General features: G+C 46.4%; 44 protein-coding genes, 1 tRNA gene, 1 pseudogene and 1 riboswitch (2 of these 47 running past the window's edge). Of the genes and pseudogenes, 21 read left to right on the forward strand and 25 right to left on the reverse strand.

Going from position 1 to position 57,671, the window contains the following annotated elements:
* Positions 1-1,931: the 3' portion of an ATP-binding protein gene (locus ACO0KY_RS08000; RefSeq protein WP_423045166.1), read on the forward strand. Its footprint begins 91 nt before the window's first position; 1,931 of the gene's 2,022 nt are visible here — the last part of the coding sequence; the start codon falls outside the window, past its left edge; its stop codon occupies positions 1,929-1,931.
* A gap of 59 nt (positions 1,932-1,990) precedes the next feature.
* Here the strand turns inward: ACO0KY_RS08000 and ACO0KY_RS08005 are convergent, their stop codons facing one another.
* The 9 genes from ACO0KY_RS08005 to ACO0KY_RS08045 all read right to left on the reverse strand — a co-directional run bounded on the left by ACO0KY_RS08005 (position 1,991) and on the right by ACO0KY_RS08045 (position 15,231).
* Positions 1,991-2,947 (reverse strand): PP2C family protein-serine/threonine phosphatase, encoded by a 957-nt coding sequence (locus tag ACO0KY_RS08005; RefSeq protein ID WP_423045167.1) that lies wholly within the window; start codon positions 2,945-2,947, stop codon positions 1,991-1,993.
* An 18-nt stretch (positions 2,948-2,965) separates the two neighbouring features.
* Entirely contained in the window at positions 2,966-5,215 is a 2,250-nt protein-coding gene (locus ACO0KY_RS08010) for a tetratricopeptide repeat protein (protein WP_423045168.1), read from the reverse strand.
* 71 nt (positions 5,216-5,286) lie between these two features.
* Complete coding sequence (locus ACO0KY_RS08015) at positions 5,287-6,468, reverse strand: hypothetical protein (protein ID WP_423045169.1); 1,182 nt, start codon at positions 6,466-6,468, stop codon at positions 5,287-5,289.
* Positions 6,465-7,871, reverse strand: a complete 1,407-nt coding sequence (locus tag ACO0KY_RS08020; protein ID WP_423045170.1) for a hypothetical protein — start codon at positions 7,869-7,871, stop codon at positions 6,465-6,467. The genes ACO0KY_RS08015 and ACO0KY_RS08020 overlap by 4 nt, the downstream gene beginning before the upstream one ends.
* Before the next feature lie 30 nt (positions 7,872-7,901).
* On the reverse strand, positions 7,902-8,702 hold the full coding sequence (locus tag ACO0KY_RS08025) for an FHA domain-containing protein (protein WP_423045171.1): 801 nt from the start codon (positions 8,700-8,702) through the stop codon (positions 7,902-7,904).
* Between the two features lie 71 nt (positions 8,703-8,773).
* Positions 8,774-10,057: a VWA domain-containing protein gene (locus ACO0KY_RS08030; protein WP_423045172.1), complete on the reverse strand. Its 1,284-nt coding sequence runs from the start codon at positions 10,055-10,057 to the stop codon at positions 8,774-8,776.
* A 33-nt stretch (positions 10,058-10,090) separates the two neighbouring features.
* Positions 10,091-11,290: a toxic anion resistance protein gene (locus ACO0KY_RS08035; protein WP_423045173.1), complete on the reverse strand. Its 1,200-nt coding sequence runs from the start codon at positions 11,288-11,290 to the stop codon at positions 10,091-10,093.
* Between the two features lie 398 nt (positions 11,291-11,688).
* Positions 11,689-14,118, reverse strand: a complete 2,430-nt coding sequence (locus ACO0KY_RS08040; RefSeq protein WP_423045174.1) for an ATP-binding protein — start codon at positions 14,116-14,118, stop codon at positions 11,689-11,691.
* Positions 14,119-14,130: 12 nt separating this feature from the next.
* Positions 14,131-15,231: a substrate-binding domain-containing protein gene (locus ACO0KY_RS08045; protein WP_423045175.1), complete on the reverse strand. Its 1,101-nt coding sequence runs from the start codon at positions 15,229-15,231 to the stop codon at positions 14,131-14,133.
* Positions 15,232-15,477: 246 nt separating this feature from the next.
* A riboswitch (yybP-ykoY riboswitch) is annotated at positions 15,478-15,583 on the forward strand.
* Positions 15,584-15,679: 96 nt separating this feature from the next.
* On the opposite strand from ACO0KY_RS08045, the gene ACO0KY_RS08050 reads away from it, so the two are divergent.
* Complete coding sequence (locus ACO0KY_RS08050; protein ID WP_423045176.1) at positions 15,680-16,684, forward strand: sodium:calcium antiporter; 1,005 nt, start codon at positions 15,680-15,682, stop codon at positions 16,682-16,684.
* 217 nt (positions 16,685-16,901) lie between these two features.
* Positions 16,902-18,305, forward strand: a complete 1,404-nt coding sequence (locus ACO0KY_RS08055) for a carbohydrate porin (RefSeq protein ID WP_423045177.1) — start codon at positions 16,902-16,904, stop codon at positions 18,303-18,305.
* Positions 18,306-18,620: 315 nt separating this feature from the next.
* Here ACO0KY_RS08055 and ACO0KY_RS08060 read toward each other — a convergent pair whose 3' ends face one another.
* From ACO0KY_RS08060 to ACO0KY_RS08070, 3 genes are all read right to left on the reverse strand, one after another.
* On the reverse strand, positions 18,621-21,854 hold the full coding sequence (locus tag ACO0KY_RS08060) for an HD domain-containing phosphohydrolase (protein ID WP_423045178.1): 3,234 nt from the start codon (positions 21,852-21,854) through the stop codon (positions 18,621-18,623).
* A 370-nt stretch (positions 21,855-22,224) separates the two neighbouring features.
* Entirely contained in the window at positions 22,225-22,482 is a 258-nt protein-coding gene (locus ACO0KY_RS08065) for a hypothetical protein (protein ID WP_423045179.1), read from the reverse strand.
* Positions 22,483-22,521: 39 nt separating this feature from the next.
* Positions 22,522-23,112, reverse strand: coding sequence for a hypothetical protein (locus tag ACO0KY_RS08070; RefSeq protein WP_423045180.1), 591 nt, complete (start codon positions 23,110-23,112; stop codon positions 22,522-22,524).
* A gap of 560 nt (positions 23,113-23,672) precedes the next feature.
* Here ACO0KY_RS08070 and ACO0KY_RS08075 point away from each other — a divergent pair.
* From ACO0KY_RS08075 to ACO0KY_RS08095, 5 genes and pseudogenes are all read left to right on the forward strand, one after another.
* Positions 23,673-25,625 carry a DUF47 family protein gene (locus ACO0KY_RS08075; RefSeq protein WP_423045181.1) on the forward strand — a complete coding sequence of 651 codons (1,953 nt, stop codon included), beginning with the start codon at positions 23,673-23,675 and terminating at the stop codon, positions 25,623-25,625.
* Complete coding sequence (locus tag ACO0KY_RS08080; protein ID WP_423045182.1) at positions 25,622-27,259, forward strand: PEP/pyruvate-binding domain-containing protein; 1,638 nt, start codon at positions 25,622-25,624, stop codon at positions 27,257-27,259. Before ACO0KY_RS08075 ends, ACO0KY_RS08080 begins: the two co-directional genes overlap by 4 nt.
* A 95-nt stretch (positions 27,260-27,354) precedes the next feature.
* Positions 27,355-28,053 (forward strand): annotated as a pseudogene (locus ACO0KY_RS08085) (IS6 family transposase).
* Between the two features lie 199 nt (positions 28,054-28,252).
* Positions 28,253-28,465 (forward strand): FitA-like ribbon-helix-helix domain-containing protein, encoded by a 213-nt coding sequence (locus tag ACO0KY_RS08090; RefSeq protein WP_423045183.1) that lies wholly within the window; start codon positions 28,253-28,255, stop codon positions 28,463-28,465.
* A 10-nt stretch (positions 28,466-28,475) separates the two neighbouring features.
* Positions 28,476-28,886 carry a type II toxin-antitoxin system VapC family toxin gene (locus ACO0KY_RS08095; RefSeq protein ID WP_423045184.1) on the forward strand — a complete coding sequence of 137 codons (411 nt, stop codon included), beginning with the start codon at positions 28,476-28,478 and terminating at the stop codon, positions 28,884-28,886.
* Between the two features lie 371 nt (positions 28,887-29,257).
* On the opposite strand, the gene ACO0KY_RS08100 is transcribed toward ACO0KY_RS08095, so the two are convergent.
* A tRNA-Ser gene (locus tag ACO0KY_RS08100) sits at positions 29,258-29,347 on the reverse strand.
* A gap of 352 nt (positions 29,348-29,699) precedes the next feature.
* Between ACO0KY_RS08100 and ACO0KY_RS08105 the strand changes: the two genes are divergently transcribed.
* Complete coding sequence (locus ACO0KY_RS08105) at positions 29,700-31,526, forward strand: GGDEF domain-containing protein (RefSeq protein WP_423045308.1); 1,827 nt, start codon at positions 29,700-29,702, stop codon at positions 31,524-31,526.
* A 159-nt stretch (positions 31,527-31,685) separates the two neighbouring features.
* Here the strand turns inward: ACO0KY_RS08105 and serS are convergent, their stop codons facing one another.
* The 4 genes from serS to ACO0KY_RS08125 all read right to left on the reverse strand — a co-directional run bounded on the left by serS (position 31,686) and on the right by ACO0KY_RS08125 (position 37,504).
* Positions 31,686-32,981: a serine--tRNA ligase gene (gene serS / locus ACO0KY_RS08110; RefSeq protein WP_423045185.1), complete on the reverse strand. Its 1,296-nt coding sequence runs from the start codon at positions 32,979-32,981 to the stop codon at positions 31,686-31,688.
* 129 nt (positions 32,982-33,110) lie between these two features.
* Positions 33,111-34,370 (reverse strand): replication-associated recombination protein A, encoded by a 1,260-nt coding sequence (locus ACO0KY_RS08115; protein ID WP_423045186.1) that lies wholly within the window; start codon positions 34,368-34,370, stop codon positions 33,111-33,113.
* A gap of 42 nt (positions 34,371-34,412) precedes the next feature.
* The gene (gene lolA, locus ACO0KY_RS08120) at positions 34,413-35,102 is read right to left on the reverse strand and encodes an outer membrane lipoprotein chaperone LolA (protein WP_423045187.1); all 690 of its coding nucleotides are present in this window, start codon (positions 35,100-35,102) and stop codon (positions 34,413-34,415) included.
* 65 nt (positions 35,103-35,167) lie between these two features.
* Positions 35,168-37,504, reverse strand: a complete 2,337-nt coding sequence (locus tag ACO0KY_RS08125; RefSeq protein ID WP_423045188.1) for a DNA translocase FtsK — start codon at positions 37,502-37,504, stop codon at positions 35,168-35,170.
* Positions 37,505-37,888: 384 nt separating this feature from the next.
* Here ACO0KY_RS08125 and trxB point away from each other — a divergent pair, with 384 nt between their 5' ends.
* Complete coding sequence (gene trxB, locus ACO0KY_RS08130; RefSeq protein ID WP_186914077.1) at positions 37,889-38,833, forward strand: thioredoxin-disulfide reductase; 945 nt, start codon at positions 37,889-37,891, stop codon at positions 38,831-38,833.
* 14 nt (positions 38,834-38,847) lie between these two features.
* Positions 38,848-39,483: a Smr/MutS family protein gene (locus tag ACO0KY_RS08135; protein WP_186914078.1), complete on the forward strand. Its 636-nt coding sequence runs from the start codon at positions 38,848-38,850 to the stop codon at positions 39,481-39,483.
* A 74-nt stretch (positions 39,484-39,557) separates the two neighbouring features.
* On the opposite strand, the gene ACO0KY_RS08140 is transcribed toward ACO0KY_RS08135, so the two are convergent.
* The 3 genes from ACO0KY_RS08140 to ACO0KY_RS08150 are packed head-to-tail and all read right to left on the reverse strand — an operon-like array spanning position 39,558 to position 42,714.
* Positions 39,558-40,697, reverse strand: a complete 1,140-nt coding sequence (locus ACO0KY_RS08140) for an ABC transporter substrate-binding protein (RefSeq protein WP_423045189.1) — start codon at positions 40,695-40,697, stop codon at positions 39,558-39,560.
* A 33-nt stretch (positions 40,698-40,730) separates the two neighbouring features.
* Complete coding sequence (locus tag ACO0KY_RS08145; RefSeq protein ID WP_186914080.1) at positions 40,731-41,069, reverse strand: P-II family nitrogen regulator; 339 nt, start codon at positions 41,067-41,069, stop codon at positions 40,731-40,733.
* A 31-nt stretch (positions 41,070-41,100) separates the two neighbouring features.
* Entirely contained in the window at positions 41,101-42,714 is a 1,614-nt protein-coding gene (locus tag ACO0KY_RS08150) for an NAD+ synthase (RefSeq protein WP_423045190.1), read from the reverse strand.
* Between the two features lie 27 nt (positions 42,715-42,741).
* On the opposite strand from ACO0KY_RS08150, the gene ACO0KY_RS08155 reads away from it, so the two are divergent.
* Both ACO0KY_RS08155 and ACO0KY_RS08160 read left to right on the forward strand, forming a co-directional pair.
* Positions 42,742-43,917: a GNAT family N-acetyltransferase gene (locus tag ACO0KY_RS08155; RefSeq protein WP_423045191.1), complete on the forward strand. Its 1,176-nt coding sequence runs from the start codon at positions 42,742-42,744 to the stop codon at positions 43,915-43,917.
* A 37-nt stretch (positions 43,918-43,954) separates the two neighbouring features.
* Complete coding sequence (locus ACO0KY_RS08160) at positions 43,955-44,995, forward strand: serine/threonine protein kinase (RefSeq protein WP_423045192.1); 1,041 nt, start codon at positions 43,955-43,957, stop codon at positions 44,993-44,995.
* 108 nt (positions 44,996-45,103) lie between these two features.
* Here ACO0KY_RS08160 and ppa read toward each other — a convergent pair whose 3' ends face one another.
* The 5 genes from ppa to hemC form a co-directional block, all read right to left on the reverse strand.
* Positions 45,104-45,640: an inorganic diphosphatase gene (gene ppa, locus ACO0KY_RS08165; RefSeq protein WP_186914083.1), complete on the reverse strand. Its 537-nt coding sequence runs from the start codon at positions 45,638-45,640 to the stop codon at positions 45,104-45,106.
* A gap of 201 nt (positions 45,641-45,841) precedes the next feature.
* Positions 45,842-47,038, reverse strand: a complete 1,197-nt coding sequence (locus ACO0KY_RS08170; protein WP_423045193.1) for a heme biosynthesis protein HemY — start codon at positions 47,036-47,038, stop codon at positions 45,842-45,844.
* Between the two features lie 4 nt (positions 47,039-47,042).
* Positions 47,043-48,239 carry a uroporphyrinogen-III C-methyltransferase gene (locus tag ACO0KY_RS08175; RefSeq protein WP_423045194.1) on the reverse strand — a complete coding sequence of 399 codons (1,197 nt, stop codon included), beginning with the start codon at positions 48,237-48,239 and terminating at the stop codon, positions 47,043-47,045.
* Entirely contained in the window at positions 48,236-49,009 is a 774-nt protein-coding gene (locus tag ACO0KY_RS08180) for a uroporphyrinogen-III synthase (RefSeq protein ID WP_423045195.1), read from the reverse strand. The genes ACO0KY_RS08175 and ACO0KY_RS08180 overlap by 4 nt, the downstream gene beginning before the upstream one ends.
* A gap of 11 nt (positions 49,010-49,020) precedes the next feature.
* Positions 49,021-49,911, reverse strand: a complete 891-nt coding sequence (hemC, locus tag ACO0KY_RS08185; RefSeq protein ID WP_423045310.1) for a hydroxymethylbilane synthase — start codon at positions 49,909-49,911, stop codon at positions 49,021-49,023.
* 308 nt (positions 49,912-50,219) lie between these two features.
* Here hemC and trpS point away from each other — a divergent pair, with 308 nt between their 5' ends.
* From trpS to ACO0KY_RS08225, 8 genes are all read left to right on the forward strand, one after another.
* Positions 50,220-51,242, forward strand: a complete 1,023-nt coding sequence (gene trpS, locus ACO0KY_RS08190; protein ID WP_422991576.1) for a tryptophan--tRNA ligase — start codon at positions 50,220-50,222, stop codon at positions 51,240-51,242.
* A 117-nt stretch (positions 51,243-51,359) separates the two neighbouring features.
* The gene (locus ACO0KY_RS08195; RefSeq protein ID WP_423045196.1) at positions 51,360-52,598 is read left to right on the forward strand and encodes a winged helix-turn-helix domain-containing protein; all 1,239 of its coding nucleotides are present in this window, start codon (positions 51,360-51,362) and stop codon (positions 52,596-52,598) included.
* Positions 52,599-52,777: 179 nt separating this feature from the next.
* On the forward strand, positions 52,778-53,233 hold the full coding sequence (locus tag ACO0KY_RS08200; protein ID WP_423045197.1) for a universal stress protein: 456 nt from the start codon (positions 52,778-52,780) through the stop codon (positions 53,231-53,233).
* A gap of 214 nt (positions 53,234-53,447) precedes the next feature.
* A complete protein-coding gene (locus tag ACO0KY_RS08205; protein WP_186914090.1) occupies positions 53,448-54,089 on the forward strand; it encodes a response regulator in 642 nt (213 codons plus the stop codon).
* A gap of 223 nt (positions 54,090-54,312) precedes the next feature.
* Positions 54,313-54,696, forward strand: coding sequence for a response regulator (locus tag ACO0KY_RS08210; RefSeq protein WP_423045198.1), 384 nt, complete (start codon positions 54,313-54,315; stop codon positions 54,694-54,696).
* A gap of 30 nt (positions 54,697-54,726) precedes the next feature.
* On the forward strand, positions 54,727-55,611 hold the full coding sequence (locus ACO0KY_RS08215) for a helix-turn-helix domain-containing protein (RefSeq protein WP_423045199.1): 885 nt from the start codon (positions 54,727-54,729) through the stop codon (positions 55,609-55,611).
* 123 nt (positions 55,612-55,734) lie between these two features.
* The gene (locus ACO0KY_RS08220; RefSeq protein WP_186914093.1) at positions 55,735-56,574 is read left to right on the forward strand and encodes a universal stress protein; all 840 of its coding nucleotides are present in this window, start codon (positions 55,735-55,737) and stop codon (positions 56,572-56,574) included.
* Between the two features lie 179 nt (positions 56,575-56,753).
* On the forward strand, positions 56,754-57,671 hold the beginning of the coding sequence (locus tag ACO0KY_RS08225) for an MASE3 domain-containing protein (RefSeq protein WP_423045200.1). The gene runs 1,029 nt beyond the window's last position; only the first 918 of its 1,947 coding nucleotides appear in the window; its start codon is at positions 56,754-56,756; the stop codon falls past the right edge of the window.

The following is a 57,671-nucleotide window of genomic DNA, read 5'->3' on the forward strand; positions in this document are numbered from 1 at the left end:
CTATTGGGCTTTACTATGAAACGCGCTTCACACAAGAAATAGAAGACGTACAAGAAGCGGCGGAATCGATGCTGGTCGTCGCATCGAACAGTGTTTCGGATAGTGTTGTTATAGGGGACTTTGACACTATCAAACGCACCTTAGACCATATGATGGTTAGCTCCAATTTTTCTTCGGCCAAATTTATCACGCTGCAACAAGGTGTAGTGAGTAGTCATGAAAAACCAGTGATCAATCATGGCTACATCCCCTCGTGGATTATTGAGCGAGTAGAAAACCACTTGTTTGACGATAACAATATCATCAAAGTTGGCGGCATCGATTATGGGGTTCTACGTTTAAGCTTCGATAATTTGCAAATTGCCGAACGTATGTGGCAAATGATGCAGGTAGCATTAGCACTCACCCTCGCTAGCTTCATCGGCGGATTGATTTTGATTTGGTATCCACTCAAAAACTGGTTGGGCAAACTTCAGGGAAGTAGCGTACTTGCACTAGGCACAGTGGAAGGACGTGACCTTGAAAACGAGTCATTGATCAGCGAAGCGCCACTTGAAGTCCGTCAAACTTTGATACGCCTGCAAAATACCGCCAGTCAGTTGCGCATCGAACTTAGCGAACGCGAAAATACGCTGCAATCGCTGCGGCAGATTTTAATCAGCCTTCTTCCTGCATCTGCAGACAAACCCTCGGAAGGACAAAACATCTCCATTATTCTGTCTGATATTGAGCATTTGATAGCTGAGGGTGAGAAATCCCGTTTAGCCTTAATTACCGCCAAAGAGAGTGCTGAACAAGCCAATCAGGCAAAAAGCATTTTCCTAGCCAATATGAGCCATGAAATCCGCACGCCTATGAATGGCATCATAGGCATGATTGATCTATGTCTGGACAGCTCGCTAAACAAAAACCAGCAAGAATTTTTAGCGATGGCAAAACACTCTGCTGACAATTTGTTAGTGATCATTAATGACATCCTTGATTTCAGTAAGATAGAAGCCAATAAGGTAGAACTTGAGTCCATTCCAATTTCGCTCAAAGATTTTCTGACTGATTTATTTAAAGCAGCCGAATTTCCAGCAAACAAAAAGAATTTGACGTTAAAAACAGACCTCAGTTCAGATCTGCCACCTCTGATACTTGGTGACCCGGTTCGCTTAAGTCAGATTATCAATAACCTTCTTGGCAATGCGATTAAATTTACTGATCAAGGACAAATTACTTTATCCGCCTATGTCAGCAATGACGCATCCACACGCCTGTTCATCAGCGTCACAGATACCGGCATAGGTATTCCTGAAGAAGTTCAAGATCGCATATTTGATGCTTTTTCACAGCAGGATGTATCAACCACAAGGCGTTTCGGCGGCACCGGCTTAGGTCTGAGTATTTGCAATAAGCTAGCGCAATTGATGGGTGGTCGCATTACCATTAACAGTCAGGTTGGGGAAGGAAGCCAGTTCACTTTAGAGCTTCCGGTCAATCTTCCTCCGGAAACGGCTAAAACAAAGGACCCCGTAAATCGTACCGAGGAAGCTGAAATCAGGAAATTAAATATTCTGATTGCAGAGGACAATGCGATCAATCAAGCATTAATGGTCAATTTAATGAGCCGTCAAGGACATAAAACCTGTATAGCAAACAATGGCGCCGAAGCTGTGACTATGTGGCAAGAGGGTAAATTTGATTTGATTCTGATGGATATGCAGATGCCTGTGATGGGAGGCATGGATGCCACCAGAGAGATACGCAGAATCGAGCAAGAAAAAAATATTACTCAACGAACTCCTATCCATGCGCTAACCGCCTCAGCGATGGCGAGTGAACAGCAAGAGGCGATTGAAGCCGGACTGGATGGCTACCTGACCAAACCGGTCAATCGTCAGGTGCTCAATGAGGTGCTAAGCGCTGTTGCTCAAAGAGGTGCATAAAAGAACGTCCGTAAAAAACGCCCCCTTCTTCACGTTAATACTTGTACAAAAATCTGATCTCAAGCAAAGCCTGAATAACGATGCAAAATCACGCTAATGTTGTCATGCCCGCCTTGATGATTGGCAAAATTGACAAGCCTCAAACATTGCTCACTCACCGTCAACCTTGAATCAAATAAGGCCAACATCTTTGCCGGGCTATCGCAGTAATTCCATAATCCATCAGAGCATAACAAAATTGTCATATCACCTTCCAACGCCATACTCGCAACATGAATGTTGGGAACATCGTCACGCATCCCCAGACATTGGGTAATGCAATGGGCATTGCAATCTTTCATTGCGTTATTAATGCTGATACCCGCTTTAACTTGCTGATTGAGCCAGGAGTCGTCTTCGGTCAACTGCACTACATTTTCATGACGAACGACATAGAGTCTGGAATCACCAACCCACGCATAATCCAATTGTCCTGCTTCTATCATCGCCACTACTATTGTCGCCTCTGGTTCTGCCAGTGTGGGGTCATCATATGGCAACGCACAGATCGCATCATTAGCTGCGCTGACGGCGATTTGCAAACGCTGACTGGCAGGCATATCACTGTGCGTTTGCAAACTAGCCAACGCTGTTGTCACTGCCACATGTGCTGCTTCTTTGGAACGACAAGCAGTAGAGACGCCATCTGCAACCGCTAACGAAAAAATTCCCTCACTATCACGCATTGCTACCGCGTCCTGGTTTTCGGTATGTTGCAGACCGCGATGGCTGGCACTGACAGTGATTGCATTTAAAACCTGCAAATCAGGAAAATCAAGGATCTGCTGCTTACGACCACAATTTTCACAAATACTATCAGCGTCAAATTCAGCATGGCCGCAGGCACAAGCGATGCTAATCGTATTGGATTGAACGCCAACCAGATTACTTTCGGTCGCAACAGAAATCGCAGTACCACACGCCTCACAAAATGAGAAACCAGTACCAAGCACTTCACCACACTGCTTACAATCCACTATCCACTCCTGCCATCATTAAAGTAAGGTTACTGGGCGAACGCGATTTGCCTGATCCACCCAATAGTGACGCTCTGCCTCGGTTTTAGCTAACCTGGATGCCTGTCTGAATTGGCCTTCTGCCGCAATCCGCAAGGCATGTTCGGTGTATTCGGCGCCTAAAAATGTGGTGTTCGCTGGCCAATTAGAACTCTTAGTTCGCTCCACCAACAGATTAATCAGGCGACCCGCAATTTGGAATACCGAGCCGCCACTGCCCAATACAGATTTAATCGCCGTTTCTGCCACTTGCATAACTTTGATATCGACAGTGTGCGGATAAGCGAGCAACATTTCTCCGACGCTCAGTTGCGTTTCTGTGTGCAAGGCATGATTGCCCGGAACGCGTTGTAAAATATTAAAGGCTTCCATGAGACGACCCGCTTTAGCATGACAACGCGCCGCACCAACATGGGCGCTGACAAAAGCCGGATCGACTTGCCCTACCCTATCGTAATACGGCAAGGCTTGTTCGAAATCATTGGCGATCTCCGCTGCAAATCCCATTGCAAGGCGCGGCGCCAACTCACCTGGCATTTCGAAATAACAGCGCTCAAAATATGGAAGTGCTTTTGCGCCTTCATTTTTCGTGATCAGGTATAAACCGCGATACCAACTTGCGCGCCAGTCAAATGGATCAGCGTTTTCCAACTGAGTTAAGGTTGACTCGATCACGGCATCGCGCTGCCCGGGCAACAAATCCTTATTCGCGATCAACACTTCAACCAAACGCAATCTTGGTTCGGCCGCTTTGTCGCCATTCTTTTCTACCAGCTTTTGCAGTTCTTCCAATTGCTCGTTGGCATCCATCATACTGAGCACACAAATCACTTCACCTGCGGCTCTATCATCGATCCTGACACGAGGATTAGGTAAAGATAAAGGATTGATTTGCGTTGCCAATTCGCGTGCTGAGGCATGAATTAATCGGTCACCGGTAAAGACTTTACTATCAACTGGTTTAGGGCCAGATTGCAAGGCGACGATTTCTCGTAACACCCCGAATAATTGCTCACCCATTTCATCCGCAGTCTGGAAGCGTTCGTCCGGATCGGTATGCGTAGCGCGCAATAAAAACCGATACAAAGATTCGTTTTCCGCCAAAACCTCTGCGCTATCTGGGCCAGGCAATTTGAACTCATAGTCAGAAGAAAACTTAAAGTCCATGATCAATACCGCTAACGCCCGGCCAAGCGTGTACAAATCCGACACTGCAATCGGGTCGGTACTTGCCTCAGGCGCTGAAAAACCTATCGTGGCGTAGATATCACCGTTCGGATCACCAATTTTTCTGACGGCGCCCATATCAATCAGTTTGACATCCCCCGCCTCAATCATGACGTTGTCTGGTTTGAAATCGCAATACACCAGGCCTTGTGCATGCAGATAAGCAAATGCTGGCAAAATCCCCAAAATATAGGAAATTGCTTCGGTCACTGGCAATGGGCCGCGTTGTTTGCGCAAACTATATACCGTTTGCCCGCCAACATACTCCATAATGATAAAACCTTCAGTGCCCTGATTCACAAAATCATAAATAGCCACAATCTTAGAATGCTTTAACGCTGCCAGATAACGGCGCTCCGCCACAGCCGCAGCCGCACTGGCTTCATCATTCGCATTCAGCAAACCTTTAAGCACCACCCAGCGCTGTAAAACTTGATCCCATCCAAGGTAGATCCAGCCCAGACCACCAAACGCAATTGGACCTTTAATTTCATATTTACCGGCGACCACGTCACCCGCTTTGAGTCGTGCAACGAAATCGTATGGGGTGCCACATGCAGGACAAAAACCCTTTGCACGATTCACCTGCGCATCGCACTTCGGGCAATGGCGTTTATGTAAAGGTACTTCAGGATCGGCCATTAAGAGTTTCAATGGATCCTGATTCGGCAGATCTGGCAGCGACACCAAACCACCGCCAAGTGCATTACGTCGAGTGCTTGAGTGGGAGGTGATACCAGCGCGGCGACGGGTAGTTTTAGCGCCACCAGATTCTGGTAAACGTACAGGATAATTGACGGTAAAGCGCGTCGATCCGCGGGTGCGTCCGGTGGTCACATTACCGGTCGTAAAGTCAGCAGAGAGATTCGGCGCAACAACTCCCGGCGGCAATCCAAGACCGCCAGTCGCCGCCGTTAGCAGCGTTTTACTGGCTGGCTTACCACAATCTTCACACACGTCGTCGACAACGACTCCACCGCAATATTGACAGGACGCTGCCATAAAATCACCTCAAGTTTTACTATCCGAGCTTATTAAAAAGCGGTCTTTAAAAAACGGTTCCCAATATGGGGTTAAATTATCTTGCTTAACTGCTGCTGATACTGAGACAGTTTGACTCGTAAATTTTCCAGATCCAAAGGACGCATCAACAAATCAGTTTCAATTTGTGCGCGCAGCTGTTGTCGTCTTTGATCAATACCGTGCTGCATCATGAGTGCCTGATCTTTGGCTTTATATGCTGCAAAACGTCCTTTTAATTCATCGACTTCTGCACATCGGGTTTGCACTTCGGCAATCGCACGATTTAAGTCGGCTTGCGCCTGGGTCATCGCCAATTGCAGCCTACTCATGCCCACCAACACCGCCGACCATTGACCGGCATGCAAACTATTTTCTAAAGTCTCGCACCAGCTTTGCAACATCGCGATCGGTGAAGTGCCAGGCATTTTTAAGGTGCTTAAAGTCTGTGCACCACATAGATGACTGAGGTTTTCACATTGTGAGTGATACGTCAGCTCCAGATCCCTTAATTCATTTAACGTTAACTTGGCCTGCTCAACTTCTTTCTCCGCTGATAGCCTGGTACGTTCAAGGTCATCCAATTTGGCGGCCCAGACACTGAGGCTTCGGCGCAAGGCTTCTATGCCGTCTAAGGCATTGAGAGGATCCGCCTGCAAACCTTGAATTTCGATAAACGAAGGACGATCAGATTCAGCTTTTAACCCTTTAGCACGTTGCTCCATCAGGCTGTAATCATGCTTGATGCCAACCAGGGCTTCGGCTCCTCTTGACTCGGCGAGATCTAACTGATTTAAGCTATCTCTGGCCTGCTCAAATTCATTTTGCATGATCAGCAAGAGTGCCGCAGGCGTCAACTGCGAACTCTGCGCAGCACTGCCTAGCAAGTCGCGGTTCTTGATCGACACTTGCCCGGTTGTCCTGACGATGGAAGAGCCTTCCAGCAAGGCGAATATTTTATCCTCGCGAGTTGACGATGACATAAATAAACTATGCTGCGCAATATTCAATGCTTCATCGACTATTTTGGCTAACAATAAATAATCATCGACCAGAGTACTTAATTGCGCTGTCGCTTGTTCTGCTTTAGCTTTACTCAAACCCGAATAATTACCAGCCCTGAGTTTAATGCGAATCCGCTTCGTACTCTCAGCATCCGCTAACTCATTTGCATTCGTGCTGATAGCGGCAAGCCGCTGTTGCCAGACCGCTAGCGAATCATCTATATTGCTCACTCGCGAAACTCCACCAGACGTTTTTGGATACCAACTATCGTTCCCAATACAGGTGCCAATAACAGAATCGCCAACAGATAAACAAGTTGCTTTATCGAGGACATTGCTCGGGCGATGCCATCATCAAATTGGGTCTGGTTGATCATCAAGGTTTTCGACAGCGCTGCATTAAAACGATCAAATGCCCAGTCTGATTGATGTTCAAGTTTACCAATACAAAGAGCGAGCGCTTGTTCATGTTTGCCACTGGATTCGAATTGACGGATCTCTTTGTCAATATAGACGTATTCGACCCATGCTTTTAATGTATCAACGGCTGCCTGATGTTCCCCAGGGAAGGTCACGTTCACCAACTCATCAGCCAGCAAGCCATGCCCTTTCAATTCTTTGGGATCGGCAATTAAGGCGTTTGCTGCACCTATCTTCGAAGAAAAAATTTTATCGGCAGCGTCCGTAAATAAAGCAGTTTGTTTTGCTTGCGCTTGCTTGTCAGTTATTAACAAGTACATACTTTCCTGTGCATTCGCTGAATATGCCAACGCTTGTGCCTGCGATAATACGTGGCCAGAATCAAACGCGTCTTCTTTGGCAGTTCGAAGATCAGACGATATTTGATCAATTTTAATTGCCATGCAAGAAACGCTGGCGATAAATACCAACAAGCCAGATAGCATGACTGGATTGACGATGCGCTTAAATATGGCAAACATCTTCACCTGTGCTTCTATCAATGCCACGACCAACAACATAGACAACAACAGGAACGTCACAAAATAATTTTTTGCAGCTTGCCTGCCCTCGGCATAACTACTCGCAAGATGTGTAAAATTCGCATTATCAAGCTCAACCACAGCCGGCAAAATATGTTCGCGCATCAATGTGTCAGCTTTCAGCAGCAAGTCATGTGGATCTTTCGTAACCAGAGCCATGCCCACAACGCGTTCATATTCTGACAACTGAGTCATTGCCATTAAAATCGGTTTTCGCTCTTCGTCACCAAAAGTGATATTTTGCGCCGCCGATAATAACTTATCGTGTGCCTGATTGATCGCAGCAATATATGCTTTACCAGATGCTCCATTTGCTTCTTCTTTTAGCAAAAAAAGATCCATGAGATTGGTATGTGCATCAGCCAATCGTGAACGTATTTGCTCAGCGGCGATGATAGAAGGAACCGCGTCCTTCCCGACGGTATTGACTACCGAGCGATAGCTATCGAAAACAAAAAAAGCTGCAATAAAAACGCTTATACTGAGAGCTACACACAAAGCGCGTCTCAGCTTAAGTTGCCGTGGTACTTCAGACACCTGATACAAATCAGCCTCGACTAAAGAGACGTGCAAAGTATCTTGCAAAGTTCCACCCACGGGAACGTTGACTGGAGTTAGCATAGCAGAAGACATAGATAGCTTTCCTAAAACGGTAAGTGTCGATTATCGAAGTTCGACACGAATCCGTGTCCACATACCCAGAGTCAATTCGTCACCCGGACTGATCATGGCAACAACACCGGCTAACATAAGTTTATTATTGAGTTCGGTACCATTGGCAGAACCCAAATCGAGAACCGTATGGTTTCCTTTTTCGTCGCGCATCAATTTCAAATGACGGCGAGAAATACCCGGATCCTGAACGACGATTTCGGGATAAATGCCCTTGCCTTCAAACTGCCGCCCCAAAGTTTGTTCATCCAGATCAAGATGATATTCTCTGTCGGGCGCCCCGACCGGACACGGATTTTCCGGGTCATTTTCAGTGTACAAAGTCGGATCAACCGTAATAATGAGCTTGAGGCGCTGCGACTGCATCGTCGTATCCGCAACATTGTTCACCGTATTAGCTATGGGTGACGAAACGCAGACATCTGGAACAAGGGGTAACGTTGGTGCCGCCTCTGCAACATTTTGTACCACTGGCGTCTCGGCAGCTACTACCGGAGAAATTTGCGGTATTGGCATAGGCGCTGGCTTAGCTATACTCTGCAAGCCATTAAACGATGCACCAAGTTCAAAATCATAACGGCAAACTTCACAATAGCGGGTACCACTGCGACGTGGAGTCATGCAATCTGGACAATCCAGATTATCAACCCTGGCAGAAGCAGGTTTTGCATCGGCCACTTTAGGTGCAACGGGCGCATTATTATTCGCGGCTGATAATTTAATCGGAGCACCACACTCCGAGCAATAATCCGTATCCGTAGAAAAATGACCTTTAGGACAAATATTACTCATGGTTTCAATTCAGTTAAAGTGAGAGTGTGATGGTGTAAACCTTGATCCGATGAACCTTGTCAAAAGTCATCTTAAATATTACCAACCGCATCGCCAACGACACCAGTACGACGGCGTACCGTGCGCGTTCCGCCTAATTCCAATTCCATATCAGCTGCTTTGTCAGACTTTTTCAAGCGTACAGTGCCGGCGTCGGCATCAATCACATCAACTACTTTTTTCAAGCGACGCGTCACCTCTTCGTTACCGGATTCCTGCGCCAATTTTGCCGCCCGTCCTAACAAACGCGTGGCTTTATCTTCATCACCCTTGGCCTTCGCTTCAAGCCCTTCCTGGATCGAGTCTGCCAATTCTTTTTGCCCGGTATAGTGTGCAACTTCTTTGCTGATGCGTGTCGTCAGCATGTCATCACCTGACCATCTGACTGCGATCGGATCACAAGTGACTTTAGTTTCTATCCCACCCTCCAGATAAACAACACTCGCACGGCATGCCAACACTTCTTCATCAACAGCACCGGCTGGCAATTCAAAGGCAAGTTGGAAATCACGCGCCTCATTACCCCATGCGCCCAACGGCACATCGAGCGTCTTTTCATCGATTCGTGTGGCGACTGGCATCAGATCCATAATGTCAGGGCTCATTTGTTTTACTGTCAGTAGCTTGACGACTTTTGGCGACCAGATGCGTAATACCGCGCCTGAGATACCTTTCGACATGGAACGCCTTAAAAAGGCTTGCAAATCTTCTTCCAGACCGGCTGGATCAGTGATCGCATCAGCAGTACCCAACAAAGCCGAAGCGATGGTGCGCAGCTCTGCTGGCTTCCAATCGGTACCGATACCGCGACAGTCACACTGAAACACGCCTTTGCACTCTTCAATCACAGCAGTAAGATGCATGCTGTCTTCAGCACCATTTTCACCATCAGTCTGAAAGTAAACGCTCGCCATGGTGGCACCACTACTCCTGACCTGGTGATAGGCAGTTTTCAGTCCAGATGACATGGACGTTGAACCTGACGCGCGCAGACCTTGAATTGCACTATGCGCAAATGCTTTATTCGCCGCAGTGGCGGGGCTCGCTTTAACCACAATATCAGCACTACCTGAAAAACTGACTACGAAGAACCACATATCTTCCGACAACATATCAATACCACGACGTGCAGCATTCTTTGCTTGTGAGAGCTTTTCACCACCCATCGAACCCGATACGTCCAGGACAAAACCAACAATTTTTCGACCACCTGCATTGGGGACAATCTGCACATCCGAAGAAATCGTCAATACCGTGTCAAGACGTGACTGACCTACAGATAAATATGGGTTGAAAAACCCTTGAATACGAAACATAAAACACTCCGACGAGAGTCAGTTAAGACGATATTAAGACGATATTTTTTGTACAAATTGATTGCCAGATTCCAGCAAACCTTCGGTAAATTTACGATTGAGTGCGTTCAAATCATTAATGGATTTTTCACGTTTATCGGCGTTTTCCAAATCCAGACGATGACCAAGCGCGATCGTCTGCAACAATTTATCTGCGGATTGCGCCAGTACAGCAACATCCGCCGCAAAATCTCCCTGGCTGTTTTTCGCTTTTAAATACGCGTCTTGCAACTGATCGCTACCTATACTGCCCAATTCTCTGGACAGGGCGCGGCGTGCTTCGGTTGCTTTGGATGCCTTTGCTGTTTCCGATAAAGCAGCTACATTAAGAATTGCCCGTTTCAAAGCAGGCAGATCGAACAGAATACTATCCATGACATTATTCATTTCTATCATGGCAGCCGTTTGTGTGGCGCGAATTTCTGGCACCGAGACGATAGACTGGCTGTGCGCCACATGCATACGCACGATACGTGTTTCAAATGCATTGATTTGCTCTGCAAAATCGCGCAGCTTAGCGATTTCAACTACATCGCGTGATTGCTCTACCGCCACACGTTTTTGTTCAAATTCCAGACGCGCACGCTTGATCAGTATCTGGCCGGCCGCCATATACAATTCCATGGTTTTGATATGGTCAATACTGGCTTGAACCAGACGATCCAATTTGTCGTTGGTCGATCTGAGGGTGGTCAGTTGCGCCTGCGATTTTTGTTCGATCGCATTCAGATGCTCAGTAATTTTCTTATGATTTTGCTGTAATGCACGCAATGCCGAGAACCACTCACCAACAAAAGGGATTTTCCCAAATTGTTCAGCCAGACTGCTTTGACCTGCAACCTCTTGTTTGATCTTAGGAAGATTCAGGTCTTTCAAGGTTGTCGCCAGTGCAATGGTAATTTCTCCCGCACGCCCTGCTTCGCTGGTACGCATTCCTTCCAATAACTGATCGAGATGTTTACTCAATTCACGTTGCGCATCAGCGCCAAATGACATCAGGCTATTGGTATCGGAAAACGATACACTGGCAGCGATTTGATTGATGCGCGCTTTTTGCTCCTCGGTAAATTTGTTTAAGTCGATTTGCCGATCCGCTTGCAATTCGTAACGCAGGGCAGGTGGATTTCCATCGTACAAAGATACTGTATTCAACGGAGAAACAACCAATTCGGCTTCTGTTTTTAACTCGCTCATTGTGCAACCCCGATCTAAATCCATTGAAAAATCAATCTCACTATTTACTCCCTGCAAGTATGGGGAGCGCCTTCAAATCCGCATCTACAAGTCCAATTCATTTTGGACAAGCTGCATCTTGGCACTGCATTAGCGTAAAAGAAACGGTAATTATTTTTTTCTTTAACCGATAATTTATCAGCAAATACCGTTGCATATTTGCAACTAGACAGAATCCAGGCGAACGATCGAAAAATCACCAATCTATGTGGCCTGACTTTTAGATTATTGCAATTATGCCACTTAATAAGAGCCGAAAGGATAAACAACAGTGGAGGAATAAGTCAAAGACGCAAAATAGCCGCATGCGAGAACAGTGGAAGTCACTAATGAGTCTTGAACAAGAAGCTTTCGGAAATTTACAACCCTTGCTGGGTAAGTGCTTCGAGCGCGACGGGCGTCAGCGGTAGGGTGATAATAAAACAAGTACCAACACCGACTTCGGACTTGAGCTGTATGGTTCCGCCAAGCACGCTAGTGACAATATTGTAGACAATATTTAAGCCGAGACCAGATCCGCCCTGCCCCAATTTGGTCGTAAAAAAAGGATCAAAGACACGTGCGAGATTTTCAGCCGGGATACCCAAACCATCGTCGCTAAAAACCAACTCTGCGTGAGTCTCATCGATCAAACGCGTCGTCAAGCGCATCGTTCCCTGCCGCCGTCCTTCAAACGCATGCGTGAGTGCATTGGTGACCAAATTGGTCAATACTTGCCCCAAAGGCCCGGGATAACTATTCATCTTAATGCCCGGCGCTAAGTCGCTAGTCATGACAAATGCAGTTTTTTTATACATAGGCACCAGAGTGACCATGATTCCTTCAATCGTCTCTTTCAAGTCAAAACTACGCCGTTGATTGCTTGCCTGGTCCGCCGCAACTTGTTTAAAACTGGCAATCAGGTCATGGGCGTTACCAAGATTGCGCAACAACAACTCGGTACCCTTTTCGATAATATCAAAATACGTCTCAATAGCCGAGCGACGTAAATTACCTTCTTTCACAGAACGACGTAAATCACGCGTATCGTCATGTAAGGTGCTTGCCACCGTTACACTATTACCTATCGGAGTATTCAATTCATGTGCGATACCAGCAACCAGGGAACCAAGCGCAGCTAATTTTTCCGAGCGTACCAACTCACCTTTTGTGAGTTTTAATGACTCAAGAGCTTCATATAGTTCCTCATTGGTTTCTTGTAATTTCAACGTACGAGACTGTACCCGCGATTCTAATTGTTGGTTAATTTCTTGAATTTCTTTTTCGGTTTCACGCTGGCGTGTAATGTCGACCGCCGAAAAAATGAAGAGTCGTTCATCGTGAATTTTGATTGGTCGGCCAGATAAAATACAAATCAAAATACGACCGCTCTTTGCTCGCTGACGAACCTCGATTCTCGTCGCTTGCGTTTGCTTGATCTGATCCAGCATGGCTTGTCGCTCATTTAAATCTACCCAGACATTGAGTTCAAACGAAGTATTGCCAATGATTTCTTCTCTGGAAAATTCAAATTGCGCAAGCCAGACATCATTAACATCCACAAACTGGCCATTTTCTATGCGAACCAACCCCAGTGGAATCGGTGCCTGCTGGAAAATGCTGGCAAACTTATATTGACTTTCGCGCAATTCTTCTTCGTATTGCAAACGCATTTTATGGGCATCTATAAAGGCATTAAACCAAACAACAAGCTCACTGATTTCATCCCTGCTTGCGGGTACCGGCAGGTGTTCAACCAGGTCGTTTTTTTGTTCTTGAATACGGCGAAAACCTTTAGAAATTTCTTGAATGGGGGTAACCATGTTTCTTCTGAATAAATGGCTAGCCAATAAAATAATAATCGAACTGAGAACAATCAACAATCCAACAAGCTGCGTCAATCTTCGCATTGGTGCGAGCAAAGTTTCCTGAGGGATTACTCCGAACAAGTGCCATCCCTGATTTTTTATAGTCGCAAGGCTGACGAGATAATCACGGTTATCAATGTGCAAAGCTGATTTTTCATTGCCACTTTTGAGCCAATTTGCGAGGCTTTCGGGCATATTTTGCCCCACTATTTTCTTATCTGGCGCGTAAACTACCCGCCCGTCAGCGTCAGTAACCACCATATAAGAACCACGTCCCAAATCAACTTTACTGAAATGATCAAAGAGGTAGCTGGTAGAGCAATTAATCAACAACATACCAACTGGCTCCGACAACTGCGTTTCGCTGGAATAACGCCACACAATCTTATATGCAGTGAGTAATTTTTCAGAATCAGATGCGGGGTATAACTTATTGCCCACACTGAGCCACTGCAATGAACCATCCGAAGCCAACGCCGTTCTGTACATCGTGTCACGCACGTACTTATTGACTTCCGGCTCGCTTAAGGTTTCACCGACATAAAAGCGGTGCCCTTTTGCAGTATAAAAGTCGATCGAGGCGACGCCTTTTAGGCTGCTATATAAATTAAGATTTTGGCGAATTTCTGCCTGAGTCGACAAATCGTCATAGGCATCGCGCTTCATTTCATTCAACGCGTCTGTTCGAGCGGCAACCTCGCCGATTTTATCTATCGTTGCAATCCGGGACGCCAGGTTATCTACCTGTTGCAACTGCAACTGTAAATAATCACGCTGATTATTGACCAACTGAGAACTATATCCACTGGTCAAATCGAGAATAGTTTCCTGAACCACGTCGTAGGAACTGACAGCAAAAATCAATAGTGGCAAGATGCTCACGATGACCAGATAGCCAATCAGCTTATAAATGATATTAAACTTGATGAACTTGAGTTTCAAAACTCACTCTACCTATTTAAGCGTATCGATTGAAACTAAATGCGCGTCAATTTTGAGGACTGAGGGCAATTTTTCCCCCTTCAATGCACGCACTGCGAGAACCACTCCCTGATACCCTTGCAAGGCCGCTTGCTGGTCTACGGTCAACCGCATCTTACCAGCCCGAACAGCCGCCTTAGCATCATCAAGAGCATCATAACCAATGATCTGCACATTCTTTCGAGCACTGTCAGAAATATATTTAATGGCACCCAACGCCATCATGTCGTTAGCGCAAAAAATTACCTTAATTGCCGGATATTTTTCAAAGATCTGCTTTGCTACCTTGTACCCTTCATCAATTTTCCAATTTGCTGTTTCTTTTGCCACGATTTGTATCAGCGGATTTGAATTAAAAGCGCGAACTGCCCCCGTCATCCGCATGCGCGCATTCTCTGCGCCAGGTAAACCCTCGATAATAGCGACCTGGGTGGGCTTATTGATTTTATCGACCACCGACTTCACTGCATCAAAACTTGCTCCTTCATTATCGACACTGATAAAGGGGATCATCGGCATACCAGAATTACGCAAGGTGCCAGGGTCAAGCTGATTATCGATATTAATGATGACAATCCCCGCTTTATCCGCTTCTTTTAACACTGGAATTAAGCGACGCGAATCACCGGGGGCAATTACTATTGCATTCACTTTTTGCTCTATCAAATCCTGGACAATCTGAATTTGTTCTTCAATCGCCGTTTCCTGCCCCGCAGTTTTAACGATAAGTTCAACACCCAACTCTTGCTCAGCCCGTCTTGCCCCTTTCTCAATATCAATGAAAAAAGGATTGGTAAAGGCTTTCAAAACCAACCCAACTTTATATCTGGACGAGAGTTCCGGCGCTGGAGATGAGCTAGAAGTGGAATTATTCCCAGATTTATCGCCTTGCCCACATCCACATAAAAAAATAAACAGCAGGCAAATCAAAAATGAACGACAAGCACTCATAATTTCCTCATAAAAACCCAACATATAACCCAGGCGCGCAGGCTGGAAATAAATTAGTGAATTAATTAATTCATTAATACAAAAACAGACCCAACATACACGGAATGGTTTAAGCAAGGACAATCGGACTCTCAAATAGAGTTACTAATACTATAGGCAATTGATTACATCTCGCCTACAAAAACATATTAAATTGTATTAAATATGCTTCCCACTATAAAAATTATTAAATGATTCAGTAAAAAGCGACAATTGAGCCATCACAGAGATCATAAATAATGCATAAAAGATATTTTCCTGACCGCACACAAGTATTTAAATTTCTAAAAAAATAGGCAGACAAGGTAAAACGTGGCTGATAGAATGCTCGCCATTGTCATTGGGGAGTAGCCATCTTTAGTTCCCGCTAAAGAGTCCACGTCAACAAACTTGAGAAAAAAAACTCATGGCGTGGTCAGCTTCTGCTGTTGCAGTTAAGCCAGGCGAGACCTTTGGCCACCTTACGTTTTGCTAGTCGGGCGAGTCGTAGGGTTGCGCCATTGTCCTCATTCTCGCCCGACCACTGAGACCCATGCTTCTCACTATTACGCTATTTTCTCTCTCTGCAGTCGCGATTTATATCGCATGCGAATTTTTCGTCAACGGTATCGAATGGTTTGGCCACAGGCTCAAGCTCGGCGCGACAGCCATTGGTTCAGTACTCGCGGCATTTGGTACTGCCTTGCCAGAAAGCGCAGTCACTTTTATGGCAGTCGTTTTCGGTAAAACTTCAGCCCAAAAAGACATAGGCATAGGCGCCGCAATGGGTGGTCCACTTGTATTGGCGACGTTGGCATATGCAGTCGTAGGCGCGGCGTTAATTTTTCATCGGCATAAACTTCAACGTATTAATCGCCAGGTACAAGTCGACCATATTCGCCTAAGTCACGATCAGGCAGCATTTCTTGGCGTTTTTGTCGTCAAAGTTGGATTGGGCTTAGTGGCATTTACCTATAAGCCTTGGTTGGGACTTTTATTTCTTGCAACTTATGCGGCGTATGTCTGGCGCGAAATTCAAACCAGCGATACCGCACCCGAAGAAGAACAATTAGAGCCTCTTAAGTTCTGTCCTTCAGTCGCTGAGCCATCTTTGCGTTGGGCAGCACTTCAAGTGACGTGCTCGCTCGTTGTTATCAGCATTGCATCGCATGTATTTGTCGGTCAGCTCGAAGCGATCGGCACCGCCCTGAATTGGTCGCCGCATCTGGTGGCATTACTATTGAGTCCAGTCGCTACAGAGCTGCCAGAAACCATGAACGCGCTCATTTGGGTCAAACAAGGCAAAGAAAGGCTGGCACTGGCTAATATTTCTGGCGCCATGATGATACAGGCGACGATACCGAGTGCCTTGGGGCTATTTTTTACGCCATGGTTGTTTGATGGGCCGCTGCTAGCCTCAGGCATTATCACAGCGCTTGCGATTGTATTTCTTTGGCAGCTATTCCGACGCGGAGCTGTTGATGGCCGAAAATTACTCGTTGCCGGTGGATTTTATGGCGTCTTCGCGTTATTGGTGGCATGCTATTTTTCACGCTAAGGCAAGAGACGCGCAGACTTGTCCCAGCTCAAAGGGAAATTCTTTGCGTCAGCTACATTTAATGCGACATCATCGTTTCAACTGACGAACGAAGTGGTATTTCGCTGTATCGGTCAAACACTGAAGATCGCCATGCCACATTGCGATAAAATCCAGAATACGCTGCTTTAACTTTCAAAAAACACGACGAATAACATCATTGATAAAGAAAACTAGTGTGAAAAAACGTATTTTTGATTTAGTACCAGACAAGTCCGCCCCCACCTCAATTCGTGTAAGCAGACCGCCCAAAGGCGTCGCTGCCGTAGCATTTGGCGGCACAATTTTAGCCCTGGCTCTTCACGCCCATGCCGATGAAACCGCCCCGGCTCTGCCTCCGCAAGCTGATGAAACATGGGCGGTGCATGGCCAGGTAACAACCATCCTGCAAGAGCATCCCCGATTTACCTCTCCTTATAGCGGTCCGCAGAGCATGGATCCGAATGGTCGTCAGGAAGAGACAACGGATGTGACACTCTTTGCTGGCACAAAGTTATGGCGCAACGCAGAATTATGGATCAATGCGGAAATCGATCAAGGCTTTGGCTTGAGCCACTCGTTTGGTGCGGCTGGCTTTCCCAGTGGCGGCGCTTACAAAGAAGGTGCAAACATGCCTTACCTTCGCATGCCACGCCTATTTGTACGTCAGGTATTTCCGCTTGGTGGCGAACAAGTCGCAGTTGAAGCCGGTGCCAATCAATTGGCGAGCACGCATAGCGCCGATAATGTCACACTGACCTTCGGCAAGATGGCCGTGGTCGACATTTTTGATAACAATACCTATGCACATGATCCACGTTCTGATTTTTTAAACTGGGCGATGATCGACGGCGGCGCACTTGATTATGCTGCCGATATGTGGGGCTACACTTATGGGGTAGCCGCAGAATGGAATCAAGGAAACTGGACGTGGCGCAATGGCGCCTATCAAATGTCGCCGGTTCCAAACGGTAAAATCACCGGCATTAATTTCCATCAGTTTGAATTAATCACCGAAGTTGAAGAGCGCCACCAGCTCGCAGGTCACCCGGGCAAGCTGAAGTTGCTCGCTTACCTGAACCACGCGTCAATGAGTAAATACAGCGATGCCGTTCAGAGTGCGATAGCCAACAACACGACACCTGACGTCGCAGCCAATCGCCATTACGCATCCAACTATGGCTTCGTTTTAAACGGCGAACAAGAATTAACGTCTGACATCGGCGCGTTTGCGCGTTTCAGCAAAACCCCTGGTGACAAAGAGGTTTACGAATTCACGGACATCAGTCAATCCTTCTCTGCTGGCATCCAAATTAAAGGTAATCACTGGGGACGGCATGACGATACAGTGGGTCTGGCGATCGCGCACAATAGCATCTCAGGCGATGCGCAGCGATACTTTAAAGCGGGCGGGCTTGGTGTTTTGATTGGTGATGGCACACTCAATTATGGCGCTGAAAATATTTTGGAAACCTACTACGCCATCCGCGTTCATCCACACGCGACCATCACTGTTGACTATCAACGAATCAAAAACCCAAGCTACAACATGGATCGCGGCCCGATCAATGTTTATGGCTTACGCTTCCACGCTGACATCTGATCGACTGCTTAATACTGCCTTTTGTCACGAGCTACAACATAGGCAAACTCACAGGCTTCTCCGCATTGATGAATGACATACAGCATCCACTATTTCTCTTCTGATAACAGATACTGCTCATAAAGATGTTCACCAATCGGGCGGCGCACCGCGCTTTTTACATAATTAGCTATTTTCAAGTCTTCATGCAAAATGTGGTCAGATATCCACTCATTTAAAAAACTTTTAAATCGCGTATCGAATCGCAATTCGCATGATACTGACCATCTTTCAACTTTCACACGCACTCACTTCTCACTTCTGAATGAGTAAAAATCATAAAGGCAGGCAGTATTTTTTCTCCACAACCAATCGCAACATAGCATCAACTACTGCGTCATCAAATAAGGTGCCACGGTGTTCTCGAATTTCTTTTAACGCAGATTCAATTCCCATTGCGGGGCGATATGGGCGATGCGAAGACATGGATTCAACAACGTCGGCTACCGCCAGTATCCTTGCCTCGGGCAAAATTTGTTCACCTTTCAATCCTTGAGGATACCCGCTACCATCCATACGCTCATGATGCTCTCGAATAATTTCTGCAATTTGAATCGGAAATTTTGCATCTTTAAGAATCTCATATCCTCGCTCTGCATGAGATTTAATTAATTCGTACTCTATTGCCGTTAAGCGCGTCGGTTTAGAAAGTATTTCCGCGGGGATCGCAATTTTCCCAATATCATGCACCAACCCCGCCAATTCAAGATACTTACATTGATCTTCGGCCCAACCCATTTCTCTCGCAATATCGGAAGCAATCAATCCGACCCGACGTTCATGCCCCGCCGTGTAGGGGTCACGCATATCGACCATTTTGGCAACCACCTCTAAGGTACTCTGCATTGAGAGCTCTAGTTGCTTAACGTAAGTCGAGATTCTCTCTTCAGCATGCAATCGCTCCGTAATGTCCTGCGCCATCACGATGATTGCCATTCGACCATCCCATACCCCCCTGCTAGCATGCGTTCCAAGAATAATAGCGTCACCAAATCTGGTCATTGCTGAAAGGTTCATTGCAATCTGGCGGGTACCGGCTTTGAACTCGCTTCGCGCATGCCTGATTTTTTCAACAGCATCTGGAGAGGCATCAAAAACCTCGATAGAATCTTTACCTATCATCTCAGACTGCGTACGCCCTAAAATTTCCCCCATTCGGGCATTAGCATAAACGATGCGATCATCTTGAATAACATAAATGCCAGTGATGGTTTGTTCAAGCAAACCGCGAATTTGCGATTCATGCTCAACCAACTCAGATTCCACTCGCCGGATTTCCGTCAGATCAAGCCATTGCACAATGACGTCATCCGCATCAATACTCACGAATCCGCATACAGTGCGGTCAACACCGTTTTTGCAACGCAATTGAATCTCAGGAGAACGAATCACTCTGTTCGACACGTCCGATATGGCCATCGCCAGATTTTCTTCCCACAAGCTTTTAACTTTTCCCCGGAAGTCTGAAGATGCAAACACCTTAGCAAACCACGTTTCCTCATCCGCGATCTCTGCAAGCGGATATCCGAATGTCTCCTCATGTACACTATTGATTGCAAGCAGTTTTCGTGTCGATAATGAATGAATCTGTACTGGGAGAGGAGATGCTTCAAATATACGTTTAAACCGTTGTTCACTTTCTATACGTTGCATAGCCTCACGATCACGCTGCTGTTCTGTTTCCGACAATTGAAATCCAATTGAGATGTTTCGCCCCACCTCCTCAATCAAATCCCGAAATTCCTCATCAAAATAATGCGGCTGATTTGCATAAAACGTGATGACCCCGATAGCTTCATTATTCACCAAAACCGGTATAGCAGCGGAAGCACAGATATCGTATTTTTGAGCTAGTTCATGCCATGAACTGGTCCTTGGATCATGATTAAAATCATTTGCAAACTGAATTTTCTTTTCGAGCATACACATGCGCGTTGGACCATGACTGGTGCTCAACGTCGGATCTAAAGTGACAATCAAATTCTCGACATAAGCAGATGCGTTCCCGGTTGCCGCTACAGGAATGATACGTCCCAGTTTATTGTCGGGAAAACCAGCCCAGGCAAGAACAAAACCACCATCCTCCGTCGCCGACTGACATATCTTTTTCAATAACTGAATAGGATCTTTGGTGTTAAAAATGACTATGTTGATATTACTGGTAAAACGATAGAAAGTATTGAGTCTTTCCATTCTTTTACGTGAGGCCAGCTCTGCACCAATGTCATGTACAAATGCATTAAAGATTCCAACACCCTGATCTCGCACAAAAACAGCGCTCACCTCGACATCCAGCACCAAGCCATGCTTACATTTCAGTTGGGTTCGAAAACGCATACTACCGCTTGCTTGAATTTGCTCCAGTTTGCGCATCGTTTTTTCATCACTACTGTCAACCTCAAGTTGATACAAGTATTTATTGCACAGTTCTTCAGCAGAAAAGGCACTCAACTTAGCAAGGCTCTCATTGACTTCAATAATCCGACCTTGGGCATCTATCGTTAAATAGCCGTCAAGCGATGCCCTCCTTGCGGCCATAAGTCGACCGTCCATTGATGCCATTCTGACGATCGCATCAGCATTCTTTATCCGCCAATAGAAGGTTAAAAATGCAAATAAAGCACAGATGACCCCTACACCGCCCGCAATAGCCGAATACACCAACTCTCTCATAGGTAAAATAACTTCGGCATAGTCAGTCTTGGCAAGCAAAAACCAATTCGTGCCAGTAATTGGCGCACCAGCTCCCAGTACGCGAATTCCGCGATAGTCAACGCCATCCAATAACGCGGCGCTATTGGTAGTGAGCAACTCGGAGGCCACAAGATTCGCCGTCTCTATCGGACGACTTAGCTTAAAGCGCTGGCTTGCTGGCTCAAACCGGAGCGCACTCAAATAAAAAATTTCGTTATTTTTCTTCTCAAACAGCACCAATTCTGAGCTATTTGAATTCGAGGGCCATACGGAAAGAATCTTATCGATAGTGCTGGCGACTGAAACTTCAAGATAGACCGCACCAATAACAGGCGCATCACGCTGATTCAAAGCATAAACCGGTCTTGTATAACCGAAACTCCAGATTCCATCTACTGCCTGATGAATATCAATCAGCACAGGACTTCGGTTTGCTATAGCCTGATTCAAGGATTCGCGTTCCAAAGGTGTGATCGCAGATTGATGCAACGCCAGCTTCACATTCAATGAACGATCTAGCAATCTCACATCATGGTAGCCATACGTTTTACCCAACTGATCAATTGCGCGATAGGCTTGGCTCGTTGCCAGATCAGACTGACTCACATCGTTGACACTTAATATGGCATCGATCACAAACTGTTCGCCAGCCAGAGTCTCTGCATCGCCGTTGCGCTCAGTTAAAAAGCTCTCCAGTTCTTGCTTTTTGTTGGCGGCGATGATTTTGATATCGTCCTGAAGTTTTTCTTTCGACTGCTCCGCAAAATTTAAAAAAATGGTCAAACCCAGAACAATAAAAACGCCTGACAAGAGCATCGCGGCGAGGATAAATTTTCGTGAGATAGGGTGATTCGGTCGAATGGACATTACATACAACCCCGGTTGATTGCAAACAGCAATAAGGAACAAAAAGAACTGGCTTCGTCACGGCAAACGTCATTTAATCCTACAGTGACAATTCCCCCTCTCTGACTCGGATATTACGAGACCAGAGCAGTGATAGGGTTTTCATCTCAGTTTTACTCACCAGCAATTAAATGTAGCAAATTGCTCATCAAAAGTGTAGCTATTATTTTAATTAGCTACAAATCCAACAACTCGGGTAATTAATCACTTCAGCATTGCGTCGCTTTTAGTGGGACGGAGGATACAAACTCACAGAGTCATTGTTTGCGAGTTAAATCAATCAACGTACGTGGGGGGCGTACCAAAGGTCACTCTCATCGAGTGGAGTATCTTTAGGCAGCGCCGGATTACTCAGTTTAATCAGACGACGTTTTTTTACATTCAATCGCTTAATCGCCACTTGATAATATTTATTAAAAATGGCATCAAAGCTTCCGTCTTTACGCATGATGTTTAATCCTGCTTCAATGCGCTCTTTCAATTGGCGATCAGCGGGATTAAAAAAGAAATAGTATGGAAACGGATAATAGATCAGCAAATTTTTCTCAATCACAATATCAGGATAAAGTTCATGATATTACTCGTACTCAGGCAAAATTTCACCAACACCTCTGGGGTACATATCGAATCGCTTGTTGGCCAACATCGCACTGAGCTGAACATACGGTGCCTGAATCACGGTAATACCACGCGAGGTATAAGCAGGAATATCAACCCAGTCAATACCTTGCCCGACGGTGAATTTTTTCAGATCATCTTCGGTTTTGATTTGATCAAACTTGCTTTGATCTTCTTTGCGAATTAATGGTATCCGGTAACCTAATAAGCCTTTACGCAATGGAATGCGTATTACCAGGAATTTCTTTTCCATTTCTTCCGAGGTCGGATTCCAGATGACGTTAATTTCACCTGCGTTTTGCTCCAACTCTTGAATTGAACGTTTTTTAGGAACGATGGTGCTGCTGGGGATGCACTCATACTTCCCATACTTTGCTTTAGTTTTTTCCAACGCCGTATGCAAGATTTCTATTACATCATCAAAACGCCTGTCGGTATGAACATCATTTGAGGGATAGACCACGCGGGTCGTCATCGCCCGTGACTGTACAGGTGTTATGAGGACACCAATCAGTAACAACAGATGGGTCAATCTGGCAATAGCTTTCATTTCTTCAGTATAGACCTAGAATTTTTATTGTTAACGGCAAATAGAATTCCAGCTCTTCGTATTGTTAAGGCAGGTTTTTCTGCAGAGTTCGCTAGTTTAAAGGCTTTTTTGTTTCCACAGAGCATTTTAATCTTCAACTTCTGTGTGAAGATCGGTGATTTCCTCTTCCTTTGGACAAATACATGTACCTGGTTGTCAACGCCCCCTTATTTTTTCACCATCAACAGGTCTTGAATGCAACGCACCACTGCTCATTGCATGAAGAAATCTGAACTTCAACACTCAGTTATCAGTTTTCGCTCGGGAAGATTTTCTCACTTGATATTTATCAAAATTCGATCAAATAAAATTTGAACCTGAAGCAGTAAAGTTGTTACTTCACTTGTGTAATTAAGCAATCGCCTCATAGGAAAAATAAATTCAAAACACCGGTTTTCGCGGCTTAATTTTGATACTTTCCAGAACATTAAAAAGTGATGCCTTGTCATTCAATTGTCATTCAATTGTCATTTAACAAACCTACACTTTAGACATTCATTTTGCTCATACCGAGAATCTCAATGCTTAAAGAACAGGCTGTCTCAGCACTTGGAAAACAATCATTATTGATGCCAGCGTGGGTCAAATCAGCACTCAATGCTAACGATCGATTGAAGCTGTATCTGACGCTACTTCAGTCAGCGGCTCAGCATGCCAACGCACCGACGACTGCGCTAAGCGACTTTGGAACCGAACTCGCGCAGGCGGGGCTGCAAGGTAGTACATGGCCTATTGAGTTGATTAAAACTGCCTATATCGATGGCGACACGCTTGTATTGCCGCAATTGAATCAACTGCTCGATGCGTTGACGGCAGATATCACGATCATGGCTCGCCCCGTGTGCGAAACTGACCGGACTATTCCACTCAATATCACGGCACGACGTGATCACTGGATCAAACAATTTGAGCAGATGAAAGACGATGAAGGTCTCACGCGCGAATCAATGACAGCTTTAACCCAAGGCAATCGCAAGGAGGGAGACAGTTTCCACCTATTAGTGATGGATTTGCATAAGCAGCTCAATGCGATGGCGAGCGAGATTGCGACCGAAATAGTCGATGATGCAAACGTATGGCAAATTGAAGATGGCGACCGCCCGCTGATTCAAGCATTTATGCGCGGATTGCATCGCACAGCGCCACTCAAATTCTCTCACCCCGGATTAGACACAGCAGCAACCCGCGATGGGGCACGCTTACTCATCCAAAATGACATTGGCACGAACGACGCGCATGTGCTGGTCATTGAGGTCGAACAAGACACTGTGAGCATGACTTATTCAGACTTACATGTGGAGCGTTTCGAGTTCTTTAAAGGAATGTTAGAGGAAATTGGCTTTATGTGGACAGTATCGACCCCGGTTCAATCCGATGTGCTCAATTCGGGCAAGCCTTACCGGGTAGGAACCGCCATTTTCAAAGCACAAGGACAAGACTTGCTCAATGGATTGGAAGCTGCCGCATCACGCATTGTTTTTGTGATTGACTGGAACCGCGCCCGCAAACGTCTGCGACATTTTGTGAACAAAACCCAGGCATATTTGATTCTTCAACGCGCAGCCAAAGAAGAATGGGGACACATGGCATGGCTGCTGGCTGGTGGGGAACAATTGGTTTTTAATGCAATGCAAGCCGTCGATACCGAAGCGTTTCGGATCGGTGATCGCCTTGATGAAGTGCTTGGCGAATCTGTCGCCACGACATTCTTGCTGGAATTGATGCGCATGTGCAGCAGTATTTTGCGCCAGCAACAACCGGTCGCATTGGTCGCTGACGAAGCGCGGATGCTACTGGCGCGAGCACTGCAACAACGCACGTTTGGCTTTGACCTGCTGGCAGAACATGCCGCTTATTGTCATACACTTGCGATAGCATTATGCGACGTACTAGAAAGTGGGCAATCCACAGAAGCCAGGCACATGACAGACGTTGTATCTCGCGCCAAAACCTGGGAAAGACAGGCCGATCATCAATTGATGGATGCACGACAGCGCGCAGAACGGCATGGGCAATGGCTGCCCGTAGTGGACTTACTCGAAAGATCCGATGATGTCGCAGACGCCTTAGAAGAAGCAATCTTCATTTATTCGATGACCTTGATTGAGCCGCTCAAGGGACTCCCTTCAGAAGTCAAACAAGCGCTTCTGCTTTTGGCAAACACGACACTCGCGGCGATACAAGATTTAATCAAAGCGATCGAAATTGCACGTCACATCAATGTCTTGGGCGAACCGATAGACAGCGATTTATTTTTACAAGCACTGTGGCGCATGCTACGTGCCGAACGAGTGTGTGACGATTTGTCGCGACAAGCACGTATGACCATCGTACGCTCACTGCAATCATCAGCCGCGGCGTATAGCCTTGCCAGCGATCTGGCCAATATCATCGAAAAAGCTTCCGATCATCTGCTCGCTGCTGGGTATGCATTGCGTAAGATGGTGTTCACTAAAACAGGTATCTCGTCATGACGTCTTCAACACACTGGCCCAAACATTTCTTCCTGATTTCGGGCAACAACACTGATCACCATTTCAATCACAAACCTAGCCGCGAGAGCATGGGAACCAAGGCGTACAATTTATTACGCATGGCAGAAATCGGGCTGCAAGTTCCCCCTGCTTTGGTAATCGGGACGGATTTTTCTCAACGTCCGGAAGAATGCTTCAAGCCACTTTTTGATATCGGCTTACCCGCACTACAAAACGTTGCAGGCGAAGTCTTTGGCGACATCCGCAATCCCCTGATCGTTTCAGTGCGATCAGGTGCATCGGTGTCGATGCCAGGCATGATGGAAACGATACTCAATGTTGGCATTAGCGACGCCACCTTATCTGGATTTTTGCGAAAAACTGGCAACCCGCGCCTGGTGTGGGACGCGTATCGTCATCTGGTCGCTTGCTACGGCGAGGTCGTATCCGGCGTCCCGGCGTCTTTATTTGAAAATGAGATTGCCATCATCGCCCAAGGACGCGACGAGCGCGAATTGGATTTCAGTGAATTACGCGCATTAACCAAACGCTTTTTGATCGTCTATCAAGAACAAGTCGGTCAGCCATTTCCACAAGACGTGCATGTGCAACTGATCGGAGCGATTCACGCCGTATTTGCGTCATGGATGTCAGACAAAGCAGACACCTACCGGCAATTAAATAAGATCGACGCGGCAATAGGCACAGCCGTCACCATACAAAGCATGGCGTTTGGCAATAGCGGGGCACATTCTGGTGCGGGCGTTGGATTTACCAGAGACCCAACCACAGGCGAACAAGGTCTTTGGGTTGATTTTTTGGGCAATGCCCAAGGCGAAGACGTGGTCTCCGGCCGCCGCAATGCTGACGCTCATCAGGGTCTGGCAACCGTTGCACCAGCAGCGTGGCAAAAACTTCAGGAAGCAGCACAAGCACTGGAGCAAGAATTCTCAGACATGCAGGATTTTGAATTCACCGTCCAGGATGGCGTGCTTTACATGCTGCAATCGCGTTCAGGCAAACGCACTCCCCTCGCCTGCGCCCGCATTGCACTGGATTTGCTAGATGAAAATATCATCGACGCCGCTACCGCCTTACAACGCACCGAACAATTAAAAGAAGAAGAGATAGGAACCATCAGACTATCACCTCAACACAAAACCTCATCCGACATTGCACCTTTAGCGAAGGCAGCGTCCGCATGCCCCGGTGTAGTCTCTGGCAAAATCGTGCTCGATGCACAAAGCGCCGCTGAACACGCTAAAGGCGGCGTATCCACGATTCTGGTCAGACAAGACGCAGAGACCAGCGACATTGCCGCATTGGATTCCGCAGCAGGCCTTTTAACAGAACGCGGCGCTCGCACCTCCCACGCCGCCGTCGTCGCCAGACAGCTAGGCAAAGTCTGCCTGGTCGGTTGCGACACGCTGCACATCGACATGACAGCCCGCACCGTCAGCTTCGCAGAAACCACGCTACACGAAGGCGACATCATCACCCTCGACGGCAACGAAGGCGTGATCTATCACGGCAAAGTAGCGGCTGTATTGATCCCCGATGAAGCACTACTCAAACGCCTTCGCGCCCTGCGCAAGTCAGCAGGTGCAGGGCATCATGGTAGGCGTGAGAAGTGAAGATTGGTGGCGTTTTAAAATTTAAGAGATTCGTAGCAATCGGCGCGTCAGCAATGGGCTCTGTCGCATTAAGCCGAAATTAGTAGAATGTTTCAATGAAATCAATACCCAACCAACTTCAAGAGTCTGTACTACGTCAGGTTTTAAAACGCTTACATTATCCGCTCGAGGTGATGTTGTTATGTGCACGCTGGTATGCAGCTTATGCGCTGAGTTTGCGCAACCTGGAGGAAATGATGGCTGAACGGGGCGTACAGGTTGATCATGCTTCGGTACCTCGTTGGGCGCTGAAGATATTGCCGATACTAGCTATGGTGTTTCGCCGTCGCAAGCATCCAGTTGGTCGGAGCTGGCGGATGGACGAAACCTACATTAAAGTCGGTGGGCAATAGAAGTATCTGTATCGCGCTGTTGAGCGGCTTGGTCATACGGTGGACTTCCTACTCAACACCAAACGCGATCTGGCTGCAGCACGACACTTCTTTGAGCGAGCCATTGGGCTACACGATTTACCGGCGTCGATCACGATTGACAAAAGCGGTGCCAACAACGCGGCCGTCCTAAGTATCATCGCTCACACCGGCGCTGACATTCAGATGCGCCAGAGCAAATATCTGAAAAATATTGTCGAGCAAGACCACCGAGCAATCAAGCGAATAACCCGTCCCATGATGGGATTGAAGAATTTCCATTGTGCACAGGCTATCATTGCGGGTATTGAAACCATGCATATGATTCACAAAGGACAAAAGATGCCTGCCTCAAAAGGGCAGACTTTGTCCAAAGCTAAATAATTTTACAGCCTGACATTTTAATTTCGCGAGGGATTGTTACTTTACTCGCTTGCTCTGCCTTACTGCGACACAACCAAAAATAGTGCAATCAACGTAGAGCTTTTAAACGTTTTGCTTTTGATTGCATTTGAAGAGTGCTTGCAATGCTATCGCTGCAGGAATAATATGATAGCATTGCAAGCGCATTGACGAGGGTATTATGACAACAAGATTATTAGTTAGAAATATTGAGGATGAAATCGCATTGGCTTTAAAACAGCGCGGTGCTGCAAATGGAAGAAGCGCCGAAGCGGAACACCGTGAAATTTTAAGGGCAGCATTGCAGCGTCCAATTCGGCGCACTCTGGTTGATGTACTGACCAGTATGCCAAATGTAGGTTTAGACTCGGACTTTGATTGCCGCACGGCTTAGGGGGAAGCATTTGTTTTTAGTCGATACCAACGTTATTAGTGAGCGTCGTAAAGGTGCAAAGGCGAATGCCGGTGTTAAGGACTTTTGGAAAACTGTCGATCCGGAGTCTGTCTATTTGTCGGTTCAAACGATAGGCGAGATTCGCGCGGGCATTGAGAAAATCTCTAGGCGAGGCGATGCAAATCAGGCAAAGATTTTGGAGATTTGGCTAAGTACGATTGTTCAGGACTATTCTGATCGGATATTAGTATTTGATGATGACTGCGCTCAAGTATGGGGAAAATTGATGGCATCACAAAATCAGCACACCATAGATAAGCAAATTGCATCCATTGCGCTCATACATGGATTAGATGTCGTAACACGAAATATTGCAGATTTTGAGGGAACAGGCGTCACATTGATAAACCCGTTTGCATGATACAGGCGTTGGCACACTTTATTGTATGTCATCAACCTCAAAACTCTAGTAATACCTGGCACTGATTGGGGGAGGTTTACAATAGGAGTTACGAAAAATTACCAAAAAAAAATGATTAAAATAACGAATGGAAAAATAAGCTACAAATGCACTTCAATTTTTTTTAAAATTTTTTATCCCTAATATTTGGGATATAAAAATTGCCCCTCATTACAATCCTTTACAAGATGATAAATCCAAGGAATTGACATTGAAATAGGACTATTCCAAAGAAGACCAACGAGCACCATAACTATCCAACACTTGATGGCATACTGGAAAATTCGGAAAAAAGAAAAGCCCTTAAAAATTAAGGGCTTATCTCTATGTCTTGGCGGAGAGGGGGGGATTCGAACCCCCGATACCTGTTACAGTACGCCTGATTTCGAGTCAGGTACATTCAACCACTCTGCCACCTCTCCGGCTTTGGCTGTTCGTTAAAAACGAAGCCTTCGATTATAGCAAAGAAACTTTGGGTTTCCTAGCTTCGTTAGCAATCGAATTGCGCAATGGCTAACAAATGACCAATCAGATCAGGCTGCATTTAAAAAACTGCTCGTCTACACCTATTCCAGCAGGATCAATTTGCATGTTCCGCAATTGCCGCACATCAACATTGACATCAAGTTGTAACATATTTTACCTATAGTCACAATTTATCAGTTAACACCGCCCTTTATCACGAGTGAAGGGCGGCTCTTTGTATTTTAGGAAGTAGTTTCAATGGATAGTGTATTGGCAGAAGATTACATGGCAGATTTTTCTCAGCACAACATGGCCACCGCGTGCGAAGCATACTCTGCAGCCGCCAATACGGATGACAATAGCTTATCGGCACAGCTTCAACGCATCATCGAGCAGCGCTCGCTGACTGCACGCTTTCAGCCGATTATCGAAATGCACAATGGTGACATTTTGGGTTATGAAGGTTTGATACGCGGCCCTTCTGACAGCCCCCTGCACTCGCCACTGAACTTATTTAAAACCGCATCAGAAAACAATCTGACGGTCACGGTAGAGCATCTTTGCCGGCACGTGATTCTGGAACAATTTGCCGCGCAAAAGTTGCCTGGTAAGCTTTTTCTGAACGTCAGTCCTGAATGTTTACTGCAACGCGATACCAGAAATGGCGAGACGCTGGACTATATTCGTGATCTGGGCATCAATCCTGAACGTGTGATCATCGAACTGACTGAATATCAACCAACCCACGATTATGGTCTGTTGTGCGAAGCGGTTTTTCATTATCGCGAGATGGGGTTTGAAATCGCCATCGACGATTTGGGCGAGGGATTTTCTAGTCTGCGTTTGTGGTCTGAATTAAAACCAGATTATGTCAAGATTGATATGCACTTTATCCAGGGTATCGATCATGATCCTGTCAAAGCGCAATTTGTGCGCTCGATTCAGTCGATTGCAGAAAAATCTGGTACTCGCGTGATTGCCGAGGGCATAGAAACGCAATCTGAGCTGTTAACCATACGTGAAATGGGTGTTGCTTGCGGCCAGGGTTATCACATTGCACGCCCTCACCCAACGCCAACCCGTGCGATTTCAGCTGAAGTTGCGAAGGTTTTGACAGCGAATAGCCCACCGAGCCCGCGCAGGAATTCGGCTGCATTTGAGCAAACGATTGCGATAGAGAAGATACTGAAAACCTCGCCGACGATTCCATCTAAGATGTCGAATAATCAGGTGGATGAGATTTTTTTGCAGAATCCTAAACTACAATTTATCCCCGTCGTTGATCAGGGCATCCCTATCGGCATCATTAATCGATATCACATGATTGAGCGCTTTGCACGGCCTTACCAACGTGAACTGTATGGCAAAAAATCTTGCAAAGAATTTATAGATGCCAATGCGGTAGTGGTCGATAAAAATACTAGTATGCAGGATGTCAGTCACATCATTGTTGAGACCAATCCTGATCATCTGATTAACGGGATTATCATTACCGATCAAGGACAGTACGTGGGTATTTGCACTGGCCCTGATTTGATGCGCGAAATTACGCAGATGCAAATCACGGCGGCGCGTTATGCCAATCCACTGACGCAGTTGCCAGGCAATGTTCCCATCAATGAGCACATCGATAAGCTGCTGGAAAAAAAACAGGCATTCACGGCATGCTATTGCGACCTCGATCATTTCAAACCGTTTAATGATGTCTATGGTTACCGTCGCGGCGACGACATTATTCAGCTGACCAGTGAAATTTTAAAATCACACTGCGATCCGCAAACGGACTTTATCGGGCACATAGGTGGCGATGATTTTATTATTTTGTTCCGCAGTGAAGACTGGGAAAACCGTTGCAAAGCGATTTTGCAAAGTTTTTCTGAAGAGATTCAACACTTTTACAGCAACGAAGATCGCGAACGCGGTGGCTATTTGAGTGAAGATCGTCAAGGTCAAAAAGTCTTTTACCCTCTGGTCTGCCTGTCTTCGGGGGTGGTGAAATCGAGTTTAAATAAGTTTTATTCGCACCATCAGATTTCGATAGCTGCATCGGATGCAAAGAAACAAGCAAAAAAAATCCCTGGCAATAGTTTATTTATCGATCGCCGTTCGGAGAACGATTCATCCAAGATCAAATAAAGAATCTCTAATAATATTCATCGATAAAATTCACCGATAAAATTCAAAAATAAAAATCCCGCATCAAATGAATGATGCGGGATTTTTTTACATAAATTGCTTACTGAGATTTGATCGGACTTCTACAAAGCCCTATCACGTATTGCCGACATCTCCGAATTAAGCAGCTGGCTGCAATTTCTCAATGCCACCCATGTATGGTCGCAGCGCTTCTGGGATGATCACAGATCCATCAGCTTGCTGGTAGTTTTCTAATACAGCAACCAGTGTGCGACCAACAGCCAGGCCAGAACCGTTCAAGGTGTGCACCATTTCTGGCTTTCCTTGAGCGTTACGGAAACGCGCTTGCATACGACGCGCCTGGAAAGCTTCCATGTTCGAGACGGATGAAATTTCGCGATAGGTATTTTGCGCTGGCAGCCAGACTTCCAGATCGAAGGTTTTTGCTGCGCCAAAGCCCATGTCACCGGTACACAAGCTAACGACACGGTATGGTAGTTCGAGTTTTTTCAACACGGATTCGGCGTGGCCGACCATTTCATCCAAAGCTGCCATGGAATGATCTGGGTGCACGATCTGTACCATTTCTACTTTATCGAATTGGTGTTGGCGGATCATGCCGCGCGTATCACGGCCATAGCTACCTGCTTCAGAACGGAAGCATGGTGTATGCGCTGTCATTTTGATTGGTAACGCATCGGCGGCGACGATTTCGTCACGCACGGTATTGGTCAAGGTCACTTCGGAAGTGGGGATCAGGTACAGAGTCTCTCCGTCGCCTTCCTGTCCGCCTTTTTTGACCGCAAATAAGTCTTCTTCAAACTTTGGCAATTGGCCTGTACCACGCATAGAGTCAGCATTGACCATGTACGGTGTATAGACTTCGGTGTAGCCGTTTTCTAAAGTCTGGGTATCGAGCATGAATTGCGCTAAGGCGCGATGCAGACGTGCCATGCCGCCTTTCATTACCGAGAAGCGTGAACCAGTCAGCTTCACCGCAGTATCAAAATCCAGACCCAATGCAGAACCGATATCCACGTGATCTTTAACTTCAAAATCAAAAGTGCGTGGTGTGCCAACTTTGCGCACTTCTACGTTGCCTGACTCATCGTTACCAACGACCACGGATTCATGCGGTAAGTTAGGGATCGCTTGCAAGAACGCGGTCATGCTTTGCTGTACTTCTGCCAGACGTACTTCGGATGCTTTTAGTTCATCACCAATGCCGCCCACTTCAGCCATGACTGCTGATGCATCTTCACCTTTGCCTTTGAGCATACCGATTTGCTTGGACAAGGTATTACGCTTGCCTTGCAATTCTTCGGTGCGTGACTGTATTTGCTTGCGCTCACCTTCAAGCGTGTTAAAGGTTACCACATCCAATTGAAATTTGCGTGTCGCCAGACGGGCGGCAACGCTATCAATGTCTTTGCGTAGGAGTTGAATGTCTATCATAGTAATTTAATGCCAAGTTTTTGAAATGGAGCGAATCGCCTATTAACCGTCTATTGTAGCAAGCCCGACGGATTTCCCCTAAATTTATAGACGAATTTTATTGTTGAGTATTTTGTTTTTTACAAGCCTTCAGGATTTTGATGCATCTTCATCCAAACGGCGCAGGTAGGCGAGTTTTTCACCAATTTTGATTTCCATTCCTCGCGGTACCGGCTTATACCAGGATCGCCCCTCCAAGCCTTCGGGCAAATAGGTTTCTCCTGCGGCATAGGCATCCGGTTCATCATGGGCGTAACGGTATAGCTTGCCGTAACCTAATTCTTTCATCAATTTGGTTGGTGCATTGCGCAAATGCTCAGGGACAACGCGGGACTTGTCTTTGGCAATCAATGCCTTCACTTCGTTATAGGCTTTATAAACCGCGTTCGACTTGGCGGCACAAGCCAGATACACCACGGCCTCAGCCAGCGCCAGTTCACCTTCCGGTGAACCTAAACGCTCATAGGTTTCTGCCGCATCCAGCGTAATGCGCAGTGCGCGTGGGTCGGCAAGGCCGATATCTTCAGCAGCCATACGAATGATGCGACGCGCCAGGTAGCGCGGATCAGCACCGCCATCAAGCATTCTAACTAACCAGTACAAAGCACCATCAGGGCTGGAACCGCGTACCGATTTATGCAAAGCTGAAATCTGATCGTAAAACGCGTCACCACCTTTATCAAAGCGGCGCAAGGCATCGCCCAGGCATTCACTCAGCAATACCGCGTCAATTAAGCCGACTTGTTTGGCGTTTGCAGCATGCGCCACGATATCAAGATTATTGAGCAGTTTGCGACCATCTCCATCGGCACTCGATACAAGACTGACTTTAGCGTCGGGGGTCATTTGCAAACCACCTAATTCTCGCTCGCAAGCCCTGTCGACCATTGCCGCCAGATCGTCATCGGTCAGCGATTTCAACACATACACGGCAGCACGTGACAACAAAGCGCTATTGACTTCAAACGATGGGTTTTCTGTAGTCGCGCCGATAAACGTGAACAAGCCGCTTTCTACATGCGGTAAAAATGCATCTTGCTGGCTTTTGTTGAAACGATGTACCTCATCGACAAACAAAATGGTACGACGACGCGAATTGGCTTGCACAATCTGTGCGCGCTCTACCGCCTCACGAATATCTTTAATGCCAGACAGCACCGCAGATAACGCTATAAATTCGCAATGAAAAGCATCTGCCATCAAGCGTGCCAGCGTCGTTTTGCCAACGCCTGGTGGTCCCCACAAAATCATGGAGTGCGGCTCACCCGAAGCAAAGGCCAGCCGCAAAGGCTTGCCTTCACTCAGCAAATGTTGTTGGCCTATGACTTCTTGTAAGCTTGCAGGGCGCATGCGCTCTGCAAGAGGTGTAAGTGAACGACTTGTGGTATTCATTTATTGACGGAACACGTCAGCCCCGGCAGGGACGACGAATTTAAACTGATCAGCTTTCAAGGCTGGATTTTTTTCTAGATTTTTGAGGGTAATCAAGGACGCCTGACCAAAGCTGTCACGCAATTCCAGCGCATAGGGAACACCGTCTTTCATACCTATACCAATATGCTCAAACTGGCTATCTTTTGTCTTTGGTGTGGCTTCCAACCATTCAAGACCTTGCTTGTCAGCGACATCTTTAAGGATGAAGTTCTTTTCAAGATCGGCAGTACCCGCACCGGCAAACAAGATCGCGGCCGGGCTAGAACCCAGCGCATTACCCAACTCTTTGACTGTGACTTGATTTAAGTCCTTGTCGTAGATGAAAAGCTTGTCACCATCAGCTTGCAGCACCTGTTCATAAGGTTTTTGGTAAGTCCAGATGAATTTACCAGGACGGGCAAATACGAATATGCCGTTCGAGGTTTTGATTACCTTAGGCTTGCCATCCACTACCTTGACTTGCTGTTGAATAAAATCGCCTTTGGCACTCTTTGAGTTACTGACGAAAGACTTAAATTGCTCTACCGCTGAGGCATAAGCGCTACCTGAGCCGATGATTAAACTACTTGCGACCACGACACTCGTTACTAAACGATGCCATGTTTTATTTTGCTGGCTTTGTTGATTTTGCTGAATTTGCTTATTCACTGTATTTCCTGTCATTCAGACGCTTTGTCTGAGGATTTGTGTGGATTTTCGTTGGATTTTGCGGCTTATTCCGCATTGCCAACTGGCACCAGAATTTCACGGTTACCATTCGACTGCATGGTAGATACGACCCCGCTTTGCTCCATTTGTTCCAACAAACGTGCAGCACGGTTGTAACCGATGCGTAAATGACGCTGTACCAAAGAAATCGAGGCACGACGATTTTTTAACACAATCGCTACCGCCTGATCGTACAAGGCATCAGCCTCGCCACCACCGGCGCCCTCAGTCGCTGCACCCGCTTCACCACCCTCTTCCAGCGTACCGCCTTCGAGTATGCCTTCGATATAATTTGGCTCGCCCTGGGCTTTCAGGTACTCAACAACCCTATGCACTTCATCATCTGACACAAACGCACCATGTACACGGATAGGCAAACCGGTACCTGGTGGCATGTAAAGCATGTCACCCATACCCAGCAAGGCTTCGGCACCCATTTGATCGAGAATCGTGCGTGAATCGATTTTACTGCTGACCTGAAATGCAATACGGGTAGGAATATTGGCTTTAATCAAACCAGTAATTACGTCGACCGACGGACGTTGCGTAGCCAAAATCAAGTGAATACCCGCAGCACGGGCTTTTTGCGCGATACGGGCAATCAATTCTTCGACTTTCTTACCAACTACCATCATCAGATCAGCCAATTCATCGATGATGATCACAATAGTCGGCAACTTGTCCAGAGGTTCAGGTGCATCCGGAGTCAAGCTAAATGGATTGGGGATCAATTGTTCTTTTTTGACTGCTTCAGCAATTTTGACGTTGTAGCCTGCCAGATTACGCACGCCAAGTTTGGACATCAATTTATAACGACGTTCCATCTCAGACACCGCCCAATTCAGGGCATGGCCAGCCTGACGCATATCGGTGACGACCGGCGCCAACAAATGAGGAATGCCTTCATAGACTGACATCTCCAACATTTTAGGATCGATCAGGATCATCCGGACGTCATTCGGATCGGACTTGTACAACAGCGACAAAATCGTTGCATTAATACCCACCGACTTACCAGAACCCGTCGTACCCGCCACTAACAAATGCGGCATTTTGGCAAGATCAGCAGTGACAGGATTACCTGCAATGTCTTTACCCAAAGCGATGGTCAGGCTGGAAATGCCGTCGTTATATAGTTTGGAGCCAAGAATTTCAGTCAGACGGACGATTTGTCGCTTAGGATTCGGTAATTCCAGACCCATGTAATTTTTACCGGGTATGGTTTCAACTACACGAATGGAGGTGAGTGACAAAGAACGCGCCAGATCTCTCGCCAAATTGACGATCTGACTGCCTTTGACGCCTGTGGCGGGTTCAATCTCATAACGGGTAACGACCGGGCCCGGATAAGCTGCCACAACTTTGGCATCAACACCAAAGTCCGAGAGTTTTTTCTCGATCAGACGGCTGGTAAATTCCAGCGTCTGGACGCTGACGGTTTCTTGCACTGGCGGCGCGTCATCGAGCAGATTTAATGGCGGCAGATTGGTGTCAGGCAACTCATTAAACAAAGAAACTTGCTTCTCTTTTTCAACCCGCTCAGAACGCTGAACAGCGACCACCTGCGGCTCGATGCGGATAGGTGGCGCTTCAACGATTTTGGCACGCTCCTGTACCACAACTTCTTCGCGCTTAACAGCAGCGGTTTGGCCTAAGCGACGATCTTCCGCGGCAGCATACTTATTATTGATAAAGACAAACACACCCTCAATGGCTGCGCCAATTTTTTCAGCAATAGTGAGCCACGACATTTGAAAGTACAAGCTGACGCCCAACGCCATCAGCAATAATAACGCGAGTGTAGCGCCAGTAAACCCCAAAGCATTAAAAGCGGCACGCCCAATCAAATCGCCTAACACACCGCCCGGTGCCAAAGGCAAAGGGATACGCATAGAATACATACGCAGATATTCAATGCCCATACTGCCGGTCAGCAGCATAGCAAAACCCAGTTTTTGTATCAAAATTTCAGGCTGGGAAATATCTGGCTCAGGTTCGGGCGTTACCCTGAAACGGTTCGCCAACTTGCGATACGCTTTCCAGACCTGCCGCAGCCCAGCAACGCACCACCACCAGGTTGACAAGCCAAACACATAAAGTAAGACGTCAGCAAGCCAGGCACCGAATTTGCCTCCCACATTATGAATTTTGGGCACCACACTGGATTGCGACCAACCCGGATCCGCTTTTGAATAGGTCACCAGGATCAAAATCAGACAAATACTTAAGGCAGCGAATAATATCCAGCGCGCCTCCATGAGCAACACGACCATTTTGTTGGGCAATGGCGGTGGCGGTGGCGCTTTATTCGTACGTGTATAGGCTTCGTTACTTGTAGTCATAAATCAGGAAAATAGGTACCCAGACAACCAAAGTCTGACAAGATAGCATGTTAGGCCACAGTAACCAAACTTCAGCCAAACTTCAGCGGTATTTCAGCAATAATTTAGCAATAATTCAGCAAGACTTCGACCAAACGCCACCTGGCCAGCCAAGCTTTTAGGGATAGACTATAATTTATGCTTACGTTCGACTTTCAGAACAAATTACGTACAAAATACGTAGAAAGATGGTCAAAAAGTATAAAATAACATGCATTTTAGCTAATTTATTTACTAATGCTTGTTTTTCGATACTGCGACTCCATCTGCAACTCATTCCTCAGCGCACATTGATATTTTTTATGTCGGTATGCGTATCGTTTAACTTTTTAAGCAGGTCAACCTATGTCTACATCCAAACATGCTCGCGTACTGATTCTTGGTTCTGGCCCCGCAGGCTATTCAGCAGCGATCTATGCTGCCCGCGCTAATCTTAATCCTGTGCTGATTACCGGCGTTGAGCAAGGTGGTCAATTGATGACCACAACTGATGTAGAAAACTGGCCAGCTGACCCCCTGGGTGTTCAGGGTCCAGAATTGATGCAGCGCTTCCTGCAACATGCAGAACGCTTTAACACTGAAATTATTTTCGATTACATCCACACTACAAAGTTGACTGAAAAACCAATCCGCCTGATTGGTGATCAGGGCGAATACACTTGCGACTCGTTGATTATTGCAACGGGCGCTTCCGCGCAATACCTCGGCCTGCCTTCCGAACAGGCGTTTATGGGCAAAGGCGTTTCCGCTTGCGCAACCTGCGACGGTTTTTTCTATCGCGGCAAAGAAGTCGCCGTTGTTGGGGGTGGCAATACTGCTGTTGAAGAAGCTTTGTACTTATCGAATATCGCTAGCAAAGTGACTGTGATCCATCGCCGCGACAAATTCCGCGCTGAAGCGATTTTGATTGATCGCTTAATGGCAAAAGTTGCTGAAGGTAAAATCGAAGTCAAATGGAACCATACGCTCGACGAAGTGACTGGTGATGACTCTGGCGTGACCGGTATCAATGTCAAATCGGCTGACGGTGTTGTGACTGCGATTCCTTTGCATGGCGTGTTTATCGCCATCGGCCATAAACCAAACACCAGCATATTTGAAGGTCAACTGACCATGCAAAACGGCTACATCAAAACACGCACTGGTACAGAAGGCATGTCCACAGCAACCAATATCCCTGGCGTGTTTGCTGCTGGCGACGTGCAAGATCACGTCTATCGCCAAGCCATCACCAGTGCAGGTACAGGCTGCATGGCAGCATTGGATGCGCAGCGCTTCCTCGAAGAGTAATTCAGGCTCAGGCAATGTCTTCCTTGAAAAATTTTGCTGACCTGAAATCTTTGGGTCAGCAATTAAAGCAGCAACAAGAAACCCAGCAGAAGGCTGAAGCGGAACGCTTGGAGCGCGAGAAAAAAGCAGCAGCAGAAGCCAATATTTTCCGCTCCAGCATCGGTACAGTTGCGCCCATCAAAACTGCCAGCAAGCACCTTACCCCCCCGGCGCGTCCAGAACCGATTCCATTTCAACATCTCGCCGATGAAAAATCAGCGCTACAAGAATCGCTATCAGATGAATTTGATGCTGATTCTTTGCTAGAAACTGACGGTGATCTGAGTTACACGCGTGCCGGTGTCGGTGCCGATGTGGTACGCAAGCTCAGAAAAGGGCATTGGGTGATTCAGGCACAGCTTGACTTGCACGGAATGCGTCGCGATCAGGCGCGGGACAGTTTAGGTGAGTTTTTGAGAAGGTGTGATCGCAATGGCTTACGTTGCGTGCGCATTATTCATGGCAAAGGCTTGGGTTCGATTAATAAAGAACCCGTCTTAAAGCACAAAGTCAGAAACTGGCTGATACAGAAAGATGAAGTGTTGGCATTTAGTCAGGCGACGGCGGCTGATGGCGGCTCGGGCGCTTTAATCGTACTGCTCAAATCGTAAAGACTGGGCAAAATGACTTACTTCGTCATTTTGCCCTTCTTTTGTATTTTGGCATCAAACTGACATCAACGACGTCAGTCTTTGAATTTACCGTCTTTCGTGATGACGGTCATATCGACAAACTTCGAGCCGTTATGATTGGATGATGAGAAATTCACATCAAATCCACCACCATCATAACTTTTCATATTGATGGTTTCTAAAGCTGCAATGAATTTTTCTCTGGTTAAATCTTGCCCGGCACGGCGCAAGCCCTCAACAAAAATCTTCGCATCAATAAACCCTTCAAGACTAGAGAAATTGAGGTCTTTGATACCTGCTTTATTCATCACCTTGGTATATTCACCCACCACCGTCGCGTTCGCACTCGACCATGGAAATGGCACAACTTGAGAAATCACCACGCCTGGGCCTTCTTTAGCGAGCGCATCTGACAAAGCCTGACTACCCACAAATGAGAGATTGTAAAACTGACCAGTATAATTTCGTTTATGCATTTCTTTAATGAAAGCTGCACACGATGTATATGCACTGACCTGTATGATGACATCAGGACGTTTTGCCATCATCTTTTCTACTGCTTTGGATACATCCGAACTATTCCGCTCAACTGTCGCCGTTTCGACAATCGGTAAATTTAATTTTTTTAAAGCGCGCTCTACACCAGAAAGACCGGCTTTACCGTAAGCATCATTCTGATAAAACACAGCGATATTTTTTAAACCAGTATTCACCAGGCGATCGACCAGATGTTCGGTTTCATCGTTGTAGCTGGCACGTACATTGAAAATCAGTTTATTAAAAGGATCTCTTAATGATTGGGCACCGCTAAACGGTGCAAAAAATGGCACTTTAGCTTTCGTAAAAATCGGCAGTGCGGCATTACTGGTAGGTGTACCTACATAACCAAACAAGGCAAAAACGTTATCGTTTTCAATCAAGTTTTTAGTGTTAGTAGCAGCAATATCCGCTTCATATTGATCGTCACGTTGTAGAATTTCTATTTTGCGTCCAAACACGCCGCCAGCGGCATTGACGTGATCAAAATACGCTTTTGCTCCGGCGTTAAGTTGTATCCCTAATTGTGCAGCGGGACCAGAAAAGGCTGCGGACTGTCCGATGATAATTTTACGCTCAGAAACGCCCGTCTCGGCATACGCCGACACTGCAACAACTGTAGAGAGAATGGTAATTATTTTTTTTAACAATGTCATATGATTCTTAAAAAGCAGGATTCATTAAGATGATTACACCGCTTCCGGCCCAGTTTCACCAGTGCGTATGCGTATCACTTGCTCGACGTTTTGTACAAAAATCTTACCGTCACCAATTTTTCCAGTGTGCGCTGCCTTGATAATGGCGTCAACTACGTGATCACAGATTTTATCGTCAACAACAACTTCAACTTTAATCTTAGGCAAAAAATCGACCACGTATTCCGCCCCGCGATACAACTCGGTATGCCCTTTTTGACGACCAAAGCCTTTTACCTCAGTCACAGTTAAGCCCGTTACGCCGACATCTGCCAAGGCCTCGCGAACCTCATCCAACTTAAACGGCTTGATAACTGCTGTAATTTGTTTCATTATTTCTCCCTTTAGTAATCTTTTAACTTTTTTAATCTCTGAATTTTGATGTTACCGGATAGCGCCAATCCCGCCCGAACGCCCGGTGCGTGATCCTTATCCCTATTGGTGCCTGGCGTCGCTTGTATTCATTAATTTTAATCAAACGCGTAATTCTTTCAACATCTTCTTCAGAGTATCCAGCGGCGACGATTTCAGCACGGGACTTATTTTCTTCCATGTACAGTTGCATGATCGCGTCTAATACTTCGTAAGGTGGCAATGAATCCTGATCAGTCTGATCAGGGCGCAATTCTGCCGATGGTGCACGTGTCAGGATACGCTCTGGAATCACATCCGACAGGCTATTGCGGTAAGCACACAAACGATACACCATGGTTTTTGCGATATCCTTAATCACCGCAAAGCCACCAGCCATATCACCATACAAGGTGCAATAACCAACTGCCATTTCACTCTTATTGCCGGTAGTCAGAACAATAGAACCGTATTTATTCGACAACGCCATCAACAGGGTGCCACGAATGCGCGCCTGGATATTTTCTTCCGTCGTATCTTCTTTCAAACCCGCAAATTCGGAACTGAGCGTTGATCGGAATGCCTCAAAACATGCTGCAATCGACAATTCATCATAGCGTACGCCTATACGCTGCACCATGTCACGCGAATCCAGCAAAGAAATGTCTGCGGTGTAGGGAGATGGCATCATCACCGCCCTCACCTTCTCCGCACCTAAGGCATCGACCGCAATTGCCAATGTTAAAGCGGAATCAACACCACCCGACAAACCTAGCAAAACGCCAGGAAAACCGTTTTTAGTCACGTAATCTCGCACTCCCAAAACCAGTGCCTTGTATATTTGTGCCTCGATAGGTTCCTCGACGGGAAGCGTTTGGGCGATCGGCTCAGCACCATTGAATTCAATGAGTTGCAACTCGGTTTCGCAATGCTTCAGCTGCGCGACCAACTCGCCAGCAGTGTTCAACACAAACGAATTACCATCAAAAATCAATTCATCCTGACCACCAACCAGATTGGCATAGACGAGGGACATGCCACTGCGGGTGACATTTGCACGCATAACCTCAATACGTTGATGTTGCTTGAGCATATGGAATGGTGAGCCATTTGGCACGAGCAGTACTTGTGCGCCAGCGTCTTTTGCCACCTGTGGTGCGTCTTTGGACCAAGTGTCTTCACAAATATTTATGCCAAATTGCACACCTTTGACATTAAATACGCAGCTTTCATGTCCTTCAGAAAAGTAGCGTACTTCGTCAAAAACCATGTCATTAGGCAATTTACGTTTAAAGTAACTGGTAACAATTACACCATTGGCTAACACTGACACCGCATTAAACCGGCGCCCCTGATCCTCAGCTGGATGTCCCACTAAAACATAAACATCCGGAAAAACCGCCAACTGCGTGGCGAGTTGATTTAAGGCATACTCTGTCTTACGGTAAAACGCCGGACGCAGTAATAAATCCTCAGGCGGATAGCCAACTAATGACAACTCTGGCGTGACGACAATGTCTGCGCCTTGTTGAGCTGCTTTACTGACGTATTCAAATATGTGGGCCGCATTTCCGGTCAGGTCTCCAACCGTACTATTCATCTGGGCGATGGCAACTTTAATGGTCATAATCGTGCAATCTGAATTGAATCAAAAATGGAATTAACATCTATAAGTCAGCATTATCGCATGGGCATCGCCACTTCTCTTTCAGAGATTGGGCGCGAACAATGGGAAACCCTTCTCAACGTGCAAACCCACCGTAATCCCTTCTTATCTTATGCCTTTCTGTCTGCACTGGAAGAATCCGGATCTGCCAGTGCAAAAACTGGCTGGCGCACTTGCTTCATTACCATTTGGGAAGCCAAAGAATTAGTCGGGGCGTATCCTGTCTATGAAAAAAGCCACTCTTACGGCGAATATGTCTTTGATTGGGCATGGGCCGACGCCTATCATCGCTATGGGCACGATTATTACCCTAAATTATTATCGGCAATTCCTTTTACGCCGGTTACCGGGTGTCGTGCTCTTGCCAGAAGCCCTCAGATACAAGCATTATTAATTGATGTATTTAAGCAGATGACAGTATCAGGCGGGTTTTCTTCTTGTCACACGCTATTCTTTCCTGAAGCTGATCTGGAATTTTACCAAAATGCGGGTTTTTTAATCAGAACCGGGGTACAGTTCCACTGGAAAAATCAAGATTACCAGTGCTTTGATGATTTTCTGGCCAGCTTAGAAGCAAAAAAACGGAAAAACATCCGCGCGGAAAGACGTAAGGTTGCTGAACAAGGCATATCTTTTTTACACATCCCAGGAACTGAAGCTACGCCTGAGGACTGGCAATTTTTCAAGCATTGCTATGACCTGACCTACCGCAACCATCACTCTACACCCTATCTGAATCTGCCCTTTTTCTTAACCATCGGCGCAGAAATGGCGGAAAACATTTTCCTGATTTTTGCCTATAAAGACGGCAACAGAATCGCCGCTTCTCTACTCATTTACGATCAACAACGACTTTACGGTCGCTATTGGGGCTGTATCGAGTCTTATCCCTGCCTGCACTTTGAGACAGCGTATTACCAAGCCATAGAACTCTGTATTGAGCAGAAAATGGCTATTTTTGAAGGTGGCGCTCAAGGAGAGCACAAAATGGCGCGTGGTTTTTTACCGGAAAAGACCTGGTCAGCACATTTATTGACACGTCCTGAATTCAGCGATGCGGTAGCACAATTTCTGAAAAGAGAGACAAACGGAGTCGAAATGTATATTGACGAGTTAAATCAACACACACCGTATAAAAAAGATCCTGAATTAAGGGACACATAGACTTGAAATTTTACAACGTTCAAGGCATCCTGATGAGATGCAAAATAATATTACAAATCCAGCATCCCAACCCTCGGCTAGCCCACTAAATAAACGGGTAGGTCGTTTTTACCTGACTGAAAAACTAGGGGTGGGTTCAAATGGCACAGTATTTCGTGGACACGATCCTGTAATTGACCGTGACGTTGCAATAAAAATCCTCAACACCATCCCCAATGCAGCTGACAGAAAGCAAAGGGAACAACAGTTCATTAATGAGGCGCGTGCAGCGGGCAGACTGTCTCACCCCAGCATCGTAACCATTTTTGATGCTTCCAGCGAAGGCGGCACGACCTTTATTGCCATGGAATTTTTGCCCGGCCAAGATCTGCGTCAGATGCTAGCAACAGGGAAAAGCTTTGATATTATAGAAACAGCAATAATTATCCAGAAAATCGCCGATGCACTGACCGTTGCACATGCCAATGGGGTCATTCACCGTGACATCAAACCGGGCAATATCTTTATCTTGCCGAATAATCATCCCAAAGTGGTTGATTTTGGCATCGCACGAGCACCAAACCGCCTGATTGATGAAAACCGCCCGGCAGACGTGACCCTGTTCAACAACAATGTTCTCGGGACGCCAAATTACATGTCACCTGAACAGGCGATGGGAAAACAAGTGACTGCGTTGACCGATGTCTACTCACTTGGTGCAGTGATGTATGAAATGCTGACTGGGCAAAAGCCATTCCAAAGCAATGACATAGATAAATTGCTTCATCAGATCGCCAATAAATCACCTAAATCGCCAAGCGAGATCAACTCTGGCATACCTGAGTCTTTATCTAAAATCGTGACAAAAGCGATGCAAAAAGATTTGACGCTGCGCTACCAAAGTACGGAAGAAATGTCGCAAGCCCTGTACCGCTTCTTGGAAAGAGACAGAAAACTCAAACAAAAAGGCGGCAGAACAAAAGCTGCACCAGAGCGCAATGAAAAAAAGAAAGAAGGAATTAACTCCCTGCTTTTGTTAAGTGGCGCCGCGGTCATCGTTGCCATTGGTGCGATTGTAATCTCAAAATTCGTTCATTGAGCGCGGGCTAATTACGCTATCAAAGTACGCAGTTACTAAATAAGAAATGATTTATTCATAAAAAAACGCGATCCATAGATCGCGTTTTTTACTGCTACATCAGAATTCTTATTCTGCGTGTTTTTTGAAGTTTTCAATACCAGCGAGGATTTCTTTTTTCGCATCTTCTGGACCGCCCCAGCCTTCAACTTTAACCCATTTGCCTTTTTCCAGATCTTTATAGTGCTCAAAGAAATGCTGGATCTGACGCAAACGCAATTCGTTCATGTCTTCTGGTTTTTGCCAGTGTGTGTAAATAGGCAAAATTTTATCGACAGGAACAGCCAATACTTTCGCATCTTCACCGCCTTCGTCTGTCATGTTCAGCACGCCGATAGGACGGCAACGAACAACAACACCAGGAATCAATGGGAATGGTGTAATCACCAACACGTCCACAGGATCACCATCACCAGCGATAGTTTGAGGCACATAACCATAGTTGCATGGGTAATGCATTGCTGTACCCATAAAACGGTCAACAAAAATCGCACCAGATTCTTTATCAACTTCGTATTTGATCGGATCGGCATTCATTGGGATTTCAATAATGACATTAAAATCATTAGGTACATCGCGACCTGCGGAAACTTTATTCAAGCTCATGTTACTCTTTCTCAGTAAATTTCAAGAAGTGCCAATTTTGTTTATGCGAGATTATATCGACTTTTTTGCAGAATTGTGCATTGCAAAACAAGAACTGGTCAGAATTAAGACTTCGGCAATGTTGCCGAAAAGATGATTCCAACAAGCAAGATGTGGTTTCAGAACCAACTGAAACCACACAAAACGGTTTATCGAAAAGATTTATAGCGTAGTGGCAATTGCACATTGACGGTAATGATACGCCGCCTCGGTTTCCTGACCTATCGCTTCGTGCAACTGTGCCAGCTTCAGATTTGCTTCGCGCACAGTGACGGCAGACACGGCATCAGATAACGCCTGCTCCATGTGACGTTGCGCCTTGCCCCATAATTTTTGACGCAAGCACAAAACACCAAGCGTCAGTGCAAGCTCTGGATCTGTCGGATGCTCGTTAGTCCATTTTTCGCAATGATCAATTTGCGAAAGTAAAGCCGCAGAACCTTCCGACGCGGCAGCATCACGGTATGCTCTCAACAAACGATCATCCCACTCTTCCGCCAAGGCCTTTTCAACGATACCACGTGCATCATCAAACAAACCACGGGCATTGAAGGCAACCGCCGCCTGATAAGCGACAAACGCGGATATCCTGTCATTAGCGGGAATGCCATACCAAACACGACGGATGGACTCAGCATCATGCCCATGATCCTTCAACAGATCTTCGTAGGCCAATTCTTTTAAGCGAGTAGAAAGCGTCGGATGCAAGGCGTGGTGCTTATCCAAAGTACGAACCAGCTTCAATACTTCAGGCCATTTACGTGCTTGCTGATTGGCTTTCAATGCCCAGCGTAATACCTGGATATGACGACTACCGTTCAAATGCAACTCACGTACAGCCTCCAGCGCTTTTTCGGATTGATGCTGATCGACCAGCAATTCCGTCGATGTGACGAGACGTGCCACTTTGTAAGTTTGATCAAATTCTATCCCTGACAACCACGCATCACGTCGTTCAAATTGACTCATGTGGTGGGCCGCACGCGCACCAATTAACGCAGCAACCCCAACGTTCTCTGGCAACTCGGAAGCACGGATCGCCGCTTTTTCAGCATAGCCAAAACGCCCTTCAAACAAAGTCTTGAGTGCTTCACGCAACGCCTTATTGCCATCGCGCTCGCGCTTACCCTGACGATAAGCCGCCACTTTTTTAGGCATTTTTCTGGCAGTTACGATTGCACCCATAATGAAATAGATGACGACGAATAGCACCAGCAGTGAAAACAAAAACAGATTTAAGGATAAATCTATCCTGTAAGGCGGAAAAAACAGAACCACGTTTCCAGGATTAAACCGCGCACCAATTGCCAGGCCAACAGCGAGCGCAAACAGAATAAGAAGCCGGATAAAAATTCTCATACTCTTAAGGCTTCACTTTGTAGTTACGTACTGCATTCAGACTCTCAGACAAACTTGGCATTTCTATCGACAAGTTACTTCCCTGGACCTGCACCAACAAGGCCTGCACCGTCTGCGTTTGTTTTGCGCGAGTATCAAAATATTTCGCGACCGCATCCTGAGCCGCATTAATATCGCTGCGGAATACGGTTTCATTTCGCGACAACAAGGCAAGACGCGCATTTAAAAGACGCAGTTTTAAATTTTCACGAGCGAAATAAGACTGCGTTGGTGTCAACAACAAGGCATCCGGCGTCTCTACATTACGGATCCGTACGAGCTGCTTGACCTCGCCCCACATCTCGCTAGAAAAACTCTGCCACGCATCTTGCATACGCATCGACCAGGTTACATCGCCGACATCCTCGTCAGAGTTAGCAACAGATTTAGCTGATTTACCTGACTTATCCGTTTTATCCGAACCATGCGCATTCTGAGATTTTGACAATACCCTCAGAGGCGCTTTTGGTGGCGTCGCCGTTACTACCGATTTCTCGTCCACCCATAGCGGCATACGATCCACTTGTGCAATCACACTATCTAAACGCAGCGCGATACCTGGCAAATCCAATGAAGGTAAAGCCTTGAGCTTCTCAATATCTTTTGCAATTGCCCGACGAATCGTGATGAATTGTGGTTTGTCCGATTTTGCCAGACGGCTATCTGCATTTTGCAACGCGATCAAGGCACCAGGTACGTTACCAGCCAATTGCAATTGTTGGCTAGCAGTCGATAGTACTTGCTCAATTTCTGCCAAAGCCCATTCGTCACGATTTTTTGATAAATCCTGGTATAACTGTTCCAACGCCAATTGCTGGCTTTGCGCCTCAGACTGCTTACCTTCGAGCAAAATGACTTTGGTCTGGATTTCTTTTGTCGTCTCCTGGACGTTTTTCGCCAGAATTTTGGTTTCACTGCTAGTCGTATCAGCTGACAACAGGCGCCGTGCAACCTCTTCGCGTAATGCACTAATCTGATTTTGTGAAGACCACCAGTTGGCAGCCAGAAGAACCGCCAGAACGCCGGACAGCAGATAAGCTGGTTGGGTCCAATTGGCCTCTTTGACGACAACTTGCACAGGAGTAGCTGCAGTCTGCATAGCAGGCTGTCCAGCGCTTGATGTAGGCGCAGTGGCGCCAGAATTTATTTGCTGTTCATTCATACGTGAGATTGTAACGCGACCAGCACATTTTCGTCGCCTGATGCTGTCAAAGTGATGAAATGAAACCCCATCTGTTGCGCAACTTCTGCAATACGAGCATGAGGAACGATAATAGTTTGATGTTGCAGTTTTGCCACGATTTTACTTATTTCAAGCTGAACACACCAGTTCATCAAGGTTCTTAGTGCTTCAGAACTCGTGACGACCCACTGATGATCAGCCTCCAGCAAATGGATTAATTCGGCTTTCTTTTGATCATCGAATTCAGGTGCGCATCTCTGATACGCCGATAACAATATCACTTCTGCGCCGAACGACCTTAAAGCATCAGATAAAAAATCCCGCCCGTCAGTTCCGCGCACGATCAACACTTTTTTACCCGCGAGTGATGCCACATCCAAAACTTCCAGCAAGGTTTCCGAGTCAGTCTTCAGTCGATTGGCCGGACTAATGATGCTTGCATTTTGCTCAGTGAGCCCATGTTGTGACAACGCGAGACGACTTCCCGCCCCCATCACTGCAATCGGAACATCAATTGGCCAGGTAATCACATGCTGAAAAAAAGCATCAATTGCATTCGGACTGACAAAGACGACCAACGCAAATTCAGCCAATTCATGAACTGCTTTACGAATCAGCGTTTGATCTGACAGACTATGAATGTCAATCAACGGAAATAAAACCGACTCTCTGCCGATTTGATTCACTTTAACAGCAAAATCCCTGGCTTGCGCTAACGGCCTGGTGATGATGACCTTTTTCGCCTGCATCGGGTGCCCAATTATTCCTGCGCCTGTGCTTTACACACAGCCAAAATGCCTTCCGCATCCTGTGCAGATAATGCTTCTGCCGCCTTAAGCGCGAGCGCTATACCTTGTTTGGCTTCACCTGTAATTTCAGTATGGGCGACGCGCGTACCGTCAGGGGTCGCCACCATCGCACGCAAATGCATATTGTCGCCATCGACGACAGCGAATGCAGCCAAAGGAATCTGACAACTACCACCAAACACCTTAGACACAGTACGTTCAGCGTGAACTGCCTGCGCCGTTGCCTGATGATTTAAAGGTGCCAACCAAGCCGCCAACTCCGGGCGATTGCCAGGGATTTCAATAGCCATAGCACCTTGCCCGGCAGCTGGTAAGCTTTGTTCAGGCTCAAGATAAGCGCGAATACGTTGCGGCAAACCCAAACGCTTAAGACCAGCTGCAGCCAGAATAATGGCAGCATATTCACCCTCATCTAGCTTACGCAAACGGGTATCGAGATTACCGCGCAAAGGTTTGATCACCAGATGCGGGAAGCGAGCCGAAATCAGAGCTTGTCTGCGCAAACTACTAGTACCCACTACCGCACCATGCGGCAGAGTGTCTAGAGAAGCATAATCGTTCGACACAAACGCATCGCGCGGATCTTCACGTTCCAATACGGCTGCCAACGCAAAACCCTCTGGCAAATCCATGGGCACGTCTTTGAGCGAGTGCACTGCCAGATCTGCCGCACCATCGGCCATCGCGACTTCTAATTCTTTGACAAATAAGCCCTTACCACCAACTTTAGATAGAGCACGGTCCAAAATTTGATCGCCGCGTGTCGTCATCCCCAGGATTTCAATCACACAGTCAGGATACAAAGCGGCCAGACGATCCCGAACATGTTCCGCCTGCCACATAGCAAGACGGCTTTCGCGTGAGGCAATAATCAATTTTTGGGGAGCAACGGCAGTCAAAATATAACTCTTTCTATTTACGTAAATGGCAACACTGTGCCTGACCATCAGATTGGCACTCATTTTACCATTCCAGATTCATGATTCTATCGACAAGACGCGGTAAAATTCACAGACTTTTTGAGGAATCTCTTCAAACTTGACACATATTCTTTAGTAACGGCATCATAGTGTCTTATTTAGACGCAGATTTTCAAGATGCCGCCAAAATTGCGCGGCATTTTTTTACGCATGAAAGCAATGGACCCTCTATGCAAGCAAGCACCCCGGAAAACAAAAACCACCTGATATTGACAGGTGACCGTCCAACTGGCCCGCTCCACTTAGGTCACTTTGTTGGCAGCCTTCGCAATCGCGTCAAATACCAGCACCAATACCAACAGTACATCATGCTGGCTGATGCTCAAGCTTTGACTGACAACATGGACGATCCGGCCAAAGTTCATAACAACGTTCTGGAAGTTGCCCTCGATTATCTGGCGGTCGGTATCGATCCTGCCAAATCGACGATTTTTATTCAATCGCAAATTCCTGAACTGACAGAACTGACGTTTTATTACTTGAATTTGGTGTCAGTTGCGCGTCTGGAGCGCAATCCGACCATCAAACAAGAAATCATCTTAAGAAATTTTGAGCGCGATATTCCAGCTGGCTTTTTGACTTACCCGGTCAGCCAGGCAGCGGATATCACCGCTTTTAAGGCGAGTTTGGTACCCGTCGGTGAAGATCAGATCCCGATGATAGAACAAACCAATGAGATCGTGCGCCGCTTTAATCGCCTTGTGAACAAGGATATTCTGGTGGAATGCCAGGCATTGGTGCCAGAAATTGGTCGTTTGCCAGGTATCGATGGCAAAGCCAAAATGAGCAAATCATTGGGCAACAGCATCAATCTTGGTGCCAGCGCAGCCGAAATCAAAGCGGCAGTGAAGAATGTCTACACTGACCCATTGCATTTGCGTGTTGCCGATCCTGGCCACCTGGAAGGCAACGTCGCCTTTATCTACCTCGACGCATTTGATCAGGACAAAGAAGGCTTGCAAGCCATGAAAGACCATTATGTGCGCGGCGGTCTCGGCGATAGCGTCGTCAAAGCACGACTGGAAGGCGTATTGCACGACCTGATCACACCAATCCGCGAACGCAGAGAAGAGTTCGCTAAAGACCGCGGTCAGGTTTTACAAATGCTGAAAGAAGGCACGCGTAAAGCACGCGAAATCGCGGCACAAACCACGGATGAAGTAAAAGCGGCGATTGGTTTGAAACATTTTTAAACCGACACTGTAATTTCAAATAAAACAACTCTTGCCTCAAACGAACGCCATTTTGGTATCGTTTGAGGCAAAATTTTTTCTACGGTTTATTTTTCATCGCACAGCAAGGATCATGATATGAAGAAAGCAGATTACCATCTCAGCCTCCCTGCTGCCCGAGCGTTGCATTTGCATGCCCAACAACTGCTTAGTAGTCCAAAAAAAGAGACTAACAAACAAGATGTTCTGCGCTGCATACGCGACATGCACGCACTTCAAATCGACACCATCAACGTGGTTGCGCGCAGCCCCTATCTCGTACTTTGGAGCCGTCTGGGCAATTACCAGTCTGAGTGGCTAGATGAGCTTCTCTCAGAAGGAAAATTATTCGAATACTGGTCGCACGAAGCTTGCTTTTTACCCATTGAAGATTTTGGGCATTATCGTCGCCAGATGTTGAATCCAGAAAACTTAGGCTGGAAATTTAATCATCAATGGCTGGCTTCACATGCAGACGAAATACAAAAACTACATCAGCACATTGCCAAACACGGTGCAGTACGCTCGATCGATTTTGAGCGACCAGAAAGCGAGGCAAATAAAGCCAAAGGATGGTGGGGCTGGAAACCAGAAAAACGTTCTTTGGAAGTCCTCTTTACCAGCGGTAAACTGATGGTGGCACGGCGTCATCACTTTCAGCGCTTTTACGATCTGACTGAACGGGTACATGCATCCTGGAATGATGAACTTCACCTACCAGAACCTCAGGAAAGTGAACGCCATAAAGTGTTAAATGCAGTCAAAGCCTTAGGCATAGCCAAAGCAAGCTGGGTCGCTGATTATTTTCGAATGAAAAAAATCTCTATAGACTGCCACCCTGAGACACTGGCGCAAAAAGGTGAATTAATCAAAGCTCAAATCGCCGGCTGGGATCAAACAATTTATGTGCACCCAAACCACTTAGCCGCGTTAGAACTCGCCGCCGACAACAAGCTAAAAACCTCCAACGTGCGCCTCTTATCACCCTTCGACCCGGTCGTCTGGGATCGAAAACGCGCCTCAGAGTTATTCGACTTTAAATACCGCTTAGAATGCTACACACCAGCCGAAAAACGCCAATACGGCTATTTCTGTCTCCCCATCCTGCGTCACGGTAAACTCATAGGTCGCATCGATGCTAAAGCCCATCGACAAACAAAGATCATGGAAATCAAATCCCTGCATCTGGAACCGGAAACACGCGTCAGCGCCGCTTTATTGCAAGACCTGGCGAACGTGTTAAATAAATTTGCGAAGTGGCATCAGTGCGAGCGTATTAGTATCACCACCGCACCAACAGCCGCGATCAAAAAACAGTTAATTGCTTTGTTTAGTTAATTGCTTTGTTTGATGAGTGAATTCAAAGCACTTTTTAGCCACATTAGTTTGGCACAAATCCAGAGTTGATGGATTACATCGACCCTGAAGACAAAACATTTGTTCTTTATCAAACAGACACTAAACTGAATAGCGCATGATGACCTCATCAAGACCACGCTATTTTGAAAGGACATTGTATGTACACCAAAATTCTCCTACCAACGGACGGCTCGGAACTGGCGAATGCCACCATTCATGCCGGGATTGAATTTGCCAAACAAATCAACGCAAAAGTGGTTGCCGTATTCGTTGCCAGCAACTACCAATATCCAATTTATATCGACATTATTCCACCCAATACGCCAACAGAAGAAGAATACCAAGCTGCAATGCGCAATTTTGGTCAAACCTATTTAGAACCTGCCAAAGAGGCAGCGAAACAAGCAGGAATCGCTTTTGAAAGCATCGTGCAATTCAACGATTCCCCTGCAAAAGAAATCGTCCACACTGCAAAACTCTATGGTTGCGATTTGATTTTCATGGGATCTCACGGACGCAGCGGCGTAGGCAACTTATTATTAGGCAGTACAACCACCAAAGTTCTGTCTTTATGCTGCATTCCTGTGCTGGTACACAGAACGAAAGTTCATTGAAATTGGCGCAAGGAGCCCTACTGCTGCCTTAGATTAACAAAACAACGAAGACGCGGCATCAACCATTGCGAGCAGCCATCACTCTGCCGCGAAATTTGACGCCGTCCTCCAAATTGGAATTTTTACCACGATACGCATACGACAGTCGGTCTTGTACAGTACAATAGTAAAAGCCTTGCAGCCTTGCAATGAAACTTTACTTAGTACCAATTCAATGATTCGTATTCTGATTGCCGATGACCACACCATCATGCGCGAAGGCTTAAAACGCATTCTTGATGGCAATGATGACATTCAAGTTGTAGCGGAAGCAGTCGATGGCTTTGATACCTTAGAAAAGGTCAGAAGCGTAACTTTTGACGTTTTATTGATGGATTTGTCTATGCCAGGTCGCAGCGGTGTTGATTTAATCCGCCAGATCAAAGATGAATTCCCTAAGCTGCCGATTTTAATCTTAACCATGCATGAGGAAGAGCAATATGCTGTGCGCGCTATTCGTGCTGGTGCACGTGGTTATCTGACCAAAGAGAGCGCTGGAACACAATTGGTGACAGCTTTACGTAAAGTAGCATCCGGTCGCCCCTATATCAGCATTGAAGTCGCCGAGCAATTAGCGATGAATGCCATGCCCGCCGACGATAATCTGCCGCACATCAGCCTATCAGACCGTGAATTTGAAGTATTCTGCCATCTTGCCAAAGGCAAAACCATTACCGAAATTGGCGATTTACTTCATCTCAGCGTTAAAACTGTCAGCACACACAAAATGCGGATCATGCAAAAAATGAACATGAATAATATGTCTGATCTGGTTCAATATGCAGTTGCCCACCACCTGCTGACGCCAAACGCCTGACCCCTGTTCCACCCCGTTACTCTGCATTTTTCCATCGAGGCAAAGGCTACACGCCCGACGCCTCAGCATTTTCTCCCAGAAAACGCCACATTTTGTAGGAAAACTCCTACAACGACCGCTTTAAATCCGATAGATCAAATCAGCAACCCCTGATTTAAATCAATACACCGATTCAGCATAATGAACACATGCAAACAAAGCGGTGTTCAACATCAACAGCATCATGAATTTATTTATTGTCGAAGACTCTGTACTGATTCAGAACCGGCTTATCCGGTTCGTTGAAGAAGTACCAGGAATCCATGTCATCGGCGTGTCTGGCGATGTTGAATCCGCACTTGAGAGAGTCATCAATACCGACACTGACGCCATTATTTTGGATCTCCAACTCGGCGAAGGTAATGGATTGCAGTTACTCAAAAACATCAAGCAAAAAAAACCTGAAGTAAAAGTTGTCGTTTTAACCAACCACTCCACTGAAGATAATCGCGAACATGCAATGCGCGCCGGTGCTGATGGTTTTTTAGATAAATCGACTGACTTTCAGTTAATACCAGGATTTTTGAACCGTTGGCAAGCACCGAATTTTTCGAATCAACATATTTAATATTTTAAATCTTACCCTCTGGAGACTCACATGACTACAGCAGCGCTTTCATCCCGCCCATCAAGCTTGAGCAACCAAGCAAGCAAGGCGATCCTGTCTGCTAACATCAATGAAGCTGGCTGGCGCTGCCACGGCAATTTATGGTCAAACTTGCGTGAAGTGTGTGATTTACTGCACATTGCAGCGCCTGTGAGCTCTGTTGAAGAGGAGGTTTTGTTTCAACATGTTCGCTTTAAAGCAGGTCAACGAATCCACACTATCGGTCAAAGCTTTGACACGCTGTACATCGTCAATTCTGGCTTTTTGAAAACGGTGCTGATTGATGAATACGGCAATGAACAAGTGTTGAGCTTCCCTATGAAAGGTGATTTACTCGGTATCGACGGCATTCATAACCAACACCACGCTTCGGAAGCAGTGGCTCTTTCTGACTGCGATATCATTTTGTTGCCTTACAAGATTTTTACTGCCTTGGGACACACTTATGCGGAATTGGAACATGCAATGTTCAGCGTCATGAGCCGTGAACTGGTGCGCGAACAATTGATGATCGGTATGTTGAGCGCCCTGAGCGCAGAAGCCAAGGTTGCTCGCTTTTTGACTAATCTGGGCGATCGCTTCAGCCAATTGGGTTACTCCGGTCGCTCTTTCAATTTGCGTATGACACGTCATGAAATTGGCAGTTACCTCGGATTAACACTAGAAACCGTGAGCCGCACTTTGTCTGCTTTCAATGAAATGGGCTTAATCAGCGTCGAACAACGTGAAATTTGCCTGCTCGACCCAGCGACACTCAAAACGCTGCGTCGCCTGCCACCAACAAAAGCACGCAGCAAAGTCAGCGAAAAAGTTTCCACCCTGGTCAGCAAAAAACTCATGCCACAATGGAGCGCGGACGCTGCAGTCGCGGCCTGAATTTGATTCAGTCAACGTATTGCAAAAAAGACGTATCAAAGTATTGTCGATAGGTTCATAATCATCTGCGGGGCATGTATGGTGCCATGAGGCACAGCCCTGCTTTATATCCAGGAGCAACTCATGTCATACAAAACCATACTTGTCCACGTAGATGAATCTGATCGCTCTAGCCTGAGAGTGAAATTTGCTGCTGAAATCGCATGCACAGAAGACGCACACCTGATTGGTACAGCTGTTACTGGTGTATCGCGCTTTATTTACCAGGATGGCAACATCAGTGCCAGCGACCCTAACCTGACTATCCATTTGAATTTTCTGCGTGAGCGCGCAGAAAAAGCAATCGACGAATTCAATAAAATGGTGGATCACATCGGCGTCCGCTCATACGAGTCATCAATTGCCAATGATGAAGCTGGCGGCGGTATCGGTTTGCAAGCCAGGTATAGCGATCTGGTGATCGTAGGCCAAACAAATCGCGATGAACCATCACCTTCAGTGTTGCCAGATTTTCCTGAATACATCGTCATGAATTCTGGTCGACCAGCATTAATCATTCCGTATGCAGGTGACTTTCACTCAGTCGCAAAACGCCCATTAATTTCATGGGATGCCAGCCGCGAAGCGACCAGAGCAGTGACGGATGCAATTCCCTTACTCAAAAAAGCTGATTTAGTACAGGTTGCTATTTTCAATACAAAATCGACACCAGATGCACATGGCGAGCAACCTGGCGCCGATATTGCACTGTACCTGGCAAGACACGGTATCAAAGTTGAGGTATCGGTCCATAAAACGTCTACTGATATCGGAAATGCTCTACTCTCTTTAGCGCATGATCTGGACAGCGATATGATCGTGATGGGCGGTTATGGCCATTCGCGCTTCAGAGAAATGATTATGGGCGGCGTCACCAGAACGATATTGGAAAGTATGACGGTACCAGTCTTCATGTCGCACTAAAAGAATAGGTGTTGCAAACTCTGGCGACAACGAATCGCCATAACATTGCAGCATCATTGAAAGGGTACTCCATGCGGTGGGTACCCTTTTTTGCGTTGAATCAAGTTCAATGATAAGCAGAAATTTTGTCATCGTTTGCCGTTAAAATACATACATCACTTCACCAAATTAAAATGTGCATGTCCTTGTCGACTACAAACCCTACCCATCGAATATTGCTGGCACGCTGGCTGGTTGCAGCCTTCTTCCTCATTTCATGTCTTTTCTGGGCTAACCAAGCACTATTATCGACGTTCAGACTAGCTCAACCACTTCCACTACATACCTTTTTAGAAACGGTCACGATCGTTATATTCGCTTCAGTCTTTATTGTTTGCTGGAATGCGTTTGGTGAATCGAGAAAAAAAAGTAGCACTATTTTGGCAATCGCGTTTTTATGCACTGCGATACTCGGCTTTTTTCATTCCGTTAGCTTTCAAGGAATGCCTGGCTTTGAAACAGCCGTCGACATGCATAAATCGCTAAGCTTCTGGCTAGCATCACGCACTTTAATTGCAATAACCCTACTGGGACTGGCTTTAGACCCTACTGATTCTGATGTCAGCAAGAAGCAGTCGTATTCTATTTTATTCATTGGCACGATCTGCACGATATTGCTTGCGGTCGTTATTTTTAACGCACCGCACTTAGTGCCACTCACATTCAGCGCAACAGCCGGGCAAACCACCTTCAAAATCGCTTATGAAATGGGTCTGGTAGCAGTCAATACACTGACCGCGTTTTTATTCTATCAACATGCAGTTCGCTTTCAATCAGACAAAACTGCTGAGCACTTGCATATAGAACGTGCGCCATTATTTTTTGCCAGTGCTTTAATGGCGATGTCGGAAGTCTATTTCTCACTGTATTCATCGACCAGTGATATCGATATTGCAATTGGCCACACATTTCAATTGTTCGCGGCAATTGCCATCTACCGCAGTATGGTCGCAGTGAATATCCATACTCCATATTCTGCATTAGCCGAAACAACCGAAAGCCTGGTCAGCTCTAGTAATGAATTAACTCTGCAACGAGAACGTCTCAGCCGCATGATC

The organism is Undibacterium sp. Dicai25W (assembly GCF_049340505.1).
GTDB lineage: Bacteria > Pseudomonadota > Gammaproteobacteria > Burkholderiales > Burkholderiaceae_D > Undibacterium > Undibacterium jejuense.

Excerpts from the sequence above, each read along its gene's own strand:
- ACO0KY_RS08205 (WP_186914090.1), top strand. The coding sequence starts at position 53,448 with ATGATTCGTATTCTGATTGCCGATGACCACACCATCATGCGCGAAGGC.
- ACO0KY_RS08220 (WP_186914093.1), top strand. The coding sequence starts at position 55,735 with ATGTCATACAAAACCATACTTGTCCACGTAGATGAATCTGATCGCTCT.
- ACO0KY_RS08125 (WP_423045188.1), bottom strand. The coding sequence starts at position 37,504 with ATGACTACAAGTAACGAAGCCTATACACGTACGAATAAAGCGCCACCG.
- ACO0KY_RS08090 (WP_423045183.1), top strand. The coding sequence starts at position 28,253 with ATGACAACAAGATTATTAGTTAGAAATATTGAGGATGAAATCGCATTG.
- ACO0KY_RS08010 (WP_423045168.1), bottom strand. The coding sequence starts at position 5,215 with ATGGCAGCGTCCTGTCAATATTGCGGTGGAGTCGTTGTCGACGACGTG.
- serS (WP_423045185.1), bottom strand. The coding sequence starts at position 32,981 with ATGATAGACATTCAACTCCTACGCAAAGACATTGATAGCGTTGCCGCC.
- ACO0KY_RS08070 (WP_423045180.1), bottom strand. The coding sequence starts at position 23,112 with ATGAAAGCTATTGCCAGATTGACCCATCTGTTGTTACTGATTGGTGTC.
- ACO0KY_RS08215 (WP_423045199.1), top strand. The coding sequence starts at position 54,727 with ATGACTACAGCAGCGCTTTCATCCCGCCCATCAAGCTTGAGCAACCAA.
- ACO0KY_RS08030 (WP_423045172.1), bottom strand. The coding sequence starts at position 10,057 with ATGTTTCGTATTCAAGGGTTTTTCAACCCATATTTATCTGTAGGTCAG.
- hemC (WP_423045310.1), bottom strand. The coding sequence starts at position 49,911 with ATGTGGCAGGCGGAACATGTTCGGGATCGTCTGGCCGCTTTGTATCCT.
- ACO0KY_RS08210 (WP_423045198.1), top strand. The coding sequence starts at position 54,313 with ATGAATTTATTTATTGTCGAAGACTCTGTACTGATTCAGAACCGGCTT.
- ACO0KY_RS08200 (WP_423045197.1), top strand. The coding sequence starts at position 52,778 with ATGTACACCAAAATTCTCCTACCAACGGACGGCTCGGAACTGGCGAAT.
- ACO0KY_RS08020 (WP_423045170.1), bottom strand. The coding sequence starts at position 7,871 with ATGTCTTCTGCTATGCTAACTCCAGTCAACGTTCCCGTGGGTGGAACT.
- ACO0KY_RS08050 (WP_423045176.1), top strand. The coding sequence starts at position 15,680 with ATGCTTCTCACTATTACGCTATTTTCTCTCTCTGCAGTCGCGATTTAT.
- ACO0KY_RS08175 (WP_423045194.1), bottom strand. The coding sequence starts at position 48,239 with ATGAATGAACAGCAAATAAATTCTGGCGCCACTGCGCCTACATCAAGC.
- trxB (WP_186914077.1), top strand. The coding sequence starts at position 37,889 with ATGTCTACATCCAAACATGCTCGCGTACTGATTCTTGGTTCTGGCCCC.
- ACO0KY_RS08135 (WP_186914078.1), top strand. The coding sequence starts at position 38,848 with ATGTCTTCCTTGAAAAATTTTGCTGACCTGAAATCTTTGGGTCAGCAA.
- ACO0KY_RS08155 (WP_423045191.1), top strand. The coding sequence starts at position 42,742 with ATGGAATTAACATCTATAAGTCAGCATTATCGCATGGGCATCGCCACT.
- ACO0KY_RS08105 (WP_423045308.1), top strand. The coding sequence starts at position 29,700 with ATGGCCACCGCGTGCGAAGCATACTCTGCAGCCGCCAATACGGATGAC.
- ACO0KY_RS08075 (WP_423045181.1), top strand. The coding sequence starts at position 23,673 with ATGCTTAAAGAACAGGCTGTCTCAGCACTTGGAAAACAATCATTATTG.
- ppa (WP_186914083.1), bottom strand. The coding sequence starts at position 45,640 with ATGAGCTTGAATAAAGTTTCCGCAGGTCGCGATGTACCTAATGATTTT.
- ACO0KY_RS08035 (WP_423045173.1), bottom strand. The coding sequence starts at position 11,290 with ATGAGCGAGTTAAAAACAGAAGCCGAATTGGTTGTTTCTCCGTTGAAT.
- ACO0KY_RS08115 (WP_423045186.1), bottom strand. The coding sequence starts at position 34,370 with ATGCGCCCTGCAAGCTTACAAGAAGTCATAGGCCAACAACATTTGCTG.
- ACO0KY_RS08080 (WP_423045182.1), top strand. The coding sequence starts at position 25,622 with ATGACGTCTTCAACACACTGGCCCAAACATTTCTTCCTGATTTCGGGC.
- ACO0KY_RS08145 (WP_186914080.1), bottom strand. The coding sequence starts at position 41,069 with ATGAAACAAATTACAGCAGTTATCAAGCCGTTTAAGTTGGATGAGGTT.
- ACO0KY_RS08140 (WP_423045189.1), bottom strand. The coding sequence starts at position 40,697 with ATGACATTGTTAAAAAAAATAATTACCATTCTCTCTACAGTTGTTGCA.
- ACO0KY_RS08060 (WP_423045178.1), bottom strand. The coding sequence starts at position 21,854 with ATGCTCTTGTCAGGCGTTTTTATTGTTCTGGGTTTGACCATTTTTTTA.
- ACO0KY_RS08180 (WP_423045195.1), bottom strand. The coding sequence starts at position 49,009 with ATGCAGGCGAAAAAGGTCATCATCACCAGGCCGTTAGCGCAAGCCAGG.
- trpS (WP_422991576.1), top strand. The coding sequence starts at position 50,220 with ATGCAAGCAAGCACCCCGGAAAACAAAAACCACCTGATATTGACAGGT.
- ACO0KY_RS08160 (WP_423045192.1), top strand. The coding sequence starts at position 43,955 with ATGCAAAATAATATTACAAATCCAGCATCCCAACCCTCGGCTAGCCCA.
- ACO0KY_RS08170 (WP_423045193.1), bottom strand. The coding sequence starts at position 47,038 with ATGAGAATTTTTATCCGGCTTCTTATTCTGTTTGCGCTCGCTGTTGGC.
- ACO0KY_RS08195 (WP_423045196.1), top strand. The coding sequence starts at position 51,360 with ATGAAGAAAGCAGATTACCATCTCAGCCTCCCTGCTGCCCGAGCGTTG.
- ACO0KY_RS08025 (WP_423045171.1), bottom strand. The coding sequence starts at position 8,702 with ATGAGTAATATTTGTCCTAAAGGTCATTTTTCTACGGATACGGATTAT.
- ACO0KY_RS08150 (WP_423045190.1), bottom strand. The coding sequence starts at position 42,714 with ATGACCATTAAAGTTGCCATCGCCCAGATGAATAGTACGGTTGGAGAC.